The organism is Streptomyces sp. NPDC033845 (assembly GCF_055576225.1).
Genome location: NZ_JBVIRI010000008.1, coordinates 166,882 through 222,930 on the forward strand (window position 1 = coordinate 166,882; position 56,049 = coordinate 222,930).

The 56,049-nt window shown below is 73.6% G+C and carries 49 protein-coding genes and 3 pseudogenes (1 of these 52 only partly in view); 28 read left to right on the forward strand and 24 right to left on the reverse strand.

Translation table 11 applies throughout. The features are described from left to right. Positions 1–42: 42 nt before the first annotated feature. The 4 genes from ACZ50K_RS19320 to ACZ50K_RS19335 all read left to right on the forward strand — a co-directional run bounded on the left by ACZ50K_RS19320 (position 43) and on the right by ACZ50K_RS19335 (position 4,709). Complete coding sequence (locus ACZ50K_RS19320; protein ID WP_468904345.1) at positions 43–1,830, forward strand: bifunctional phosphatase PAP2/diacylglycerol kinase family protein; 1,788 nt, start codon at positions 43–45, stop codon at positions 1,828–1,830. Next, a complete protein-coding gene (locus tag ACZ50K_RS19325; protein WP_468904348.1) occupies positions 1,784–2,740 on the forward strand; it encodes a YihY/virulence factor BrkB family protein in 957 nt (318 codons plus the stop codon). Before ACZ50K_RS19320 ends, ACZ50K_RS19325 begins: the two co-directional genes overlap by 47 nt. Before the next feature lie 51 nt (positions 2,741–2,791). After that, positions 2,792–3,658: a phosphatase PAP2 family protein gene (locus tag ACZ50K_RS19330; protein ID WP_468904350.1), complete on the forward strand. Its 867-nt coding sequence runs from the start codon at positions 2,792–2,794 to the stop codon at positions 3,656–3,658. A gap of 157 nt (positions 3,659–3,815) precedes the next feature. Next, positions 3,816–4,709: a hypothetical protein gene (locus tag ACZ50K_RS19335; protein WP_468904352.1), complete on the forward strand. Its 894-nt coding sequence runs from the start codon at positions 3,816–3,818 to the stop codon at positions 4,707–4,709. Positions 4,710–4,773: 64 nt separating this feature from the next. Here ACZ50K_RS19335 and ACZ50K_RS19340 read toward each other — a convergent pair whose 3' ends face one another. The 8 genes from ACZ50K_RS19340 to ACZ50K_RS19375 all read right to left on the reverse strand — a co-directional run bounded on the left by ACZ50K_RS19340 (position 4,774) and on the right by ACZ50K_RS19375 (position 12,774). Continuing rightward, positions 4,774–5,730, reverse strand: coding sequence for a poly-gamma-glutamate hydrolase family protein (locus ACZ50K_RS19340; protein WP_468904355.1), 957 nt, complete (start codon positions 5,728–5,730; stop codon positions 4,774–4,776). Between the two features lie 143 nt (positions 5,731–5,873). Further along, positions 5,874–6,617: an amino acid ABC transporter ATP-binding protein gene (locus ACZ50K_RS19345; protein ID WP_468904357.1), complete on the reverse strand. Its 744-nt coding sequence runs from the start codon at positions 6,615–6,617 to the stop codon at positions 5,874–5,876. Next, complete coding sequence (locus tag ACZ50K_RS19350; RefSeq protein ID WP_468904359.1) at positions 6,614–7,525, reverse strand: amino acid ABC transporter permease; 912 nt, start codon at positions 7,523–7,525, stop codon at positions 6,614–6,616. Before ACZ50K_RS19350 ends, ACZ50K_RS19345 begins: the two co-directional genes overlap by 4 nt. A gap of 9 nt (positions 7,526–7,534) precedes the next feature. Beyond that, on the reverse strand, positions 7,535–8,425 hold the full coding sequence (locus ACZ50K_RS19355; RefSeq protein ID WP_468904361.1) for an ABC transporter substrate-binding protein: 891 nt from the start codon (positions 8,423–8,425) through the stop codon (positions 7,535–7,537). 209 nt (positions 8,426–8,634) lie between these two features. Continuing rightward, positions 8,635–9,480, reverse strand: a complete 846-nt coding sequence (locus ACZ50K_RS19360) for an SAM hydroxide adenosyltransferase (protein WP_468904363.1) — start codon at positions 9,478–9,480, stop codon at positions 8,635–8,637. 224 nt (positions 9,481–9,704) lie between these two features. Further along, entirely contained in the window at positions 9,705–10,844 is a 1,140-nt protein-coding gene (locus ACZ50K_RS19365; protein WP_468904365.1) for a MerR family transcriptional regulator, read from the reverse strand. A 6-nt stretch (positions 10,845–10,850) separates the two neighbouring features. After that, positions 10,851–11,597, reverse strand: coding sequence for a HEAT repeat domain-containing protein (locus tag ACZ50K_RS19370; RefSeq protein WP_468904368.1), 747 nt, complete (start codon positions 11,595–11,597; stop codon positions 10,851–10,853). Positions 11,598–11,664: 67 nt separating this feature from the next. After that, positions 11,665–12,774 carry a magnesium and cobalt transport protein CorA gene (locus tag ACZ50K_RS19375; RefSeq protein WP_468904370.1) on the reverse strand — a complete coding sequence of 370 codons (1,110 nt, stop codon included), beginning with the start codon at positions 12,772–12,774 and terminating at the stop codon, positions 11,665–11,667. A gap of 142 nt (positions 12,775–12,916) precedes the next feature. On the opposite strand from ACZ50K_RS19375, the gene ACZ50K_RS19380 reads away from it, so the two are divergent. From ACZ50K_RS19380 to ACZ50K_RS19395, 4 genes are all read left to right on the forward strand, one after another. Further along, on the forward strand, positions 12,917–14,539 hold the full coding sequence (locus ACZ50K_RS19380) for a phospholipase D family protein (protein WP_468904372.1): 1,623 nt from the start codon (positions 12,917–12,919) through the stop codon (positions 14,537–14,539). Positions 14,540–14,667: 128 nt separating this feature from the next. Then, positions 14,668–14,904: a DUF6480 family protein gene (locus ACZ50K_RS19385; RefSeq protein ID WP_468904375.1), complete on the forward strand. Its 237-nt coding sequence runs from the start codon at positions 14,668–14,670 to the stop codon at positions 14,902–14,904. A gap of 77 nt (positions 14,905–14,981) precedes the next feature. Continuing rightward, entirely contained in the window at positions 14,982–15,443 is a 462-nt protein-coding gene (locus ACZ50K_RS19390) for an SRPBCC family protein (RefSeq protein WP_468904377.1), read from the forward strand. Positions 15,444–15,518: 75 nt separating this feature from the next. Next, positions 15,519–15,953 (forward strand): hypothetical protein, encoded by a 435-nt coding sequence (locus ACZ50K_RS19395; protein WP_468904379.1) that lies wholly within the window; start codon positions 15,519–15,521, stop codon positions 15,951–15,953. Here the strand turns inward: ACZ50K_RS19395 and ACZ50K_RS19400 are convergent. Then, complete coding sequence (locus tag ACZ50K_RS19400; RefSeq protein WP_468904380.1) at positions 15,895–17,097, reverse strand: benzoate/H(+) symporter BenE family transporter; 1,203 nt, start codon at positions 17,095–17,097, stop codon at positions 15,895–15,897. The two genes, ACZ50K_RS19395 and ACZ50K_RS19400, sit on opposite strands and share 59 nt — an antisense overlap. 179 nt (positions 17,098–17,276) lie before the next feature. On the opposite strand from ACZ50K_RS19400, the gene ACZ50K_RS19405 reads away from it, so the two are divergent. Together ACZ50K_RS19405 and ACZ50K_RS19410 are read left to right on the forward strand one after the other, a co-directional pair. After that, positions 17,277–17,978: a hypothetical protein gene (locus tag ACZ50K_RS19405; protein ID WP_468904382.1), complete on the forward strand. Its 702-nt coding sequence runs from the start codon at positions 17,277–17,279 to the stop codon at positions 17,976–17,978. Positions 17,979–18,150: 172 nt separating this feature from the next. Then, positions 18,151–19,242 carry a GNAT family N-acetyltransferase gene (locus tag ACZ50K_RS19410; protein WP_468904384.1) on the forward strand — a complete coding sequence of 364 codons (1,092 nt, stop codon included), beginning with the start codon at positions 18,151–18,153 and terminating at the stop codon, positions 19,240–19,242. 37 nt (positions 19,243–19,279) lie between these two features. Here ACZ50K_RS19410 and ACZ50K_RS19415 read toward each other — a convergent pair whose 3' ends face one another. Continuing rightward, positions 19,280–20,215, reverse strand: coding sequence for a PIG-L deacetylase family protein (locus tag ACZ50K_RS19415; protein WP_468904386.1), 936 nt, complete (start codon positions 20,213–20,215; stop codon positions 19,280–19,282). A 113-nt stretch (positions 20,216–20,328) separates the two neighbouring features. Then, positions 20,329–21,147, reverse strand: a complete 819-nt coding sequence (locus tag ACZ50K_RS19420; RefSeq protein WP_468904387.1) for a hypothetical protein — start codon at positions 21,145–21,147, stop codon at positions 20,329–20,331. A gap of 175 nt (positions 21,148–21,322) precedes the next feature. Here ACZ50K_RS19420 and ACZ50K_RS19425 point away from each other — a divergent pair, with 175 nt between their 5' ends. The 3 genes from ACZ50K_RS19425 to ACZ50K_RS19435 all read left to right on the forward strand — a co-directional run bounded on the left by ACZ50K_RS19425 (position 21,323) and on the right by ACZ50K_RS19435 (position 25,696). Then, on the forward strand, positions 21,323–22,816 hold the full coding sequence (locus ACZ50K_RS19425; RefSeq protein WP_468904389.1) for a hypothetical protein: 1,494 nt from the start codon (positions 21,323–21,325) through the stop codon (positions 22,814–22,816). Positions 22,817–22,895: 79 nt separating this feature from the next. Beyond that, on the forward strand, positions 22,896–24,236 hold the full coding sequence (locus tag ACZ50K_RS19430; protein WP_468904391.1) for an AAA family ATPase: 1,341 nt from the start codon (positions 22,896–22,898) through the stop codon (positions 24,234–24,236). Between the two features lie 83 nt (positions 24,237–24,319). Beyond that, complete coding sequence (locus ACZ50K_RS19435; protein ID WP_468904393.1) at positions 24,320–25,696, forward strand: vWA domain-containing protein; 1,377 nt, start codon at positions 24,320–24,322, stop codon at positions 25,694–25,696. Positions 25,697–25,758: 62 nt separating this feature from the next. On the opposite strand, the gene ACZ50K_RS19440 is transcribed toward ACZ50K_RS19435, so the two are convergent. Then, the gene (locus ACZ50K_RS19440; RefSeq protein ID WP_468904395.1) at positions 25,759–27,228 is read right to left on the reverse strand and encodes a sensor histidine kinase; all 1,470 of its coding nucleotides are present in this window, start codon (positions 27,226–27,228) and stop codon (positions 25,759–25,761) included. Continuing rightward, positions 27,225–27,941, reverse strand: coding sequence for a response regulator transcription factor (locus ACZ50K_RS19445; protein ID WP_468904398.1), 717 nt, complete (start codon positions 27,939–27,941; stop codon positions 27,225–27,227). Before ACZ50K_RS19445 ends, ACZ50K_RS19440 begins: the two co-directional genes overlap by 4 nt. Positions 27,942–28,022: 81 nt before the next feature. Here ACZ50K_RS19445 and ACZ50K_RS19450 point away from each other — a divergent pair, with 81 nt between their 5' ends. From ACZ50K_RS19450 to ACZ50K_RS19460, 3 genes are all read left to right on the forward strand, one after another. Further along, positions 28,023–29,243, forward strand: coding sequence for a UDP-N-acetylglucosamine--N-acetylmuramyl-(pentapeptide) pyrophosphoryl-undecaprenol N-acetylglucosamine transferase (locus ACZ50K_RS19450; protein WP_468904400.1), 1,221 nt, complete (start codon positions 28,023–28,025; stop codon positions 29,241–29,243). Beyond that, positions 29,240–30,247, forward strand: a complete 1,008-nt coding sequence (locus ACZ50K_RS19455) for an SDR family NAD(P)-dependent oxidoreductase (protein ID WP_468904402.1) — start codon at positions 29,240–29,242, stop codon at positions 30,245–30,247. Before ACZ50K_RS19450 ends, ACZ50K_RS19455 begins: the two co-directional genes overlap by 4 nt. A 112-nt stretch (positions 30,248–30,359) precedes the next feature. After that, positions 30,360–31,100, forward strand: a complete 741-nt coding sequence (locus ACZ50K_RS19460; RefSeq protein ID WP_468904404.1) for a hypothetical protein — start codon at positions 30,360–30,362, stop codon at positions 31,098–31,100. 92 nt (positions 31,101–31,192) lie between these two features. Here ACZ50K_RS19460 and ACZ50K_RS19465 read toward each other — a convergent pair whose 3' ends face one another. Both ACZ50K_RS19465 and ACZ50K_RS19470 read right to left on the reverse strand, forming a co-directional pair. Continuing rightward, positions 31,193–31,390 carry a hypothetical protein gene (locus tag ACZ50K_RS19465; protein ID WP_468904406.1) on the reverse strand — a complete coding sequence of 66 codons (198 nt, stop codon included), beginning with the start codon at positions 31,388–31,390 and terminating at the stop codon, positions 31,193–31,195. Positions 31,391–31,550: 160 nt separating this feature from the next. Then, a complete protein-coding gene (locus tag ACZ50K_RS19470; protein ID WP_468904409.1) occupies positions 31,551–31,763 on the reverse strand; it encodes a hypothetical protein in 213 nt (70 codons plus the stop codon). A gap of 341 nt (positions 31,764–32,104) precedes the next feature. Here ACZ50K_RS19470 and ACZ50K_RS19475 point away from each other — a divergent pair. Further along, a pseudogene (locus tag ACZ50K_RS19475) lies at positions 32,105–32,203 on the forward strand (TOBE domain-containing protein); the annotation flags it as partial. 57 nt (positions 32,204–32,260) lie between these two features. On the opposite strand, the gene ACZ50K_RS19480 reads toward ACZ50K_RS19475, so the two are convergent. The 3 genes from ACZ50K_RS19480 to ACZ50K_RS19490 all read right to left on the reverse strand — a co-directional run bounded on the left by ACZ50K_RS19480 (position 32,261) and on the right by ACZ50K_RS19490 (position 33,608). Continuing rightward, the gene (locus ACZ50K_RS19480; RefSeq protein ID WP_468904411.1) at positions 32,261–32,716 is read right to left on the reverse strand and encodes an iron chaperone; all 456 of its coding nucleotides are present in this window, start codon (positions 32,714–32,716) and stop codon (positions 32,261–32,263) included. 86 nt (positions 32,717–32,802) lie between these two features. Further along, positions 32,803–33,279: a pyridoxamine 5'-phosphate oxidase family protein gene (locus ACZ50K_RS19485; RefSeq protein ID WP_468904413.1), complete on the reverse strand. Its 477-nt coding sequence runs from the start codon at positions 33,277–33,279 to the stop codon at positions 32,803–32,805. Beyond that, positions 33,276–33,608: a VOC family protein gene (locus tag ACZ50K_RS19490; RefSeq protein WP_468904721.1), complete on the reverse strand. Its 333-nt coding sequence runs from the start codon at positions 33,606–33,608 to the stop codon at positions 33,276–33,278. Before ACZ50K_RS19490 ends, ACZ50K_RS19485 begins: the two co-directional genes overlap by 4 nt. Before the next feature lie 214 nt (positions 33,609–33,822). Here ACZ50K_RS19490 and ACZ50K_RS19495 point away from each other — a divergent pair, with 214 nt between their 5' ends. Then, a complete protein-coding gene (locus ACZ50K_RS19495) occupies positions 33,823–36,621 on the forward strand; it encodes an ATP-binding protein (protein WP_468904415.1) in 2,799 nt (932 codons plus the stop codon). Here the strand turns inward: ACZ50K_RS19495 and ACZ50K_RS19500 are convergent. Beyond that, positions 36,618–37,040 (reverse strand): MarR family winged helix-turn-helix transcriptional regulator, encoded by a 423-nt coding sequence (locus ACZ50K_RS19500; RefSeq protein WP_468904417.1) that lies wholly within the window; start codon positions 37,038–37,040, stop codon positions 36,618–36,620. The genes ACZ50K_RS19495 and ACZ50K_RS19500 overlap by 4 nt on opposite strands. A gap of 197 nt (positions 37,041–37,237) precedes the next feature. Between ACZ50K_RS19500 and eno the strand changes: the two genes are divergently transcribed. Continuing rightward, positions 37,238–38,560: a phosphopyruvate hydratase gene (gene eno / locus ACZ50K_RS19505; protein ID WP_468904418.1), complete on the forward strand. Its 1,323-nt coding sequence runs from the start codon at positions 37,238–37,240 to the stop codon at positions 38,558–38,560. Between the two features lie 122 nt (positions 38,561–38,682). Next, a complete protein-coding gene (locus tag ACZ50K_RS19510; RefSeq protein ID WP_468904420.1) occupies positions 38,683–40,413 on the forward strand; it encodes an FG-GAP repeat domain-containing protein in 1,731 nt (576 codons plus the stop codon). Positions 40,414–40,493: 80 nt separating this feature from the next. On the opposite strand, the gene ACZ50K_RS19515 is transcribed toward ACZ50K_RS19510, so the two are convergent. Then, positions 40,494–40,868: a YciI family protein gene (locus ACZ50K_RS19515; RefSeq protein ID WP_468904423.1), complete on the reverse strand. Its 375-nt coding sequence runs from the start codon at positions 40,866–40,868 to the stop codon at positions 40,494–40,496. A gap of 19 nt (positions 40,869–40,887) precedes the next feature. Then, entirely contained in the window at positions 40,888–41,385 is a 498-nt protein-coding gene (locus ACZ50K_RS19520) for a superoxide dismutase family protein (RefSeq protein ID WP_468904425.1), read from the reverse strand. 310 nt (positions 41,386–41,695) lie between these two features. On the opposite strand from ACZ50K_RS19520, the pseudogene ACZ50K_RS19525 reads away from it, so the two are divergent. From ACZ50K_RS19525 to ACZ50K_RS19540, 4 genes and pseudogenes are all read left to right on the forward strand, one after another. Next, a pseudogene (locus ACZ50K_RS19525) lies at positions 41,696–43,019 on the forward strand (MFS transporter). Positions 43,020–43,135: 116 nt separating this feature from the next. Then, complete coding sequence (locus ACZ50K_RS19530) at positions 43,136–43,828, forward strand: peptidoglycan DD-metalloendopeptidase family protein (RefSeq protein ID WP_468904426.1); 693 nt, start codon at positions 43,136–43,138, stop codon at positions 43,826–43,828. Between the two features lie 63 nt (positions 43,829–43,891). Continuing rightward, positions 43,892–44,503: an N-acetylmuramoyl-L-alanine amidase gene (locus tag ACZ50K_RS19535; RefSeq protein WP_468904724.1), complete on the forward strand. Its 612-nt coding sequence runs from the start codon at positions 43,892–43,894 to the stop codon at positions 44,501–44,503. A gap of 237 nt (positions 44,504–44,740) precedes the next feature. After that, entirely contained in the window at positions 44,741–45,298 is a 558-nt protein-coding gene (locus ACZ50K_RS19540) for a YceI family protein (RefSeq protein ID WP_468904429.1), read from the forward strand. 112 nt (positions 45,299–45,410) lie between these two features. On the opposite strand, the gene ACZ50K_RS19545 is transcribed toward ACZ50K_RS19540, so the two are convergent. Continuing rightward, on the reverse strand, positions 45,411–46,706 hold the full coding sequence (locus tag ACZ50K_RS19545; RefSeq protein ID WP_468904431.1) for a glycoside hydrolase family 64 protein: 1,296 nt from the start codon (positions 46,704–46,706) through the stop codon (positions 45,411–45,413). 221 nt (positions 46,707–46,927) lie between these two features. On the opposite strand from ACZ50K_RS19545, the gene ACZ50K_RS19550 reads away from it, so the two are divergent. Then, the gene (locus ACZ50K_RS19550; RefSeq protein WP_468904434.1) at positions 46,928–47,965 is read left to right on the forward strand and encodes a PP2C family protein-serine/threonine phosphatase; all 1,038 of its coding nucleotides are present in this window, start codon (positions 46,928–46,930) and stop codon (positions 47,963–47,965) included. A gap of 80 nt (positions 47,966–48,045) precedes the next feature. Here ACZ50K_RS19550 and ACZ50K_RS19555 read toward each other — a convergent pair whose 3' ends face one another. Next, complete coding sequence (locus ACZ50K_RS19555) at positions 48,046–50,388, reverse strand: PTS fructose transporter subunit IIABC (RefSeq protein ID WP_468904437.1); 2,343 nt, start codon at positions 50,386–50,388, stop codon at positions 48,046–48,048. 524 nt (positions 50,389–50,912) lie between these two features. After that, positions 50,913–51,857, reverse strand: a pseudogene (gene pfkB, locus ACZ50K_RS19560) (1-phosphofructokinase); the annotation flags it as partial. 552 nt (positions 51,858–52,409) lie between these two features. Here pfkB and ACZ50K_RS19565 point away from each other — a divergent pair. From ACZ50K_RS19565 to ACZ50K_RS19575, 3 genes are all read left to right on the forward strand, one after another. Next, positions 52,410–53,822 (forward strand): family 2B encapsulin nanocompartment shell protein, encoded by a 1,413-nt coding sequence (locus ACZ50K_RS19565; protein WP_468904438.1) that lies wholly within the window; start codon positions 52,410–52,412, stop codon positions 53,820–53,822. Positions 53,823–53,994: 172 nt separating this feature from the next. Beyond that, a complete protein-coding gene (locus ACZ50K_RS19570; RefSeq protein WP_468904440.1) occupies positions 53,995–55,311 on the forward strand; it encodes a family 2 encapsulin nanocompartment cargo protein terpene cyclase in 1,317 nt (438 codons plus the stop codon). A 14-nt stretch (positions 55,312–55,325) separates the two neighbouring features. Continuing rightward, positions 55,326–56,049 carry the 5' portion of a geranyl diphosphate 2-C-methyltransferase gene (locus tag ACZ50K_RS19575; RefSeq protein WP_468904443.1) on the forward strand. Its footprint extends 167 nt past the window's final position, so the window shows 724 of its 891 coding nt (coding positions 1–724); it begins with the start codon at positions 55,326–55,328; the stop codon falls past the right edge of the window.

A 56,049-nucleotide genomic window follows, 5' to 3' on the forward strand; every position in this document is an offset into this window, starting at 1 on the left:
GGCGGCGCGCATCATCGGTGCGGATCGGGCCAGACGGGGCCCATGAAGAGAAGACCTGTCGCCGCCTCCGTGCGCGGGGCGTGGCCGCTCCTGCTGCTGCCCGTGCAGGCGGTCCTGATGATCGGTGCCGGGCGGCTGGTGACCGGGCCGGCCGCGCAACACTGGCCGTTCTCCGCCGAGCGGTCGGCGCCGAGCGCCCTGGCGGAGCACCGCGGCCCGGCCCTCACCGCCGTGTCGGACTGGCTGTCCGCGCTCGGCAGCACACCGGCCGTCGTCGGGGTGACAGTGGCCGCGCTGCTCGCCCTGCTCTGGCCGCCCCGGGTCGCCCACCGCCGCGAGGCGCTGTTCCTCGGGCTGGCGGTCGCCGCGCAGTCCGCGGTGTTCGTGCTGGTCACGGCGTTCGTGGAACGTCCGCGCCCGGAGGTTCCCCGGCTCGACGCCGCTCCGCCCACGTCGAGTTTCCCGTCCGGGCACGTCGGGGCCGCGCTGGCGCTGTACGGCGGGCTGGCCGTCATCGCCGCCCTCCGGCTCCGCGGGCCCTGGCGGCCCGTCGTGGTCACCGCCCTGCTGCTGGTCCCGCCCGCCGTCGGGCTGGCCCGGGTCCACCGCGGCATGCACTACCCCAGCGATGTCGTCGGCGGGCTCCTGAACGGCACCGCCACCCTGGTGCTGGTGGGTCTGGCCCTGCACCTCCACCGCCGGGACGGCCGCCGCGCCGATGGACCCGGACCGGACGAGGCCCGGCTCCCCCGGCCGCCCGCCCCGCTGCCGGGAGCCGGGTCGCACGGCGGTCGTACGGTGCTGGTGGTGCGGCATCCGCACGGATGCCCGGACCCGGTCGCCGACCGGCTCGCGGAGGTGCTGGCCGGCCACGGATACGCCGGCCCGGACCAGGTCTGGATCCTCACCGAGGCCGGACGTCCGGCCGGCCGGCTCCCCGGCGAACTCCCGGCCCGGCGGCCGGACCTGGTGGTGGTGTGCGGCGGCGACGGCACCGTGCGCGCCTGCGCCGAGGTGCTGGCCGGCACCGGAATCCCGCTGGCGGTGGTGCCCTGCGGCACCGGCAACCTCCTCGCGCGCAACCTGGGCCTGCCCCTGGACCCGGTCGAGGCCCTGGAGGGGGCCCTGGACGGGTCGCCCCGTCCGGTCGACGTGGGCCGGGTGCGCGGGGACGGTCTCGCGCCGGCCCGGTTCACGGTGATGGCCGGTGCCGGGTTCGACGCCGCGATGGTCCGGGACGCCTCGCCGCGCCTCAAGTCCCGGCTGGGCTGGGCCGCGTACCTGCTGTCGGCGCTGCGCCACCTGCGGGATCCGGGCGTACGGCTGACCATCCGGGTGGACGGGGCCCGACCCCGGCGGCGCCGGGCCCGGATGGTCGTGGTCGGCAACGTGGGCACCCTCCAGGGCGGCCTGCCCCTGCTGCCCGGGGCCCGGCCCGACAGCGGGCACCTCGATGTGGTGCTGTTCGACCCGCGCGGCCCGGCGGGCTGGCTCGCGGCCGCCGCCCACCTCGCCGCACGCGTCACCACACGGGTCACCGCACGCTCCGCCCCCGGCCTACCGGCGGCCCCGGCCGACACCGCGCACACGGAGGCCGGAGGGGCGCTGGAGTACTTCACCGCCACCCGTGTGGACATCCGCTGCGCCCGTCCCCAGCCCCGCGAACTCGACGGGGACCCGGTCCCCGACGGCACCCGGCTCACCGCCTGGGTCGAGCCGGGGGCCCTCCGGGTCCAACTGCCCCGTACCAGCGCCCGACGAGCGACGGCGAAGGAGGAATCCCATGGGAACGGCCCGACGCGTACCGCCGCGCCACGCTGTGCACGGTGAGGAGCTCTCCGGGGACGAGGCCTGGACCGCCCTGCGCCGCTACGGCGGCTGGAGCCTGGCCCGTGACTCCTTCGTCCGCTTCCGCTACGCGGACGGCTTCAGCCACGCCCGGGCCCTCGCCCTGCAGACCGTGCTGTGCCTGGTCCCGCTGGCCATCGCCGCCGTCGGCCTGTCCGGCGTCCTGCACACCGAGGACGTCGGCCGGGTGATCGAGCTGACCATCCGCGGCCTCACCCCCAGCGGCCCCGGCCAGGAGGTGGTGGACGACGCCCTCAGCGGCAGCCGCCGGCAGGCGGGCGACGGCGGCCAGGTCGCCCTGTGGCTGGGCCTGCTGTTCGCCGTCATGAACGTCACCACTGCCCTCTGCCAGGTGGAGCGCGGCGCGAACCGGATCTACGGCAACGAACGCGACCGACCGTTCCTGGCCAAGTACGCCCGCGGCCTGGTGATGTCGGCCCTCGCGGGCTTCCCGCTGGGCCTGAGCTTCGTCCTCACCGTACTCGGCCCCGAGCTCACCCGGGCCCTCGCCGAGGTGTACCACCCAGCCCCCGGCACCGTACGGGTCTGGGAGTTCCTGCGCTGGCCCGCGGGCGTCCTGCTGGCCGTGATCGCCACCAGCGCGATCTTCCGGCTCTCCCCGCGGCGCCGCCAGCCCGGCTACACCTGGCTGGCCTTCGGCGCCGTGGTCTACCTGGTGCTGTGGAACCTGGCCACCTGGGGACTCAGCCTCTACGTCGGTGCCAGCGACTCCTTCAGCAGCGTCTACGGGCCGCTCAGCGCGATCGTGTCCCTGCTGCTGTGGTCCTACCTCACCTCGATGGCCCTGTTCCTCGGACTCTCCTTCGCCGCCCAGCTGGAAGCCGTGCGCGCCGGGGTCCGCGAGCCGGTCCTGCCGGACCCGGGAGTCTGACCGCCTCCCCCGACCCGTCGAACCCACACCGTACGAGAGGATTCCGCAGGCATGACCACACCCGCGCCCCCCGGAGGTTCCCCCCGCCCCGAACGCCCGGCAGCCCGCCGCCGGCTGCGCAGCCGGGTGTGGCGGCGGCTGTCCGGACGGCCCGGGAAGGCGCTCCGGCGGTACGGCGGCGCCGACGCCACCTTCGCCGCCCGGCTGGTGCTCGCCGCGGTGGCGACCGCCGTGGTGTCCGTCCCCTTCGCCGTCGCCCTGGTCCTCGTGGAGTCCGGCTGGGCGCCGCTGCTCCGGCTGGACCGGTCCACCGCCGAGCGGCTGCACGCCACCGCGCTCGACCACCCGGGCTGGGTGCGCGTCCTCGACGTGCTCACCGGTGTGGTGTGGGATCCCGTGACCCTGCGTCTGCTGGTGGCCGCCCTGGTGGTCTGGCTGGTCGTCCGGGGAGCCCGGCGGCTGGCCGCCTGGGCGGCCGTCACGGCGCTCGGCGGCGCCCTCGTCGGCCTGCTCGCGAAGATCGCCGTGGAGCGGGCCCGCCCGAGTCTGGCCGACCCGGTGGCCCAGGCGCCCGGGTTCTCCTTCCCCTCCGGGCACGCCATGACGGCGGTCACCACCAGTGCCGTGCTGCTGCTGGTGCTGCTTCCGTTCGTGCCCCGCGCCTGGCGGCCGCTGCCGTGGGCGCTGGCCGTGCTCACCGTGCTCGGGGTCTCCTACACCCGGGTGGCGCTGGGCGTGCACTGGGTCAGCGATGTGATCGGCGGCTGGCTGCTGGGGCTCGCCACGGTCACCGCGACCACCCTGGTCTTCTCGGCCTGGCGGGCGGACACCGGCCGGCCCCGGGCGGCCGTCACGGAGGGTCTGGAGCCCGAGCTCACCGGCTCCGACCCCGAGGCCCCGGCTGTCACACGGCTGTGACGCGGACCGGACCATTCCATCCAGCAAGATCACTAAGTTCTCTTCCGTAGCCGGCCGCCCGACCTCGAAGGACTCCAACGGACCCCACCGGATTCCAACGGAAGGGACCACGGCAGACGGCTCCCCGTCATCCGCAGCAGAGCTCCAAGGAGTCGTCATGCGTACCGCGCTCCGCGCCACCACCGCCGCCCTCGCCCTCCTGGGCGCCGCGATCGCCGCACCCGCCACCGCCTTCGCGGCCGCCGGCCCGGGCGCCGCCCCCGCGACCGCCGTGCAGGCCTCCCCTCCGCGCTCCCTCGTGGTCGAGGAGAACTGCGTCAAGAGCAAGGTCGTCCCGTCCCTGTTCGCCGGGAAGACCGTGCATCTGACCAACAGCGCCCACGGCGGCGCGAAGGCGCAGCTGCGGGACAAGAAGGGCAGGCTGCTGGGCACGGTCGACCAGGGCAAGCCCCAGGACCTGGCCCTGGGCCTGCGGATCGACGGGGTGCTGTCCACCACGCCGGTCTTCAAGCAGCGCACCGGGGGCGGCGCCACCCCGTGGACCCCCACCGCGTTCCCGAAGCTGTCCGCGGACTGCTCGGTCACGGGCCGGCTGCACTCCACCACGAAGTACGGCGGCCTGACCGTCAAGACGTACAAGGCGGGCCCGCAGCGGTTCAGCGCCCACCTCGTGGAGAACGGCAGGCGGGTCGGCTTCCTGCGTCCGGCGCCGGACGCCTACCAGGACGTTCGCAAGGTCGGCCAGCGCTACGTCCGCCTCACCGTCGACGGCGAGGTGCACAGCTGGACCGGCAACACCACCGTCTCGCCGAAGCTCGGCGTGTACCACGTCACCGGCGGGACGAAGGTCCGGCTGGTGAAGAAGAACGGCCTGTACGGCGTCCAGATGACCTCGCGCGGCGCCTGGAGCAACTGGACCTACTACGCCAAGGGCAAGTCCGTGATCCTCCAGTCCGACAACACCATCGTGGTCCTGAACGCGAACGGCACCCTCTCCGACTTCGTCCAGGGCGCCCCCCGCCAGTCGGCCCCGGTCTGGAAGCACGCCTGACCCGACGGTCGGCCGGCACCGCGTCCCCACGCGGCGGCGGCCGGCCGTTCTCCGCGACTACGCGCTACGGACGGACCCAGGACTCGTCACGGCCCAGCTCCCGGCGGTCGATGGACTCGCGGACGGCGTCGACGAAGCCGTTCCAGAAGAACGCCTGGTGGGCAGGGCCCACACCGGCCGTCTCCCTGCGGTTGGCGGCCCCTTCGAAGTTCCCGAACATGGCCCGGCGCAGCTCGGTGGAGATCTCCAGCTGCGCACCGGCGCCGGTACGGGTGCGGTTGACGATGTTGCGGACGTCGTCACCGTTGAGCGGGGAGTCGACGCCCGCCAGCTTCACGTGCACCCGGAGGGCGGGGTTGCTCGCGGTCCTGCTGAAACCCTTGGCGGCGAAGGCCGCCGCCAGGGTCTGCATCAGGGCCCGGTCACGGCCACCGATGAGGATCTGCTTCTCCAGGTCCCCCTCCCGCCAGCTGTCCTCGTTCTTCGGGTTGAAGCCGTGCAGCGAGACGGCGTAGAGGTTGTTGGCACAGACGGCGAGGGCGGCCGGGTCGTCCACGCTGGTGGAGGTGACGTGCAGGTCGTCGTGGCTAGTGATGGCCTCGAACATCCAGTAGTCCCGCTGCACCGGGACACCGTCCTCGGGCAGCGGCGGGGTACCCGCCCCGGCCCGCTTGTAGCCGGCGATGGTGAGGCACAGCTCGCTGGTGCCCGCCTCGATGCCGCCGCCGTGCGGGGCGATGACGGCCGTGCTGCGGACGGCGGCGCTCTCGCCGCTCGCATTGTCCAGGAGCACCGCGGTGGCGGGGGTGCAGCGGAAGCGCCGCATCCAGTCCGTGCCCTCCTTGAATCTGCTGCTGCTGTACAGCGCGGTGCTCGAACCGAAGGCCTCCGCCGCCGCGGTGGTCGCCGAGGTAGCCGCGGCGGCGGTGCTGCCGTTGCCGGCGAGGTCGTTGAGCAGGGGAAGCCCGGCGGCGGCGGCTGCCACCGAGGTCAGTACGGAGCGTCGGCTGGTGAAGTTCATGGGCCGATCCTGCACGATGCCGGACCCCCGCCGACCACCGGGGCCCGTGCATCCGCACAACTGCTGACCTGCGAGGATGCGTGAACACACCCTCCACCAGGCGGACTCTGCCGGTCCGTTCGGGAGCGCCCCGGCCGCGGCCCTCAGGTGCGGTCGAGGGCGCGGGACAGAAAGCGGCGGGTGGCCGGTTCGCGGGGGGCCGTCAAGACCTGCGCCGCGGGGCCCTGTTCGACGATCACGCCGCCTTCCAGGAAGCAGACCCGGTCCGCGACCTGGCGGGCGAAGTCCATCTCGTGGGTGGCCATCAGGATCGTCAGACCGCGCTGTTTGAGGTCGGCCACCACGTCCAGGACCTCGCCGACCAGTTCCGGGTCGAGGGCGGAGGTGATCTCGTCGAACAGCAGCAGTTCCGGCTCGGTGGCCAGCGCGCGGGCGATCGCGGCCCGCTGCTGCTGCCCGCCGGACAGCCGGTCGGGGTGTTCCCGCTCCTTGTCCGCGAGGCCGAACCGGGCCAGCAGTTCGCGGGCCGAGGCCTCGGCCCGCTTCCGCGGGACCCCGTGGACCTGGCGCGGGGCGAGGGTGATGTTGTCCAGCACGCTCAGGTGCGGGAAGAGGTTGTAGGACTGGAAGACGATGCCGATCCTGCGGCGGGCCACATCGGGATCCAGCCGGGGGTCGGTCAGTTCGCTGTCGCCCAGGTGGATGGTGCCGTCGTCGACCACGTCCAGCAGGTCCACACAGCGCAGCAGGGTGGACTTGCCCGAGCCCGAGCCGCCGATGAGGCAGACGACCTCGTGCTCGGCGACGTCCAGGTCGATGGAACGCAGCACCAGGCGATCGCCGTAACTCCTGCGGACTCCGCGGATGCGGAGCAGGGGGCCGCTCATCGGCCTGCCTCCGCCCAGGTGCGCCGGGCCGCCCGCCGCTGGAGCCGGTCGGCGAAGCGGGTCAGCGGGATGGTGACCGCGATGAACAAGAGGGCCGCTCCCAGGTAGGGGGTGTAGTTGAAGTCGTAGTCCGCCTTGATCTGGGCGGCCCGCAGGACCTCCAGCGGGCCGAGGACCGCGACCAGCGCGGTGTCCTTCTGCAGGGCGATGAAGTCGTTGAGCAGCGGAGGCAGTACGTTGCGCACCGCCTGCGGGAGCACCACGTGGCGCAGGGTCTGCCGTTCGTTCAGCCCGAGCGCCCGCGCGGCGTTCCGCTGGGCGGGGTGCACCGAGTTCAGTCCCGCGCGGAGCACCTCGCCGACGTAGGCCCCGTAGGAGAGGACCAGGGCGATCACTCCGAGCACCCAGGGTTCGGTGGGGGTGCCCTGGAGCTGGAGGGCCGGCAGGCCGAAGCCGATGAGGAAGACCAGCAGCAGGGTGGGGACGCCGCGGAAGACGTCCACGTAGAGGGTGGCGGCGAACCGGAGCGGGGCCAGGCCCGGTCCGCTGGTCACCCGTACCAGGGCGATCAGCAGCCCCAGGACGAGGATCAGCACCTCGGCGATGAGGAACATCTGGATGTTGAGCCAGAAGCCGCGGAGGAGTTCGGGGAACGCGGCCCGGAGCTCGGCGCCGTCGAAGAACAGGGCGGACACGCGCTCCCAGCCGGGCGAGGCGACGGCCGCCGCCGCCAGGGCCAGCAGGCCGAGGACGGTGCACAGCGAGGAGATCCAGGTGTGGCGGCGCTTGCGGGAGCGGCGGAACAGCTGCCGCTCCCGTTCGCGTTCGCTGGGTCGGTAGGGGTCGTCCGGCGGGGTGGCGGCCGGCGGGGTCGGCGGTTGCGGCTCGGCCGTCTTGCTGAGGTCCACGATCGCCCGCTACGGCTTCAGCTCGGGGACGTTCGCCGAGGCGGACAGCCATTGCGTGGTGAGCGCGGCGATCGTTCCGTCGGCCTTGAGGGCGTTCAGCGCCTGGTTGACGCAGCCGGTGTACCGGCTGTTCTTCGGCAGGAGCAGTCCGAACTCCTCGGGGGTGCCGCCCGCGTAACCGAACTGTCCGACGATCTTGGCGTTGTCGAGTTCGGCGCCGGCGAGGTAGAAGACGGTGGGCAGATCGGTGACGATCGCGTCGATCTGACCGTTCTTCAGCGCGTTGACCTCGTCCTTGGTGGTGTTGTAGACGCTCGGCCGGCGGGTGGGCTTCAGCTGGTCGAGCACCGCCTGATAGCTGGTCGTGGCCACCTGAACGCCGATTCGGGCGTCCTTCAGTTCACCCAGCGAGCCGGCCTTGGCGAACTTCGAGTCGGCCACGGTCAGGATCGCCTGGTTGGCCGTGTAGTAACTGGTCGAGAAATTTACGGCTTTCGCCCGCTGCGGGGTGATGGAGATCTGGTTGATGTCGAAGTCGAAGGCCTTCGCACCGGGGGCGTAGGAATGGGAGAAGGGTTCCACCACCCATTTCACCTGGTCCCGGCCGAAGCCGAGCTTCCCGGCCACCGCGTAGGCCACCGCGCTTTCGAATCCCTTCCCGTTGGAAGGGGTGTTGCTGTCGAACCAGGGCTCGTACGCCGGGGAGTCGGTGGCGATGGTGAGCTGGCCGCTCTTGTGCAGGGCGGGGCTGTCGACCGTGCAGTCGGAGTCCTTGGAAGCGCCGGTCGCGGCACCGGTCGCACCGGCGGTGGTGCTTCCCGGCTGGGGGGCGCAGGCGGCCGCCGCGAGCACCAGGAGAGCGGCGGCGGAAGCGGTGAGGGCTATTCGGGTACGGGACATCGAAGGTCCTTCTCAAAGAAGTCCGGTAAAGGCGGTGAAGAGGGCTGGTGTGGTGTGTTCAGCGACACAGATCGGCGGCACAGCGCACGTTGTCCACGTGGCGGCGGCGAACCAGCAGGAGAGTTCCGGACATACCTTTCAGCATTCCGGTTCGCGGAGACCGGCGTCAATCTCGCCGAGGCCCGCGGGCATCACACGTTGATAACATGTCAGCTGGTGAGACGGAACAGCCGGTCGCCCTGGTCGAGACCGAATTCGGCCGCCGCCGAACCGCCGCGGACCACCAGTTCGGCGAAGCCGACACCGGAGCTCCCGACGGTGATTCCGGGCTCGCCCAGCGGCACGTCGGGGAGCCGGTCGTAACAGCGGACGCGGACCTCGGCGCCCAGCCGGCGGTTGTGCACCACCAGGCTCTGCCCGCCCTCGTAGCCGGGCAGTTCGGCGGCCGGCCGGTCCAGTTTGCAGTTGCCGAAGTTGTCCACGACCGCGATCCGCACCTCTTCCGTCCCACCGGACTCCGGTACGTCCACCGCCGTCGGCCGGGCGGGCACCGGACGGCCGTCCGCGAGCCAGCGGGCGAGCAGGGGGACGTACCACAGGCTCCGGAACTGGGTCCGCACCATCTCCTCGATCTGGGCCGGCGTCAGATCCGCCCAGTCCGCGGCACCGGCCTCCAACACCTCGCGCACATCGGTGACCTGGACCTCCTTGAGGTCGAGATGGGCGGCCAGCGGAGCGAGGACCCGGTGGTTGAGCGTGCTGATGACCAGGTGCTCGCCGTGCCGGAAGTAGCAGAACGGCGCGCCGTTGGGCCAGTGCCCGTCCCTCGGGGCGATGTTGACCAGGACCACCACCGGCTGTGTGGGCCCGCCGACGAGGTCGGTGGAGCGCAGCAGGTCGAGCAGGGTGAGGGCGGCGGCCCCTTCCGGGTCCGGTCCGCCCAGCGGCAGGACGGTCGGGGTGCTGCCGAAGAGGGCGGCGATCCGGGTGGACTGCCGGGCGAGCGCGTTGGGGTCGGCGCAGTCGGTCAGGGAGACGACCGGTCGAGGGGTCATGGCGGGTTCTTCGCCTTCTGTCGAGTGCCCCGGTGGGGCGGGGCGGGTGGTGGTGAGGTGGTTCGGGGCAACAAAAAAGGACCCTCCGTCTCCGGAGGGTCCGTCGCATCGAGTGCGCGCACGGCTTCGCTAGCGAAGCGCCTCCGGTGTCGGGGGCATCATTCGCATCATGGCGAGGGTGGCGGTGCGCTGCATGGACGGGATGCTAACACCGGGCGGGAGCCTCACCCACCGGCTGTCCACGGACTGGAACGGGCGCGCAGCCGGAGCAGATGGACGGCGGTCAGGGCCACCGCCCGGTCCGGGTCCCGCGACAGCTCCACGAGGGCCCGGGAGGCCCTGTCCCCCGGGATGTCGGCCAGTGCCTGGGTGAGCCGTCCCCGGGCGGCCGCCGGGGTGGTGTCCTCGCCGAGGCGGCCGACGAGCGCGGCCGCGATCCGGTCCGCCGCGTCGGTGCCGACGGCCAGAGCGCCGAGGACATCGGCCGCGTCGGTGTCGTTGCGGCCCGCCACCACCATCTCGACGAGCACCGGGACGGCCTCCGGCACCCCCCGGGCCCCGAGCGTCATGGCCGCGTACCCGCGCACGGCGGGTTCCGGGTCGTCGAGGGCGCCGCGCAGTGGGGCGGTCGCCTCCGCGCCGGGGAGCTCGGCGAGGGCCCGGACGGCGCGTTCCCGGACCGCGGCCACCGGCGAGCCCAGGCCCTCGGCGAGCAGGGCCGCGCTGCGCTCCCGGGCGCCACCGCCCACGCGCCCGCCTTCGCCCTCGCGCCCGCCACCGCCCTCGCCTTCGTCTTCGCCCTCGCCTTCGCCGGAGTCCTCGCCGTGCTGGTCCGCGTCCCGGTCGCCGTGGCGGGCCAGGGCCCATCGGAGGGCCCCTGCGACATTCGGATCCGCTTCCCCCAGGGCCGCTTCCACCAGGGCCTCGACCGGGACCGGCCCCTCGTCGGCCGAGGACAGCGCCGCCCGCTGGCGGGTGGCGGCACTGTGCGATCCCAGGCCCTGGAGCAGGGCCACGAGCCGGAGCACCTCGTCCCAGCCGCCCGGCCGGGCGGAGTCGATCCGGCTCAGCCGGTTGAGCAGTTCGGTCTCGGCGGCGATGCGCTCGCGGGTCTGCCGGATGAGGGCGGCGACGAGCGCGTCGGGGGTGAAATCCGGTTCGTCCAGCGCACGGCCGATCTCGCGCAGCGGCATCCCCAGCGACCGCAGGCTCTCGATGTGGAAGATCCGCCGGATGTCGTCGTCGGAGTACTCCCGGTAGCCGGAGCCGGTCCGGCCGGTGGGTGGCAGCAGGCCCAGCGCCTCGTAGTGCCTGAGCATGCGGGCACTGACCCCGGACCTGCGCGCCACCTCACCGATCAGCACCGTCCGTCATCCTTCTTCCGGTGCGGGGCCACCGAGCACCATGACCCGCCTGGCCTCCTCGATCGCGGCCTCGAAGCCGGTGTCCGGGTCGAGCAGCAGCCGCCGGGTGGCGTGCGCGTGGGTGCGGACCTCCGGGTCGGCGTCCCCGGTCGCCGCGTCCAGGCCCGGCTCGGCGGCCGGACCGAGCGCGACCAGCGCACGGCTGAGGCTCAGCCGGGTGTCCCGCCCGCCGCGCCCCAGCTGGCTGACCAGCACCTCGGCCAGGGCCGGCTCCCGGCCCGGCGGGACGAGCAGGGTCGCGGCCCGCCAGGCGCTGCGGGCGACCTCCTCGTCTGGGTCCGTGAGCACGGCCCGGGTGATGGCCGGCCAGGCCCCCCGGTCGCCGATCTTGGACAGGGTGTGCAGGGCCTGGCTACGGGCCTGGGGCTGGGCGGAACCGGTCTCGCGCAGCAGGGCGGGAAGCGTCAGGTCCACCGGATGGCGGGTGAGTGCCCAGGTCAGCATGTCGCGGACGAAGAACTCGGGCTCGACCGCGGACCGCTCCACGAGGGTGTCCACCTGTCCGGGCACCGGGGTCGTACCGGCCGCGAGGGCCGCCCGCAGCCGTACGGACGGCCGGGGGTCCGCCAGCGCCCGCAGCACGGCCGCGCCCTGCCCCGGGTCCTGGGTCGGGGCGTGCTGATGCGGCTCATCCTCGTGCTGGGCCCGGTCCTGGGCTTGGTCCTGGGCCTGGTCCTCGTTCGTCATGGTCATGGGGACCACCTCCTGGGCTGGAAGTGAAGACCTTGACACCGTGGCAAGGTCAAGCTCGGGCGCCCGGTCAGAGCCAGCCGTTCCGGCGGAAGCCGCGGTGGATGGCGAAGCAGGCGACCGCGATGACCACCAGGACCGTGGGGTATCCGTAGGTCCAGCGGAGCTCGGGCATGTGCTCGAAGTTCATTCCGTAGACCCCGCACACCATGGTCGGGACGGCGACGATGGCGGCCCAGGCGGTGATCTTGCGCATGTCCTCGTTCTGCGCGACGGTCACCTGCGCGAGGTGGGCCTGGAGGACGGAGTCCAGCAGGGCCTCGTAGGAGGCGATCTGCTCGGTGACCCGGCTGAGGTGGTCGGCGACATCCCTGAAGTAGGGGCGGATGTCGGCTTCGATGCCGGGCATCGGCTCGGTGGCCAGCTGGTGCAGCGGCCGGGCCAGCGGGGCGGCGGCCCGCTTGAGTTCCAGGAGTTCCCGCTTGAGCTGGTAGATCCGGCCGGCGTCGCCGCCGCGGCCCGCGTGGTCGCTGAAGACGGCGGTCTCCACCGCGTCGAGGTCCGTCTGCACGGCCTCGGTGACCTCGGTGTAGTCGTCGACCACATGGTCCGCTATGGCGTGCAGCACGGCGGCCGGGCCCTTGGCGAGCTGTTCCGGCACCGCTTCGAGCACCTCGCGCAGCGGGCCCAGGGAGCCGTGTCCGCCGTGCCGGATGGTGATGACGAAGTCGGGGCCGATGAAGGCCATCAGCTCGCCGGTGTCCACCACCTCGCTGGTCGCGGTCAGCTCCGCGTGCTCGACGTAGCGGACCGTCTTGAGCACAGCGAACAGGGTGTCGTCGTACCGCTCCACCTTCGGGCGCTGGTGGGCGTGCACCGCGTCCTCCACGGCGAGGGGGTGCAGTCCGAACAGTTCGGCGAGGCCCGCGAACTCCTCGCGGTCGGGCTCGTGGAGGCCGATCCAGACGAACCCGCCGCCGGGCCGGCCGGCCCGGCCCGCCTTCCGGACCCGCCGCAGCGCCTCCTCGACCTCCGCGCAGCCTTCCTGCCGTACTCCCTCCAGGTAGACCACGCAGTTGACCACCGCGCTGCCCAGGGGCGACCGGGCCGGGTGGCTCAGGTCGACGGCCCGCCGGTAGCCCCGGCGGACCGCCTGGCGGATGGTGCTGAACACGGACACGGGAACTCCTTCGGGCAGGTCGTCGGCCAGTCTGCCACCCCGTCCGACCGGCCCCTCCGCCCCGGGCAGGTCCGGTCCGGGGTGTCGGTGTGCCCGGATGAACTCCCGTGGAGCGGGTAGCCGCGTGGCGGGAGGTCTGTCGATGGACCGCAGTGCGTGGATGCTCACCGCCGGGGAGCGCGGCAACACCGCGACCCGGCTGGACCGCCGGCACCCGGACGGGGCCGCCTGGACCAGCGGGAACGAGGCACGGCCGCTGGTGCACGGGGCCGCGTACTTCGCGGAGCTGCTGCGGAACGTACGGGCGCTGCGCGCGGGCGATCTGCTCCTCTTCACGGACTGGCGCGGCGATCCCGACGAACGACTCGCCCGCGACGGCGAGGGCACGGAGGTGGGTGCCGTGCTGGCCCGGGCGGCCGGGCGCGGGGTGGTGGTCAAGGGTCTGCTGTGGCGGTCGCATCTGGACGGGTTGCGGTTCAGCGAGACCGAGAACCGGCACCTGGGGGAGGAGATCGCGGCGGCCGGCGGGGAGTGCCTGCTCGACATGCGGGTCCGGCCCGGCGGCAGTCACCACCAGAAGCTGGTGGTGCTGCGGCACCCGGGCCGGCCGGACCTGGACGTGGCGTACGTCGGCGGGATCGACCTCTGCCACAGCCGCAACGACGACGCGGCCCACCACGGTGATCCCCAGGCGATGCCGTTCGCCGCCGCCTACGGCCCCCGGCCGCCCTGGCACGATGTGCAGCTGGCCGTGCGGGGCCCGGCCGTCGGCGATGTCGAAGCGGTGTTCCGGGAGCGCTGGGAGGACCCGGCGCCGCTGAGCCGGAGCCCGCTCGTCCGGCTCCGGAGCCTGTTCCACCGGGAGGACACCACGGCCGATCCCCTCCCCCCGCAGCTGCCCGATCCGCCGCCCTGCGGCCGGCAGACGGTGCAGGTGCTGCGGACGTACCCCAACCGGCTGCTGCGCGGCTACCCCTTCGCCCCGGACGGGGAGCACAGCATCGCCCGCAGCTATCTGAAGGCGCTGCGGCGGGCCCGTGCGCTGGTCTATCTGGAGGACCAGTACCTGTGGTCCCCCGAGGTGGTGGAGGCCTTCGCCGGGGCGCTGGCCCGGAACCCGGGTCTGCGGCTGATCGCCGTGGTCCCCACCGTTCCCGACCAGGACGGCCGGCTGTCGGGGCCGATGAACCTGGTCGGGCGGCTGAAGGCGCTGGAGAGGCTGTGGGCGGCGGGCGGGGCGCGGGTGGCGGTTTACGGGCTGGAGAACCGGGCGGGCACCCCCGTGTACGTGCACGCCAAGGCGTGCGTGATCGACGACGTGTGGGCCACGGTGGGGTCGGACAACATCAACCTGCGGTCCTGGACCCACGACTCGGAGCTGAACTGCGCCGTGCTGGACGAGGAACTGGATCCGAGGCCGCCCGAGGACCCGGGCGGGCTCGGCGACGGCGCCCGCCGCTTCGCCCGGGAGCTCCGGCTGGAGCTGTCCCGGGAGCACCTGGACGCCACCGGGCCCGGGCCGTCCGGCGGGCCGGATCCGCTGTGCGACCCGGAGTACGCCTTCGAGGCCTTCGCCGCCAGCGCGGCCGCCCTGGACTCCTGGCACGCGGGCGGCGGGCGGGGCCCGAAACCGCCCGGGCGGCTGCGCGCCTACCGCACGCCGGAGCTGTCCGCCGTCGAGCGGCACCTCGCCCTGCCCGCGTACCGGCTGTTCGTCGATCCGGACGGGCGGAAGTTCACCCGCCGCCGGCGCAACGTCTTCTGAGCGATGGAGGTGGAACGGGCATGACGGCGGCCCGGGTGGGGTAGGCGCACGACCCCGAGGTCCGCTTTCCGGCTGCGGCACCCGCGGATCCCGCTCGGGGAATCGATCCCCTCCAGCGAGGAGCGGCCATGACCACGCCCTTCCCGGAGCCGCACGCCCCGCGTGCCGGCGCCGCCCGGCCCGGAGCGTCCCTGGGGGTCCCCCCGGGCGAGACCCCGCCCGGCGAATCGAGCACCGGTTCCGAAACCGGACCGTACCGTCCGCTCACCCGCGGCTGGGGAATGGCTCCCCTGGTCCTGATCTGCCTGCTGTCCGTCGTCGTCGCCCTCTTCTTCCTGGCCTACGCGGTGGTCCTGGACCTCTGACCCGGCTCGAAACCGGACCGTCCGCCCGGACCGCGTGTTTCCCGGCGAGCGGTCCGGGGCTCGGGCAGGATCGGCGGATGGAGACCGAGGAGCCCGTCGCATACGCCTGCATGATCGTCCGGACCCCGGCCGCCGAGGCCTTCCGGGCCTTCGCCGACCCCGCCGTGACCACCCGGTTCTGGTACAGCGGCAGCACCGGGCCGATGCGGCCCGGCGCCGGTCTGCGCTGGGAGTGGGAGACCTACGGGGTGGGCGTGGACGTGCGGGTGACGGCCGTGGAGGAGCCCCGGCTGATCCGGTTCACCTGGGGGAACCACGAGCAGCCCACCACCGTGGAGATCACCTTCACCCCGCGCCCCGGCGAGCCCGACCGCACCTTCGTGGAGGTGCGGGAGTCCGGGTTCCGCAGACAGGGGCAGGAGGCGTTCGACTGGCTCAACGACACCGTCGGGGGCTTCAGCACGGTGCTGTGCGGCATGAAGGCCTGGCTGGAGCACGGCATCGAGCTCGGCGCGGTCACCGACCACCACCCCGGCTGAACCGCCGTACGGGTTGCCGCTGCCCGAACCGCCGTACGGGCTGCCCGGCCGGGCCGTGCCTGCCAGGATGGGGCCATGACGGAACTGCGTGCGTGGGGCGGACGACGGTGCGAGGGCGGGCGCGGGTCCGGGTGCGGGGAACGGCGGGGGTCCCTGTCGCTCTGGTCCCGGGGATCGGTCCTCTCCATCGCCTCGGTCGACTCCGTCCTGTCGATCGGTTCGGTGGGCTCCGTGCTGTCGGTCGGCTCCATCGGTTCGGCGCTGTCCGCCGGGTCCATCGGGTCCTCCCTGTCCCTGCTCTCCACCGGGTCCTGGCTCAGTACGGGCTCCCTGTTCTCCGCCCGTTCCCGGTGGTCGGTGCTGTCCTGGAACTCCCGGGGCGGTCTGCTGGCGGCCGGGGCGGTCGCCGCCGTCGCCGTGGGGGTCGGGGTGGCGGTCGCGGCGCCCGGGCTCAGCGGGTCTTCGCCGGCTCGGAGCGGCGCCGGCCGAGGTCTCCGACGGCCAGGGTGAGGACTCCGGCGAGCAGGCCCCAGAAGGTGGAGCCGATGCCGAACAGCGTGAAGCCGGAAGCCGTCGCCAGCAGGGTGACCACGGCGGGTTCGCGGAGCCGGTCGTCGCGCAGTGCCGAGGTGAGCGAGCCGCCGATCGTGCCCAGCAGCCCGATGCCCGCGATGCCCAGCACCAGCGCGGGCGGCATGGCGGTCAGCAGCCAGCCGACCGTACCGCCGAACAGGCCGACCAGCAGGTAGAACAGGCCCGTCCAGACACCCGCCACCCATCGTTTCCGCGGGTCCGGGTGCGCGGCCTCGCCGCTGCAGATCGCCGCGGTGATCGCGGCCAGGTTCAGTCCGAAGCAACCGAACGGCGCGAGCACGGCGTTGACGGTGCCGGTCCAGGTGAGCAGCGGTGAGACCGGGGTCGTGTAGCCGGCGTTGCGAAGGACGGCGACCCCGGGCAGGTTCTGCGAGGCCATCGTGACGGCGAACAGCGGCAGCCCCACTCCGATCAGCACCTGCCAGTCGAACTCGGGCCGTACGAAGGCCGGTTCGGCGAGGGTGAGCTCGAAGCCGGCCAGTTTCCAGGAGCCCTGCCAGGCGGTCGCGGCGATGCCGATGGCGAGTGCGGCGACCACCGCGTAGCGCGGGAACCAGCGCCGGCCGGCCAGATAGGCCAGGAACATGGGGACGGCGATCGCCCCGTTCCGCTCCATCTGGGTGAACAGCTGGGTGCCGAAGCTGAGCAGGACCCCGGCGAGCAGCGCCGAGGCGAGCGGCACCGGGATCCGGTCCATGATCCGCTCGAACCAGCCGGTGACCCCGCTGACCACGATGAGCACGGCGGACAGCAGGAAGGCGCCGACCGCCTGGGCCATCGTCACGTCCTGGAGCCCGGTGGCGAGCAGGGCGGCGCCCGGGGTCGACCAGGCCGTCACGATCGGCGCCCGGTAGCGCAGCGACAGGCCGATACAGGTGACGCCCATGCCGATGCCGAGGGCGAAGACCCAGGAGGTGAGCTCGGCGGGGGTGGCCCCGGCCGCCTCGGCCGCCGTGAAGACCACCGCGACGGAGCTGGTGACGCCGATCAGGACGGCGAGGAATCCGGCGGAGACCGCGGTGGTCGGCGCGGCGGACCGGAGAAGTCGTATGAGAGCCATGGCCAGGGCATCCTGACACAGGTCCCGAGGGGTGCCCGACCGGTTTTCGCTCCGGGCATGCGCCCGCGCGGGAGCGTGCCCGACTCCTTCGGGGGGTGGCTAGAGCGAAAGTTCGGGCGGGTGGTCTTTCCCGTTCCGCTCCCCCCGCGCGGACCCGCTGGCCGAGCATGGGTACGGTCATGACGGCGTGCTCCTCCTTCCCCTCCCCCGCACTCCTCCTTCCGCGCTGCGGTCCGGCGTCCGGAAGCGCGGCGGCACGCACCGCCCCGCCGTCGCCCCGCACCCTCCGCGCCGCGTTCTGCGTACTCGCCGTACTCCTCGCCGGGCTGATCGCCGTTCTGTCGGTGGCGGCCCTGGGCTTCCACCCGGCCGTCACCGGCACCGCCGGCACCATCAGCACCGTCTGTACCGTCGGCACCGGCTGGGCGAGCGCCTGCCCGATGGCCGTACTGGAGCTGTTCGCCGCCGGCCTGCCGCGGACCGGGCGGCGGGGCTCGCCGGCCGTCGCCCTCGGTTCGCTGGCCCTCGCCCACGCGGCGGCCTGCTGGTGGTCCGGTCAACTGGGCGACGCCGCCACCTCGGCACCGCCCGCCGCCCCGCCCGGCCCGTGGGGGCTGACCTGCCTGGTCCTGACGCTGGCCGCCGGCTGGGACCCGTGCGCCGCCGGTACGCTCTGCTCCCGGCTCGGAAGTTCGCTGCACGGCCGGCTGGCCGCGCTGGCCGTCCGGCTGCGCGCACTGTTCGCCCCCCGGACGGCGGGCACCGGCCCCCGGGACCCGCGGCCCTTCGGCGGGTCCCGTACCCACCGGACCTGGGCCTCCCCCGACGACGCCCTCCTGACCGACACGGTGGTGCGCCGAGGACCGCCCGCGGTCCGCTGACGACGGCCCGGCACGCCCCCGCGCCACCCGTCGTCCCGGCCGGCCGCCCCCCGACTCCCACACCCCCGTCATGCGTCACGGCTCGCGCGTCTCGTCTCGTCGCGTCGCGTCGCACGGGGTGTCCTCGGAGCGGCCACGACCCCGCGAGCATTCCGACCAACCAGGAGCCGACGTGCCCACTCAGCGCATCGACGTGATGCACCCTGCCGACCTCAGCCCCACGGACGTACGGCTGTGGAGCGCCCTGCGGGCCGAGACGGCGACCGTCGCCAATCCCTTCATGAGCCCCGAGTTCTGCCGGACGGTCGGCCGGGTCCGGCCGGGCGCCAGGGTCGCGGTGGTCCGCCAGGACGGCGAGACCTGCGGCTTCTTCCCCTTCGAACGGGGCCGTTGGGGCCGCGGACGGGCGATCGGCCTCGGCGTCTCCGACTGCCAGGGCGCCGTCCTGCACCCCGACGTCCGGCTGGATCCGCACCAGCTCCTGCGCGCCAGCTCGCTGGCCGTCTGGGAGTTCAACCACCTCGAAAGCGGCCAGGACCTGTTCATGCCGTTCACCACCGGACGGTTCGCCTCGCCCGTCGTCGAACTCGGTTCCGGCTACGCCCACTACGAGGACCTGCTGCGCACCCGCAACCGCAAGTTCCTGAAGTCCACCCTGGCACAGGACCGCCGGCTGGGGCGCCGCGTGGGACCCCTGCGGTTCGTGTTCGACGAACGCGATCCGGCGGTGCTGCGCACGCTGGTGGCGTGGAAGTCCGCCCAGTACCGCCGGACCGGCCGGCGCGACCGGTTCGCCCAGGACTGGATCGACAACCTGGTGCGCCTCCTCGCCGACACCCGCACCCCGGACTGCTCGGGCCTGCTGTCGGCGCTCTACGCGGGAGACCGCCTGGTCGCGGCCCACTTCGGGCTGCGCTCACGCACCGTGCTGTCGTACTGGTTCCCGGCCTACGACCGGGAGTTCGCGCCGTTCTCCCCCGGACTCGTGCTCCATCTCCGCATGATCGAGGCGGCCGCCGCCGCCGGGATCGAGGTGGTCGACCTCGGCCGGGGCGAAGCCGCGTACAAGGACTCCTTCAAGACCCGGGAGCTGACCGTCCACGAGGGCGTGCTGCTGCGGCGCAGCCCGGGCGCGGCCCTGCACTGGCTCAGCCGCGAACCCGGGCGCGCCGTGCGCCGCTTCGTCCGGGAGCGGCCCCAGCTCAAGGCCAGGGCCGTGGACCTGCTGGAGGGTGTCGGCAGGATCCGCGACCGGCGCCGGTGACGATACGGGGCCGGGCCGGGCGGGGCGGGGCGGGCGGCTACACCTTGATCTTGCCGGGGCGGTAGTGCGACGGGAGGGTGTAGACGAACTCGCGGGGGTCCTGGTGGGCGGGCTCCAGCTTCTCGTAGGCGCTGTGGTAGCCGAGGGCGTAGAGGTTCCGGCTCGGGTCCCAGGTGTTGTAGCAGTAGATGGAGTTCCGCTTGCGCTGCATGTGCGCCGAGGGGATGTTCAGCACGTAGGAGGCGCCCCGGGCCCGGTCCGCGTACGGGCGGTCGTAGGCGTAGATGTGGTTGAAGCGGGCGTCGGTGATGGTGCCGTCGTTCAGCAGCCGGTAGGCCGCGTCGCTGCACGCCTTGTGGGTGGCGGTGATGTCCAGCCAGCCGGCGGAGAACTTGTGCGAGGCCCCGGGGTACTTCTTCGCCAGGGCCTTCACCTTCGCGGTGACCTTGTCCACGAACCCCCCGTAGGTGGAGTCGTTGTGGGCGCTGTCGGGCAGGTCGAAGTTGATGACCTTGTCCACCCCGATCGCCTTCGCGGAGGCCATGAACTCGGCGGTGCGGCAGGGCACGATGTTGGTGGCGCCGTCGGTGGGCCACTTCAGGTCGTGCCAGTGCCCGGGCGCGGCACAGCGCTCCTTCAGCAGCTTGCACTCGCCGACGTTCATCCGCGCGGCCAGCGCGTCGTTCTCGCCCCGGCTGACCAGCACCAGGTAGACCGGCCGGCCGGCCGCCTTGTGCTCCAGGATCGAGCCGGCCATGCCGATGGCCTCGTCGTCCTGGTGCGGGGAGTAGAAGATGGCGGGGGCGGCGGCCGCGGAGGCGCGGGACGCGCCGAGGGAGGCCTGGGCGGCCAGCACGCCCGCGGTGAACGCACTGGCGGCCAGGACGTTGCGGCGGCTCGGGCCGCCCGCCGTACGGCCTTCGGCGGCGGGGCCGCCGGCGGTGCGATGGTGGTGGTGCGGGTCGGTGCTCACGGGTGTTCCCCCTCGGGACGGTCGGATCCTGACCGAACCGAGTCGATCACCGACTCCCGCCCGGATCCAGGCAGTTCCACCGGAGGGAATGCGCCCCGGCCCAGTTCTTCCGGTCAGCGGCGCAGCGCCTCGGCGAACATCGCGACCGTCAGCGGAATCGTGCAGAGGAGGGCCAGGAGGCAGAGCCAGGCCATCGCGGTGTCCAGGAACCGGGAGGAGGGACTCCGGAGGACCAGGACGTCCGAGGGGTCCTCCGGGTTGTAGCTGACCTGTTCGGCCAGTGCGGCGCTCAGATGCGAGAAGTAGCGGGTCGCGCCGGTGCCGTCGGTGTACTGGTACACCCTGGGCCGATCGGTGTACACCGCGAAGACGGTGACCCCGTGCCGGCGCAGGCGCCGCTCGTGGAACGCCGTGACCGTCACGTGCAGTTCGAGCCCGCCGAGCAGGACGGTCAGACCGCCGACGATCAGACCGACGAAGGCGGAGGCCTGGGCCTCGGTGTCGTCGCCCGTGGTCATCAGGGTGATGGACACGGCGATCACCGCGACCAGGGAGCCGGCCACCGACCACAGCAGTCTGCGCCGGAACCTCTGCAGTCTGGTCCTGGCGAAGGAGCGCACCACGACCAGGGCCCCGCCGTCGACCTCCCCGACCGGATCGGGCAGCAGTGCGTTGACGGCGTCCGCGAACACCACGGCCGCCGCCTCGCTCACGTCCTCGATCCGCTGCACGGACGGCGCCACGCCCTCCGGGGCCCTCAACTCGACCGTCACACAACGCCCTTCGGCGCGGACCCGGGCCACGGCCCGGGACGGGATCTCCAGGGTCTGGCCCCGCTGTTCCAGGACCAGCCCGTCGTGCCGCCAACTGAGTTCGGCGGCGGCGCGGCCCTGGAGCACGGGTATGGAGGAAGGCGAAGACGTGATCGACATGGGGAGATCGTAGGACGATATCCGGCCAACGACCCCGATGATCCACCTGGTGGTCAGCCCACGCCCTCGGACCGGAATGCGGCTGACAGATCATCCGGAGCGTGTCTATGATTCCGGCGATGAAGAACTTCACTCCTTCCGGATTGGGGGAATCGTCCGCGCAAGGTGACTGCTGATGGCAGTTCACTTCGCGGAACCGATTCCGTCCCACCTGCTGATGTGGCAACGCGTACGCGAGTACGCCGTGCCACCGTCCATGATCGCGAATGCGACCGCCCGCCGCACCACCGGTGACTGGGCGGGAGCCTGTGCCGCCGCCCGGGTGGACGTCGACCTCGATCTGCGCACCGTGCGAAACCGGCACGGCACCGACCTGACCGACCGCCTCCGCGCGGACCTGCGCCGACTGGCGCCGGACCTGCTGCGCTGGCACATGCCCCGGATCGCCCCGGACGGGCGACTGCGCCCCGGACTCACCCTGGCGCTGGCCCGCTACCCGGCGGGCCCGGGCACGGCACCCGTCCGCCTGGTCGTACGGACCCCGCCGGCCTGGGCGGACGCCGGGCAGCGGATGTCCCTGGCCCTCTGGGAAGGGGCCCGGGACGGCCTGCCCCGGCACCATCCGCACCCCCACCCCGACCGCCGCTTCCGGCTCGACCTGCACCGCCACCTCTGGGACGGCACGCGCAGCGCCGAGTTGGCCCGGCGGTGCGGTCCGGCCGAACCGTACGACCCATGTGACGCGTACGACCCGTACGACCCGTACGGCTCTTCCGGCGGGCAGGACCCCGCCCGGCCGCCCGACCACTGGGCGGCCGAGGCGGAACTGCTGCTGCGCGCCGAGGGCCGTCCACGCGGCGCGGTCACCGCGCGGCTCGGCAGCCGCAGCCGTGCCGTCCTCGAACTCGTCGCGCCCGACGACAGCCATGCCCCGACCCTCCGTCCGATACGGGACGCCCTGTCGCCGCACCGCATCTCGGCGCTCCCGGTGCTGCCGGAGGCGGTCGTACGGCCGCTGCCCGATCTGGAGCTGCTGCGGGCCGGGCTCGTCCGCGCCGGGGCGCTGCATCCGCTGGTCGCGGCGGCGCTGACCGCGCACCTCGGCCACGATGCGGGCGGGGACCTGGCAGCGGGCCGGAGGCCGGCCGACGGACCGCCCGGACCCGAGCCCGGGGGATCCCCGGACCCGCACCGGGTCGAGTGCCTGGGCGAGATCCACCGGATCACCCTCCGGGACGGAGTCCTGACCGCGGGCGACCACGCACCGGCCCAACTGGCCCGTGAGCAGCTGCTCATGGCCCTGGGCGGGCCGGGGCTGCCCTGCCTGCGGGCAATCGACGCCGTACACCGCAGCCCCGAGGCCCTGCCCGCCGTCCGCGAACGGCTCCGGCACGGTGATGTGACCGGGGCGCTGACCGTGGTCGAGGGACTCCTCGGCACGGGCGCGGTACTGCGCGAGGGCCCCCTGCGGGATGCCCTGCGGGCCGCCGTGACCGGCCGTCTCGACCACGGACTCTTCCGCTCGGAACTGCTACCGGTGCATCCCGCGGCGGACACCGCCGGAGACCCGGACCACCGGCACCGGCCGCACCCGCACCGGCGGCTGCCGTGGGAGATGCGGCGCAAGCAGCAGAGCCGCACCCGGCCCCGGGCCGGCCAGTACTCCTGACCGCGCGCCGCCTCCGGCGTACGGCGCCCATGACCTCCAGGACGGGTCTCCCGTCCACGAACCCACCCAGGTGACCCCCATGACTTCCAGCACCCTCCTTTCCACACCCGTGCCCGTGACCGTGCCCGAGCCCGTGCCCGTGCCCGTGCCCGTGCCCGTAGCGGCGGAATCGCCCGCCGCCACCTCCGGGAAACACACCCAACTCGGCCTCGCCGACGAGCTGTTGACCATCCTCCGGACCACCACCACCGAGCCCCGCTCCGATGAGCAGCTGGAGGCGCTGACCCTGTCCGTGGCGGCAGACCTGCCGGTGCTCCTCTGGGGTGAGCCCGGCATCGGCAAGACCGCCGCGCTGACCCAGCTCGCCGACTCCCTCGACCTGCCGCTGACGACCGTGATCGCGAGCGTCCACGAACCGACCGACTTCTCCGGGCTGCCCGTCATCGGTGATGACCCGGCGGTGAACGGGGTGCCCATGGCCCCGCCGCAGTGGGCCGTGGAGCTGGTGCGTGCCGGGCGCGGCCTGCTCTTCCTCGACGAACTGTCCACCGCAACCCCGGCCGTTCAGGCCGCGCTGCTGCGGGTCGTCCTGGAGCGCAGGGTGGGCGCTCTACAACTGCCGCCCGGCGTACGGATCGTGGCGGCGGCGAACCCGCGGGCCTCGGCCGCGGACGGCTGGGAGCTGAGTCCGCCGCTGGCGAACCGGTTCGTGCACCTGTACTGGGTGCACGACCAGGACGTGGTGGTGCGCGGGCTCGGCGGGGTGTGGCCGCGGGCCCGGCTCCCCCGGCTGGATCCGGCGGGACTGGCGGAGGCGGTGGAGTTCGCCCGCCGGGCGGTGTGCGGGTTCCTCGCCGTCCGGCCCAAGCTGATCCACCGGCTGCCGACCACCGAGACCCGTCGCGGCGGGGCCTGGCCCTCGCCCCGGAGCTGGGAGGCGGCGATGACCCTGCTGGCCTTCGGGACCGCCGCCACCGTCTCCCGTGACGTACTGGCCCTGCTGGTCCGGGGTGCGGTGGGGGACGGCCCCGGGCTGGAACTGCTGGCCCATATCGACCGGATGGAGCTGCCGGACCCGGAGCTGCTGCTGGCCGATCCGGCCACCGCCGAACTGCCCGGGCGCGGCGACCTGCGGCAGGCCGCGCTGGAGGCGGTGGTGGCGGCCGTCGGCGCGCGTCCGGAGCGGGCGCGCTGGGAGGCGGGCTGGGCGGTGCTGGTCCGGGCGATGGAGACCGGGGCTCCGGATCTGCTGGTCGGCCCGGCGAAGGCCCTGGCGGCACTGCGGCGCGACGGCTGGGAGATCCCGGACGCCGTGGAGCGGCTGGCCTCGGTGATCGGCCTGGCCCGGCGGGCGGAGGGCTCGGTGGCCCGCACCGCGGCGGCGGCCGGCGCCAGGGGCGCGGCGGGTGGGGCCGTATGACCGCCCCCGGCTCGGGTTCGGGCGTCGCCGGCTCCGGACGCGGGACCGCGCAGGGGCGGGGGGTGCGCCCGGTCCCCCGACCGATGGCACCGCCCCCGCGGCCCCGGCCCGTACGGGTCACGCTGCCCGGTCCGCGCCCGCCGGGGCCGGTCGTCCCGCTGGACTGGGAGAAGCTGCTGGCGGCCCGGCTGCACGCGGTCACGGTCCGCCCGTATCTGGCCGACGCGCTCTTCGCACTGCACCCGGTGGAGGACCGGTCGGTGCCCACCATGGCCGTGGACGCGTACTGGCGCTGCTACGTCTCGCCCTGGTTCGTCGCCCGCACCCCGCTGGAGGACCTGGCGGGCGTCTGGGTGCACGAGGTCTCCCATCTGCTCCGCGACCATCACGCGCGGAGCGAGCGGTACGCGCGCGAGGAGGGCGAGGAGGGCCTGGGCCGGGGTCGACCGGTCGGCCGGGGGAACGAGGGTGACCGGAGCCAGGCCAGGGGGCAGGCCGGGGGGCAGAGCAGCGGGCCCGCGCCCGGCTCCCGGCTGCGGCAGAACCTCGCCGCGGACTTCGAGATCAACGACGACATCTACGGCGACGGCCTGCCCGAACCCGAAGGGGCGGTGCGCGCGGGGATGATCGGCCTGCCGGACGGGCTGCTGATGGAGGAGTACCTGAGGAGGTTCTCCATGGCGGGCCGCATCCCCGGGCTGGCCTGGCTGGACTGCGGAAGCGGCGCGGACGGACGGGCCCGGCCCTGGGACCTGGGGCCCGAGGGGGCGCACGGGCTGAGCCGGCAGCAGCGGGACGCGGTGCGCTTCCGGGTCTCCGAGGCGATCACCGCCCGGCCCGGGGAGGCTCCGGACGGCTGGCAGCGCTGGGCCGACGAGGTGTTCCATCCCCCGCAGCCGTGGCGGGAGTTGCTGGGTGCGGCGGTCCGGGCGGCCGCCGGCTCGCCGGGGACCGGCGAGGACCACAGCTACCGGCGGCCGTCCCGGCGTTCGGCCGCGCTGCCCGGTGTCGTACTGCCGAGCCTGCGGCGGATGCCGCCCCGGGTGTGCGTGGTGATCGACACCTCGGGGTCGGTGACCGATGCCGAGCTGGGCAGCGCGCTGCTGGAGGTGGCGGCGATCGCGCGGGCGGTGGGCGGCCGGCGCGATCTGGTGTCGGTGATCTCCTGCGACGCGGCGGCGGGTGTCGCCGTGCCGCTGTGCCGGGCCGAGAGCCTGGAACTGATCGGCGGCGGCGGTACGGACCTGCGCTCCGGGTTCGCCCGGGCGCTGCGGTCCCGACCGCGTCCGGACGTGATCGTCGCCCTGACGGACGGGCAGACGCCCTGGCCCTCCGCCCAGCCGCCGTGCCGTACGGTCGTCGGCCTGTTCCCCCGAGGCCCCCGCGAGGTGAACGAGGACGACCCGGAGTACCGTCCGGACGCCCCGCCCGACTGGGCCCGTGTGGTGACGATCGGCTAGCCGGCCTGGCCGGGCACCCGACCACCCGACCACCCGACCACCCGGAAACCCGGCCACCCGGGCTACGGCCGGGGCGGGTGGTCGCGCGGTCCGGGCGCGGGCGGTGCCGGTGGCGGGAAGGTGAGACGGAAGAGGGCGCCGCCGCCGGGGGCGGCCTCCGCCGTGAGTTCGGCGGAGTGCGCCCGGGCGATCTGCCGGGCCATGGCCAGACCCAGCCCCGAGCCCGGCAGGGCCCGGGCGGCCCCGGAGCGGTAGAAGCGGTCGAAGACGTAGGGGAGGTCCTCGTCCGAGATCCCCGGTCCGTGATCACGAACCGTCAGTTCCGTTTCTCCGGAAGGGACTTCTTTCATCAGCTCGATCTCGACGGGAAGTCCGTCGCGGCTGAACTTGGCCGCGTTGTCGAGCAGGTTGCCCAGCAGCCGGCTGAGCCGCGCCGGTACGCCCGAAACGACCACCGGCGCGTCCGGCACCCGTACGTGGAAGGGCACGGCGGGCCAGTGGGTGCGCGCGGCCTGTGCGCAGTGCTCCACCAGCGCGCCGAGCCGGACCTGTTCCACCAGCGGCCGCGGTTCCTCGTCACGGGCGAGCTCGATCAGGTCGTTGACCAGTCCGGTCACCTCCCGCAGCTGCCGTCCGAGCGCGGCGGAGGCGCGTTCCCGCTGCTCCGGGGTGAGGCGGTCGGCACGGGCCAGCAGTTCGGCGTTGGTGCGCAGTGCGGTCAGCGGGGTGCGCAGTTCGTGGGAGGCGTCCGCGACCAGTCGACGCTGTGCGGCCACCGACTGTTCGAGTTCGCCCAGCATGGTGTTGAAGCTGGTGGCCAGCCTGGTGATCTCGTCCTCCCGTCCCGGTGGCGGGAGTTCGATGCGGTGCCGGGCGTCGCGGGTGGCGGCGATCCGCTCGGCCGTCGCGGTGAGCCGGCTGACCGGGGCCAGGCCGGTCCGTGAGACCCAGTACCCGAGGAATGCGGCCAGCAGCACCCCGGCGGCCGCCGTCAGCACCAGCCACCGGGCGGCTTCCTCGATGCCGTCCTCCACCGTGTCGGCGCGCAGGGCGACTTGCAGGGCCCGGCCCTTGGCGTAGTCGGTGGTGAGCATCCGGGCGGGATGTCCGGAGAGCATGAAGTTGGTGTAGTAGGGGGCCCGGTGCCCTTCGGCGACCTCGCGTGCGGCCGGGGCCACCGGCAGCAGCGGCGGTGTCGCGGGATCCCGGGCGGGATCGGCCGGCACCACCTCGGCGCAGGCGGGGGCCGCGAGGAACCGGCACTCCCCCGCCAGAGTGCCCGGCCCGGCCCCCGGGTTGCGCTGGGCGGCGAGCCGGGCGGACTGGGTCAGGCTCAGATCCAGCTGCCGGTAGAGCGCGGAACGGACCACCAGGAACGCCGCCGCGCACACCCCGACCGCGACCAGGGCCACGGCGGCCGTCACCGACAGCGCCAGCCGGGTGCGCAAGGGGCCCCGGCGACGCCAGACCCGCCCGAGCCGCCGACGCCCGGAGGCCTTGAATCCGCCGCCCGGCCCACCCGCGACGCTCACGGCGTGTCCAGCCGGTAGCCGACCCCGTGGACGGTCTGCACCAGCCGGGGCTCGCCCCCGGCCTCCAGTTTCCGTCGCAGATAGCCGATGTACACGGCGAGGGAGTTGGAGTCGGGACCGAAGTCCCGCCCCCAGACGAGCTCCAGGATCAGCTCCCGGGGAAGCACCTGACCGGGATGCCGCAGCAGCAGTTCGAGCAGCGCCGCCTCGGTGCGGCTGAACTCCAGCGGCCGGTCCCCCCGCCGCCCGGTTCGGGTCCCGGGATCCAGCACCAGGTCCGCGAACCCCAGCGGCACGGCCCCGGCCGGCTCGGGGGCGGCCCGGCGCAGCAGCGCCCGTACCCGGGCGACCAACTCGTCCAGGGCGAACGGCTTGACGAGATAGTCGTCCGCACCTGCCTCCAGCCCGTCGACCCGCTCGCTGACGGAGTCGAGCGCGGTGAGGACGAGCACGGGCGTACGGTCCCCGAGCGCCCGGAGCTGCCGGCACACCCCGAGCCCGTCGAGCACCGGCATCATCACGTCGAGGACCACCGCGTCGGGCTCCCAGGCCGCGATCTGCGAAAGGGCGGCAAGCCCGTCGGCGGCGCCCCGCACCTCGTACCCCTCGACGGCAAGCCCGTCCTCGACGGCAGCCCGCACCTCGGGCTCGTCATCGACGACCAGAATCCGCCGCCCACCGCCCCCACCCGCACCACCCATACCGCTGTCCATGGAACCCATAGGACAAAGACTGCCAAACAACCCCGGAGAACCTCTTAGAACCTTCTTAGGGCGCACCGGGAGTGTGCGGGCATGGACACCACCACACCACACACAGCTGCGGCGCTCTCCGTCGTGATCGGTGCGGGCGGGACCGGCGGGCACATCTATCCCGGTCTCGCCCTCGCGGAAGCGCTGCGAGCCGCCGTTCCCGGAGCAGTGGTCTCGTTCGTCGGGACCGAGCGGGGCCTTGAGACCGAGCTGATACCCGGCGCCGGCTACCGTCTGCACACCGTCGACATGATCCCCTTCGATCCCGCCCTGGGCGCCAAGCGGTACCTGTTGCCGGCGGCGCTGCTGCGGTCGGCGCACCAGGCCCGCACGGTGATCCGGGCGCAGGGCGCGCACGCCGTCGTGGGCATGGGCGGGTATCCGAGCGCGCCCGCCGTGCTGGGTGCCCGGCTGGCCGGGCTGCCCGCCGTGATCCACGAGTCCAACGCGGTCCCGGGCCGCGCCAACCAGTTCGCGGCCCGGCTCACCCCGCACATCGCGGTGGCCTTCGACCGGGGCCGGGACCAGCTGGCGGGCGGTGAGCGGGCGCTGACCACCGGGATGCCGATCTCGGCCGCCCTGTCCGGGCTCGCGCGGCTGTCCCGGGCGGACCGGGCGGCGCTGCGTGCCGAGGCCCGGCGGGTGCTCGGGGTGCCCTCGGGGCGTCGGCTGGTCGTCTTCAACGGCGGCAGCCTGGGCGCCGTCCGGCTGACCCGGGCCGCTGCCGGGCTGGCCGGCCTGTGGCAGGGCCGGGACGACGTACAGCTGCTGGTCAAGACCGGGCCCGCCGCGCTGGCGGACACGGTGGCCGAGCTGGCGGCGACCGGCGGGCAGCGGATCGCCCGGGCCGTCCCCTACCTGGACCGGATGGACCTGGTCTACGCGGCCGCCGACCTGGTCGTGTGCCGCGCGGGCTCGGCGACCGTCGCCGAACTGGCGGCGACCGGGGTTCCGGCGGTGCTGGTGCCCTACCCGCACGCGCCCGGCGACCACCAGACCCACAACGCGCGGGTGCTGACCGACGCCGGTGCCGGTCTGCTGCTGCCCGACGACGCGACGACCGCCGAGCGGCTGGCCGGGCTGATCGGGCCGCTGCTCGCCGACCCGGCCCGGCTGTCGGCCATGGCCGGTGCCGCGGACCCCGGCCCGCACGCCCGGGCCGCCGAACTCCTGGCCGCCCATGTGCTGCGCATCGCCGGATTCGGATCCTCCTCCCCCGCCTCGCCCGCCTCCCTCCCCACCACTCACCTGGAGCGCATATGAACGACCAGAACCAGATCTGGGCAGACCGCACCGTCCTCGTCACCGGTGCGGAGGGCTTCATCGGCTCGACGCTGGTGGACCTGCTGGTGTCGCGGGGTGCGCGGGTGCGTGCCTTCGTGCACTACAAGCCGTACGCCGAGAAGGGGCATCTGGCCCGCTACCTGGCCGATCCGTCCGGCCCGGTGGAGATGTGGGCGGGCGACGTCCGGGACGCGGGCCGGGTCAGCGACGCGGTGGCGGGCTGCGACACCGTCTTCCATCTGGCGGCCCTGATCGGGATCCCCTACAGCTACGCCTCGCCGGGCGCGTACGTCCAGACGAACGTCACGGGCACCCAGAACGTGGCGGAGGCCTGCCGGCGGCACGAGGTGCGGCGGCTGGTGCACACCTCGACGAGCGAGGTGTACGGGACGGCGCTGACCGCGCCCATCTCGGAGGAGCACCCGTTGCAGCCGCAGTCCCCCTATTCCGCCTCGAAGATCGGCGCGGACATGATGGCGCTCTCCTTCCACCACGCCTTCGGGCTCCCGGTGAGCGTGGTGCGCCCCTTCAACACCTACGGGCCGCGCCAGTCGGCGCGCGCGGTGATCCCGACGATCCTGGCCCAGCTCCACTCCGGCTCCCGGGAGGTCCGTCTCGGCTCCCTCACCCCGACCCGGGACTTCACCTTCGTGACCGACACCGCGGCGGGCTTCCTCGCGGTGGCGGAGTGCGAGCGGGCGCTCGGTGAGGTGGTCAACCTCGGCACGGGCGAGGAGATCTCCGTCGGCGCGCTCGCCGAGGAACTGATCCGGGCCTCCGGCCGGGAGGCCGAGGTGGTCGTGGACCCGACCCGACTGCGGCCCTCGGGCAGCGAGGTGCAGCGGCTGCTGTCGGACAACTCCCGGGCCCGCGAATGGGCCGGCTGGAAGCCCGAGGTCGACCTGGCGGAGGGGCTGCGCCGCACCTCGGACTGGATCGCCGCGAACCTCTCGCTCTTCGCTCCGGACCGCTACGCGGTCTAGGCGGTCTCCCTCGGCGAACGGTTTCGGAATCTTCCGTTCCGGGGAGTGTGTCCAGCGCTGCCGCGCCTGCGCGGCAGCGCCGCATCGCCCGACACGACAGCCGAGGGAGACCATGGGCCGGCACAGGACACGCGGGACGGCCGCATCAGCCGCCCTCGCCGCGGTAATCGCCCTCGGGCTGTCGGCGGCGCCCGCGGCCGGCAGCGGCACCGGGGGCGCGGCAGCGACCGTACCGCCGTACGGGGTGACGGCCGCGACTCCCGCCGCCCACCGCGACCCGGCAACCACACCGCCCCCGCCCCGGCTTCCCCGTGACTTCCGCGGCAAGGGCAGGTGGATCGTCCGGGACCTGGACATCACGGTGCCGTTCACCTGGGAGGGCAGGGACGGCAACAGCCAGATGACGGCCGGCGGACCGCAGCACCCGATCTGGTTCACCAACCTGATCTACCGGAACACCCTGTACACACTGACGTACAAATGGCCGGGGCTGACCGAACACCCCTGCTCGCGCATCCCCGACTTCAGTCTGGAGCAGCTGAACGAGGCCTTCTCCAAGGCCCGGTTCGTCGGCCCGGCCACCCTCCGGAACACCCAGCCGCACCGGCGGGTCAACCACTGGAGGGTGGGCGTGGTCCTCCCCCAGCTGCCGCCCGGCAACTATCCGCGGCTGCCCCTCGCCCTGGGTGACATCTACGTCGACGAGAACAGCCCCGAAACCTTCTGGCAGGTGCTGCAGTTCGGCGTCCAGAACCTCTACGACCCCGAACTCGACGAGTGGATGGTCATGGACACCTTCGAGCACCGGCCGGGGACCGTCACCCTCCCGAAGCGGTGCGCACCGCCCCGCTGAGCACGGGCGATACGGACGGTACGGGCGCCCCGTGCCGGCGTACGGGGTGCCGGCGTACGGGGTACCGGCGTACAAAGTGCCGGCGCTCGGGGTCAGGCGCGGTGGAACAGGTCGGCGTCGGAGGAGCGGTGCCGGCCGCGCGGGGCGGCATGCGCGCCGCCGGGCAGCTCGCGGCCCTCGCGGAGCCACTGGCGGGCCACGGCGTCGTAGATGGGTGAGTCGGAGACCCGCTCCTCGTCCGCCCCGGGATCGCCGGAACACCGTCGCGCTGGAACGATTCTCTGCTTCATGACCAGTACAACGACCGGGCGCCCGGCACCGTGGCGGTCCGTGATCCATCCGTCATCACCGACCGTCTGGCCGGCGCGCCGGGAAGACTCCCGAGCGCGCCGGTCCGCGTGTAAGGCGGTGCACGGAGGTGTGCGGAGGTGGACGGCGGGGCGGGGCGGATCAGGTTCCGAAGAGGCGCAGGACGCGCGGGGCGTTGGGCAGGCCCTCCGGGGACACGGCGGTGCCGGTCAGCGGCATCAGATGCCCGTTGCCGCAGTCGCCGGGCTGCTGATGGTCGAGCTCCCAGTCCCGGCTGAGCGGGGAGGAGGCCGAGCTGGTGGCGTAGAGGGGCTGGTGGCAGGAGCGGCACCAGTAGAAGGAGCGCGCGCTCACGGCGTCTCCCCTGCTGCGTCGAGGGGACGGTGGGTGGCCGGGATCCGGTGGGGTCGAATGGCGGTGCTCGGGCCGTGGGGGCTGGCGCACAGGAAGCGGAATCTCTCGTTCACATCGGCTGAAACGATCCGGCACGCTCCACGTCACCGTTCCCGCACCCGGAGTTCACCTTGACGCCCGTTCCGGTTCGGCCACCGGTGGGCCCGCGCCCTCGTACACGCCGACCCGCCTCGTCTTCGGCGGAGGGAGAAGGAGGCCGTTCGGCTGGTGGGTCCGACGGGGCGTCGGACCCGGGCATTCCGGTCCGGTCAGGTCGGGGGCGGCGCGGGCCGTCAAGGCCCGCGGCGGTCACCAAGGGCGCCGTCGAGGCCCTGGGGCTGACCGTCGGTTCCTCCGTGGTCGCGCTGATCAAGTCGACCGAGGTCTCCCTGCCGCTCTGACCGGCCACGCGCCGCCCGGGGCCCAACCCGCCCCGGGGACCCAGCCGCACGGGGTGCTCAGCTCACCGCCCGCTCCACCAGCTCGGCGATCCGGGCCTCCACCTCGGGCGTCACCTCGGTCAGGGCGAAGGCGGAGGCCCACATCGGGCCGTCGTCCAGCTCCGCCAGGTCGCTGAAACCGAGCGTGGCGTAGCGCGCCTTGAACTTCTCCGCGCTCTGGAAGAAGCAGACGACCTTGCCGTCCAGCGCGTAGGACGGCATCCCGTACCAGAGCTTCGGCGCGAGGACCGGTGCGGTGGCGGTCACCACGGCGTGGACCCGCTCGGCCATGGCCCTGTCCGTGTCCGTCATCTCCGCGATCTTCGCGAGGACGTCCTGGGCCTCCTGGGCCGCCTTGTCCGCCTTCGAACCGCGACGGGCCGACCTCTTCAGTTCCTGTGCGTGGTCCTTCATCGCGGCACGCTCCTCGGCGGTGAATCCGTCGAAGGCGCGGGTCTCGGTGCTGCTGCTCATTGCGGGTCTCCTCGATGCGTGCGGTCGTCGGCGATGTGTGGTTCGTGTACTGCGGTCCGTGAAGGGGTCGCGGTCCGTAAAGGGGTTCAGGGCAGCCAGCGGGCGTCGCGCATCAGCTCGCGGCCGGTCAGCTCGTTCTCCTCGCGCCAGGCCCTGATCCGGCGGGGGGTGATACGGAACCACTGGTACCGGGTGGTCGAGGTGCGCGGGTCGAAGCCGGTTCGGGCGGCGAACCGGTCCCCCAGGTGCGGTGCCAGGGCCTCGATCGCGAGCACCTCGACATCGCCGTCGATCAGGGCGAGGTCGCGGGTGTGCCCGAGGGCGAGGCGGACGGTCCCGGTGGCGGCCAGGTTCCGGCCGGTGGGGCTGTCGGCCGGGGTGGCCGCCCAGAGCGCCTCGCCGTCCCAGTCGAAGGAGAGCGGCACCAGGTGCGGGATGCCGTCCGCCGAGGCACTGGCCACCCAGACGTCGATGTCGTGGGCGAGCCGGTGCTCGGTGTCGCGCCTGCGCTGTGCGCGGGAGCGGGGCGGGGCCCCGGTGGGGGTGTCGGTCGGGGTGGTCATCGGTCCTGCAGCAGACCGATGGGGTTGCCGTCCGGGTCGATGGCGACGGCAATCAGGCGGCCGCCGCCGACGTCGTGCGCGGGCTCCTTGACGGTGGCGCCCGCGGCGGTCAGTGCGGTGAGCTTCGCCTCGATGTCCGCCACGTGCCAGTAGGCCAGCGAGGAGGTCAGGCCCTGCGGCCCGCCGCCCGGGAGGAGGCCGATGTGCTGGCCGTCGGCCTCGAAGCCGACGTAGTGGGGCCCGTCGGTCTGCGGGGGGACCCCGAGCAGCGCGGCGTACACGGCCTTGGCCTGGGCGAGGTCCGAGACCGGGTGCAGCACGGTCTTCATCGCCGGGGTGGGAGAGCTGGTCACGTTCACTCCTGTGGTCGTGGTCGTGGAACCGGTCGCCCGGTCCGTTCGGTCCGGTCCGTCCGGTCCGGTCCGTCCGGTCCGGTCCACCCGGTGTGGTCCGCCGGGCTCGTTCTTGTGCTCGTAGCTTGCCCGGGGCCGGGTACCGGGCGCCTCCGTGGTGACCACGGAGAGCACTACGGATAATGGCCCGGTGTCCACTCCAGCGATCTCTGCCCGGGAAGCCGATGTGCTCCGGCTCCTCGGGGAGCATCTGAGCAACGCCGAGATAGCCGCCCGGCTGTTCATCTCCGTACGGACGGTGGAGTCCCATGTCTCCTCGCTGTTGCGGAAGTTGGAGGTGGCGGACCGGCGGGAGCTGTCCCGGCGGGCGCCCGGGCCGGCCGCCGGCGGGCTGCCGCTCCCGGCCGCCGCGCTGCCGGCTCCGCTCACGGTGTTCGTCGGGCGGACCAGGGAACGCGCGGAGCTGGCCGAGGCGGTGACGGAGCGTCGGCTGGTGACCGCGGTCGGTCTGGGCGGGGTGGGCAAGACCCGGCTGGCCCTGACGGTGGCGGCCGAGGTGGCGGGCGGTTTCGCGGACGGGGTCTGCTTCGTCGACCTGGTCCCGGTCACCGATCCCGGGCGGGTGGGCGCGGCGGTCGCGGCGGCCCTGGGCGTGGGTGAGCAGCCCGGTCGCGGAATCGACGACGCGCTGGTCGCCGCGTTGGCGGACCGCCGGGCGCTGCTGGTGCTGGACAACTGCGAGCAGGTGCGCGAGGGGGTGGCGCCGTTCCTGGAGCGGCTGCTGGTGGCCTGTCCGGGGATCCGGGTGCTGGCGACCAGCCGGGCCCGGCTGCTGGTGCCGTTCGAGTGGGTGTTCCCGGTTCCGCCGCTGTCCCGTACGGGTGGCGGCGGCTCGGAGGCGGTGGCCCTGTTCCTGGAGCGGGCGGCGGCGGTCGGCAGGGCGCCGGATCCGGCGGAGCGCGATCGCATCGCGGCGCTGTGCGAGCGGCTCGACGGCATGGCGCTGGCGATCGAGTTGGCGGCGGCGCGCTGGTCCACGCTCGGTCTGGACGGTCTGGCGGCGGGTCTGGGCGACCAGTTGCGGATCCTGGCCGGCGGTCCGCGGGCCGACGGCCGGCACCGGTCGGTGCGGGCCGTCCTCGACTGGAGCCATGACCTGCTGGATCCGGAGGACCGGGCGCTGCTGCGCCGGGTGTCGGTGTTCGTCGCCCCGTTCACCGCGGAGGCCGCCGCCGAGGTGGCCGGGTTCGGCGCGCTGGAGGCGGCCGGGGTCGCCGACGGGCTGGGCAGGCTGGCCGAGCAGAGCCTGCTCGCCGTGCTCCCGTCCGCCACCGGCACCCGCTACCAGGCGCTGGAGACCGTGCGCCAGTACGGGGCGGAGCGGCTCGCCGGGGCGGATGAGCTGGACGGCACCCGGTCCCGGCATCTGGAGTGGTGTCTGGCCGGTGCGGACGGGCTCGCGGACGGCGGCGGCCCGGACTGGCGGGTCCGGTTCGACGCGGTCGCGGAGGAGCTGCGGGCCGCCTCGGCCTGGGCGGCGGGCCGGCCGGAGCGGCGCGCGGACGCGTGCCGGCTCGCCCTGTCGACGGCCGGTCCGGCGTTCACCCGGAACCTGTTGGGCGAGGCCCAGGAGTCGTACGAGCGGGCGGCTTCGCTGAGTACGGGCACGGCGGCCGCGGCCGCGTTGCGGCAGGCGGCGGGGGTGGCCGGGTGCCGCAGGCTCGGTGACCACATGTACCGGCTGCACCTGGCCGCCGCCGAGGCCGCCCTCGGGGCCGGGGACGAGGCCGGGGCCGCCCGGGACCTGGCGGCCGCCGCCACCGTCGCGTACCGGTTCTCCAGCACGTTCGCCGGCCGGGTGCCGCCCGTGGAGGAGGTCGGCGGACTGCTGGCGCGGGCCCGCGGGCTGGCCGGTGACCACGGGGATCCGGCCACCGGGTCGGCCCTCGCGCTGGCCGAGGCGGCGGTGGTCGCGGACGCGTTCGGGGCGGTCCAGGGGGCTGTGGACAACACGGCGCCGGACACCGTCGCGTGTGCCGCCCGGGCCGTCGAGCTGGCCCGGCTGGCGGGCGACCCGGTGGCCCGGTCGGCCGCCCTCGACGCGCTGTCCGGTGCCCGGAGCTGGGCCGGTGAGAGCTTCGAGGCCGCTGCCGCGGCGCGGGCCCGGATCGACATCCTGAGCTCGGCGCCCGGCACCCCGGCACGGACGCACGAGCTGATCGACGCCCTCGCCATGGCCGCGGCGACCGCCGTGGGCACGGGTGAGCTGGCGGCGGCCCGCCGGTGGGGCGGTCTGCTCGCGGACCATCCCCAGCTGGTGGAGGTGGGCGACCACGCCACCTCCTGGCTGCTGGTCGCGGACGCGTTCGCGGGCCGGGCCGAGGCGGTGCTCGCCAACGGCGCCCGCTTCCGGGACACCTGGGAGCAGGCGGGCCGGCAGCGTTCCTTCTCGCTGGGTCCGGCCGCCGCGGCCGTGGCGATGGTCCACGGCCTGCGGGGCGATCGGGAGGCCCGGGCGGCCTGGCTCGCGATCACCGACCGGGCGGGCGGCGAGGAGGACCACCGGCACGGCCACGGAGCCGTGTTCGACGCGATGGTCCTGCTCCACCACGGGGACGCGCAGGCGGCCGTGGAACGGCTCGGCCCCGAGCCGGAGCAGGTGTGGAAGTGGGTGTGCTGGGTCTGGCTGCACTGGTACGCGGCGCTGCGGGCCGAGGCCGCCGTCCTCGCCGGGCATCCGGAGGCCCGGGGGCGGATCACCGCCGCCCGCGCCCTGGTCACCGGTAACCCGGTCGCCACCGCCCTGGTGGACCGGGCCGAGGCGCTGCTCGACGGCGACCCGGCGCGGCTGCTCGCCACCGCGGCGGCGTTCGAGGCGGCCGACTGCCGCTACCAGTGGGCGCGTACGCTCCTGCTGGCCGGGGGCACGCACGCCGAGACCGGCGCCTCCGCACTGACCGAACTCGGCCTGGCGGGCGGCGCGGCCTAGCGGGCGGCCAGGCGCTCCAGCAGGGTGGCGCTTCGGGCCAGCAAGGCCCGCTCCTCGTCGGTGAGTTCGAGCTCGATGGCCTGGGCGAGCCAGCCGGCCCGGCGGCTTCGCTCCGCTTCCAGCGCGGCCCGGCCCGCGTCCGAGAGCTCGACCAGGGACTTGCGGCCGTCCGTGGGGTGCGCGCGGCGGGTGATCAGGCCCTGCTCCATGAGCAGCCCCACCGCGCGGGCCATCGACTGCGGGCGCACCCGCTGATCGGTGGCCAGGTCGCTGGTGGTCATGGCGCCGTTGCGGTCGAGTGCGCCGAGGACGGCGACCTGGCCCAGCGGGATGCGGTCCTCGTGCTGGACCCGTCGGGTGAGCCTGCCCATGGCGGTGCGCAGTTCAGCGGCGATGGCGGCGGCTTCCGGGGTGGGCATACGGCACTTTACCCCGGCGGTCGGGGGAACCGTGCAGGTCATCGGGAGAACCGTGCAGGTCATGCGTACAGCCATGCTGTACAGCAATACTGCACAGCCAAACTGCACAGCATTGCTGTAGTGTTTGGTTCGTCGGGGTCGGCGCCAGCGCTGTCGCAACAAGGCCGCGACACCCACGACAACGGGAAGGACCTCCCATGTCCGCACAGGCAGTCGCACCCATCGACACCGCCATCCGGAACGTCACCGCCCGCCGGATCATCGACAGCCGGGGCAACCCCACGGTCGAGGTCGACGTGGTCCTCGCGGACGGCTCCCAGGGCCGCGCGGCCGTTCCCTCCGGCGCCTCCACCGGCGCCCGGGAGGCCGTGGAACTGCGCGACGGGGACTCCGCACGCTGGCACGGCAAGGGGGTCGACCGCGCGGTCGCCCATGTCAACGGCGAGATCGCGGCGGCCGTCCGCGGCCTGGACGCCGCGGACCAGCCGGGGCTCGACAGCGCGCTGATCGCCCTCGACGGCACCGCCACCAAGTCCCGGCTCGGCGCCAACGCCGTCCTCGGCGTCTCCCTCGCCACCGCCAAGGCCGCCGCGGCCGCGCACCGCCTGCCCCTCTACCGCTACCTGGGCGGAACCGGAGCCGACCTGCTGCCGCTGCCCATGATGAACATCGTCAACGGCGGCGCCCACGCCGACAACCCGCTGGATTTCCAGGAGTTCATGATCGCCCCGGTGGGCGCGGACACCTTCGCGGAAGCCGTCCGGATGGGCAGCGAGGTCTTCCACACCCTGCGCCGCGACCTGCTGGCCGCCGGACACTCCACGGGCGTGGGCGACGAGGGCGGCTTCGCCCCCGCGCTGCGCACGGCCGAGGAGGCACTCGACTTCGTCATGGCCGCCATCGAGCGCACCGGCTACCGCCCGGGCACGGACATCGGCCTCATCATGGACCCGGCCTCCTCGGAGTTCTTCGCGGACGGGGTCTACGACTACGCGGGCGAGGGCGTGCGCCGCACCCCCGCCGAGCAGGTCGACTACCTGGCCAAGCTGATCGACGCCTATCCGATCCTCTCCATCGAGGACCCCATGGCGGAGAACGACTGGGAGGGCTGGCGCGAGCTGACCTCCCGGGTCGGCGACCGTTGCCAGCTCACCGGCGACGACCTGTTCTGCACCAGCGAGGCACTGCTGCGCGAGGGCATCGCCACCGGCGCCGGCAACTCGATCCTGATCAAGGTCAACCAGATCGGCACCCTGACCGAGGCGCTGGCCTCCGTGGCCACCGCCCACCAGGCCGGCTGGACCGCCGTCATGTCCCACCGCTCGGGCGAGACGGAGGACACCACCATCGCCGACCTGGCGGTGGCCACCGGCTGCGGCCAGATCAAGACCGGCTCCCTCTCCCGCTCCGACCGCACCGCCAAGTACAACCAGCTGATCCGCATCGAGGAGGAACTGGGCGCGTCGGCCCGCTACGCGGGCCGCTCCGTCTTCCGCCACCTCTCCGACCTGGCCGGCTGAAACGATCCGAGCCATCCAAACGATCCAAACGATCCAAACGATTCGAACGATTCGAACCGTGACAGGATTCGGTCCGTTCAAATCCTTCGCACCACTTGAACCATCCGATCCAGGGGGAACACTTGTCACCGCGCTCTCAGCGCCTGGGCCGCCTCGCGGCCTGCACCGCCCTCGCCCTCACCGCGGGCACCCTGCTCTCCGCCGCGCCCGCCGTCGCCGGCACCCCGGCCCCGGTCGTGCCCGACAGCGGGCCGCGGCCCGGGACGGCCGCCGCTCCCGCGCCCGACCGGCCGCTCTCCCGCCCCGTGAAGACCGGTCTCGCCGGCAAGGCGGCCAAGCCGCGCATGGACGTGGACGGCGACGGTTACACCGACCTGATCTACCGCACCCACTGGGCGTACCACTTCATCGCCCTCTCCGGCTCCGGCACCGGCCCCACCGTCCAGTTCACGATCCCCGGCACCGAAACCGACACCCCCCGGGACACCCTCTCGCTGGGCAACGTGCGCGGCGGCCCGGGCCCCGAGCTGCTGCTCTGGTTCGGGGACGGCCGTCTGTCCATGACGGGCGCCACCGCCACCGGGACCTCCGGGGTGAGCTGGACCGGCACCGGCTGGCAGATCTACAACAAGCTCGTCGCCACCGGGGACCTGACCCGGGACGGCCGCGGCGACCTGCTCGCCCGCACCCCCTCCGGTGACCTCTACCTCTACCGGGCCACCGGATCCGGCAGCGGGAACCCGTTCGCCAACCGGATCAAGGTGGGCAGCGGCTGGGGCGTGTACGACCAGATCCTCGGCGCCAACGACGTCGACGCCGACGGGGTCGCCGACCTCCTGGCCAAGGACCTCGACGGCAAGCTGTACTACTACAAGGGCACCGGCAGCGCCTCCGCCCCCTTCAGGTCCCGCACCCTGGTCGGCGGCGGCTGGAACATCTACAGCAAGCTGTTCAGCCTCGACGACTGGACCGGTGACGGCAAGGCCGACCTGGTCGCCCTCCAGCCCAACGGCGACATGTACCTCTACCCCTCCGCCGGCAACGGCCGGTTCGGCGGCCGGGCCCGGATCGCCCAGCAGTGGCTCGACCCCGAGGTCATCGTCAACTCGGGTGTCACCCCCACGTTCGGCAAGCACGGCGTGGTCGGCATCACCACCGCCGACGAGATCCGCGAGCACGTCAACCTGACCAACGGCCGCTTCTACAGCGACACCGTCAACCCGACCAAGCCCTGGGAGAAGGGCCGGACGCTGGTGGTCGCCGCCGGTCTCGACAAGTTCAACTGGGTCAACCGGCTGGGCTGGACCGGCACCGAACTGTTCAACCGCACCCGGAACAACGCCAAGGTCAACGGCGACTTCACCGGAACCGACCTGGTGGTCGCCCCCGGTGACCTCACCGGCAACGGCCTCGGCGACCTGCTGACCCGCGACCGGGCCGGCACCCTCTGGCTGCGGGCCGGCAACGGCACCGGAACCTGGTTCGGCAGCCCGGTGAAGGTCGGCGCGGGCTGGGGCGCCTACAACCGTGTCCTCGGCGGCTCGGACATCACCGGCGACGGCCGCACCGACCTGCTGGCCACCTCGCCCGACGGCAAGCTCTACCTGTACCGCGGCACCGGGAACGGCTCCGCTCCCTTCGCCGCCCGCGAACTCGTCGGCTCCGGCTGGAAGGCGTACAACGCGCTGGCGGTCACCGGGGACCTCAACGGCGACGGCCGCGCCGATCTCGCCGCCCGGGACTCGGCCGGCGGCCTGTGGCTGTACAAGGCCACCGGCTTCGGCGGCACCAAGACGCTCGGCAGCCGCGCGTACCTCGACAAGGGCTGGAACAAGTACGCCCAGATCGGCTGAGCAGGCTGAACGGACCACCGCGCCGGGCCGCCCCCCATTCCGATTCGGGGGGGGCGGCCCGGCCGGTGCGACGGCTCCGGTCAGCCCGTCGGGTCGGTGGGATCGGTCGGCTCCCTGGGATCGGTCGGGTCGGTCATGATCTCCCGGACCTCCTGTGGGCAGCGGCAGGCGGCGGCGATCCTCGCCGCCCACTCCAAGGCCTCCGCGCGCGAGGGCACATCGACGATCGAGAACCCGCCGACCACCGCCTTGGTCTCCGGATACGGCCCCTCGGCCACCGCCCCGTCCACGGACACGACGCTGGCGCGCTGGCTCTCCACCCCACCGCCGAACACCCACACACCGGCCTCCCGGGCCTGCCGCACCACCTCCAGCGAGGCCTCGGCCACCTCGGGCAGCTCCTCCTCGGAGAGGATCATCGAGCCGTCGTCGAACGAGATCAGATACCGCGCCATCCCTGTCTCCCTTTCTCCCTCAGCCGTCCGCCGACGGCCGGTCCGCCAGACCGATGACCCCGCAGGCCAGCCGGGCACCGGCGTTGCCCGTGGTCAGGGACTGCGGATGACCGCCCAGACCCAGATCGTCTCCGTCCCCGTGGACGACGAGGGAGCGGCCGAGGACGCTGTCGGGGCCCGACAGCGCCAGCAGTCCGTCCACCAGGTCCACGGAGGCGACCCCGTTGCGGTCCGCCAGGATATTGCCCAGGTCGCCGGTATGGCGGCCGGCCGCCGCCGGGCCTCCGTGCCGCCCGTGACCGTGCCGGTCGAAGTGGCTTCCGGCCGCCGCGCAGCCGTCGCTGAGGTCACCGAACTCGTGGACGTGGAAACCGTGGTGCCCCGGCGAGAGCCCGGCCACACGGCCACTGACCCGCACCCCCTCGGGCACCTCCTCGAAGCGGAGGGTTCCGACCACACCCGCCCTGTCCAGCACCGCGACGGCCCGCACTCCCCCGGCGGCGTGACCCGCGGGCACCGGCGCCGGCGCCACCGCTGATGACGGATCGGGCGCACCGACCAGGCCCATACCGAGGACCACCGCTGTCGCCGCTGTCGCCGCGGCCGTGCGCAAGGCGCGCCCCGCTCCGGCGCCGCCACCCGTACATCTGCCCGTCATCCCACGCATGTTCATGCCCGGGCAACGATCCGGCCCCCCTCCGGGGCACGTCCGTCGGGACAGCTCCGTCGCGAGGCACGCCCAGGGGTGCGCCGCGAGATCCGTCCGGGTGTCTCCCCGCACCGGGGGCCCGCTGTGCAGATCGGGCCGGACCGGCGATATTCCGATCATGACCCTTCCGAGCTCCGTTCCCGACCAAGGGGACCCGGACGGCCGGCCCACGTGGGCGGGCCGGAACTACTCGCTGCTCACGGCCTCCGCCGTCATCACCAACCTGGGCGCCCACGGGGCCCTCATCGCCACCGCGTTCGCCGTGCTGGAGGCCGGCCGGCGGGTCGGGCGGCGACGTGGGCCTGGTGGCGGCCGCGCGGACCCTGCCGCTGGTGCTGTTCCCGCTGGTCGGCGGAGCGGTCGCGGACCGGCTGCCACGACACCACGTGATGGTCGCGGCCAATGCGCTGAACTGTGTCTCGCAGGGTGCCTTCGCCGCCCTGGTCCTGCTCGGCGAACCACAGCTGTGGCAGATGATGGTGCTGACCGCGCTCTGCGGCACCGGACAGGCCTTCTTCAACCCGGCCGCCGAAGGCATGCTGCTGGCCACCGTGTTCGGCGAGGACACCAACCGGGCCTTCGCCCTCTACCGGATGGCGGTCAACGGCGCCGGAATCGGCGGGGCCGCCCTCGGCGGGGCCATGATCGCCGCCATGGGACCCGGCTGGGTCCTCGCCGTGGACGCCGCCGCCTTCGCCGTCTCCGGCGCCCTGCGCGCCTTCCTCGACGTCAGCCGCACCACCGGCCGGACAGCGGGCGGCGGACTGCTCGCCGACCTCCGGGAGGGCTGGGTGGAGGTCCGGTCCAGGCCCTGGCTGTGGAGCATCATCGCCCAGTTCTCGGTGGTCGTCGCCGTGGTCGGGGCCGCCGAGTCCGTGTACGGGCCGCTGGTGGCCCGCGAGCACCTGGGCGGGGCGGCACCCTGGGGCATCGCCCTCGCCTTCTTCGGAGTGGGCACCATCGGCGGCGCGCTGCTGATGGTGGTGTGGAAGCCCCGCCGACTGCTGCTGTCGGGCAACCTGTTCGTGTTCCTCCTCGCGACCCCGGCCGCCGGCCTGGCCGTTCCGCTGCCCACCTGGGGGCTGTGCCTGGTGATGTTCGCCAGCGGGGTCACCGTCGAGATCTTCGGCGTGAACTGGATGACCGCCCTGCACCAGGAGATCCCCGAGGACAAGTTCTCCCGGGTCTCGGCCTACGACTGGTTCGGCTCGGTCTCCATGCTGCCGCTCGCCACGGCGCTGGCCGGCCCCGCCGAGGCCGCGTTCGGCCGGACCGAGGCGCTCTGGGGGTGCGCCGGGCTCGTCGTCCTGGTCACCGCCCTCACCTTCCTGGTCCCCGAGGTCCGCGAGCTCAGCCGCACCCCGGCCAAGGCCCCGGCACCCCCCGCGCCCCCCGCTGCCCCCCACGCCCCGGCCGTGGCTCCCGCTCCCGAACAGGCTTAGGCGGCCCGTACGGACTTCACCCGTTCGGCGGCGTACCGGATGAGGCGCGGCCGGGCCGGCGGCAGGCTGGCAGGGGTGCGCGCGCCGCGCGGGCCTCGGAGGAGAGGACGCGGCCGATGAGCTGGCAGATGCCCGTGGGCAAGGGGAGGATCACGGCGAAGTACCGGCAGCCCGGGGGCTGGGCCGCCGGCTTCCACACCGGCGTCGACTTCGGCTGCCCCACCGGGACCCCGGTCGCGGCGGTCGGGCCGGGCTCGGTGGTGGTGGCGGGCGACCAGGGCGCGTACGGGAACTGCGTGATCCTGCGCATGGAGGACGGGCGGTTCACCCTCTACGCCCACCTCTCCAGCATCGAGGTCAAGGCCGGCCAGCAGGTGGCCGGCGGCCGGCGCCTGGGCCTGTCCGGGGCGACCGGGAACGTCACCGGGCCCCATCTGCACTTCGAGGCGCGCACCGCCAACAGCTACGACGGGCACACCGACCCCCTTGTCTATCTGGCGGGCAAGGGCGTGGCGAAGGCGGCCAAGGCAACGGCTGCCAAGACCACGGCGGCCAAGACGACGGCGTCCGGGACCGGAACGGCCAAGAGCGCGGGTGCGGGTGCGGGTGCGAAGAAGAGCACGGCGCGCGGGGCCGCCGTGCAGAAGGCGCCCGCCGCGTACACCGTCAAGGCCGGGGACACGCTCTCCGGAATCGCCCTGGGCAGGCTCGGCAGTGCCGCCCGCTACCCGGAGATCGCACGGCTCAACGGCATCACCGACCCCGACCGGATCCGGGTGGGGCAGAAGCTGAAGCTGCCGCCCCGGTAGTCCCGTCCGTCCAGGAGCCCGGGAGCCCAGGAGCCCAGGAGTTTGGGAGTCCAGGAGGTCGCGGTGGCCGAACCGCTCGGCGCCGACGCGTTTTCGGCGGCACTGGTGAACGAAGGCGTCCGGGTGGTCGGGCGTCCCGGCTGGCGCACCCACAACCGTGACCACAAGGGCCGGTGGGGCCCGGTGCACGGGGTGATGGTGCACCACACGGTGACCCGGGGCATCGAGGCCACCCTCGCGCTCTGCGCCGACGGACACGGCGAGTTGCCGGGTCCGCTGTGCCACGGGGTGATCGGCAAGGACGGGACCGTGCACCTGGTCGGATACGGCCGCGCCAACCACGCGGGGCGCGGCGACCCGGCCGTCCTCGCGGCGGTGAAGGCCGAGGGGCCGCTGCCGGCGGTCAGCGCGGCGACCACGGACGGGAACCGGCACTTCTACGGCTTCGAGTGCGAGAACCTCGGCGACGGCAGGGACCCCTGGCCGGCGGCCCAGGTGGACGCCGTGGTGCGGGTGTGCGCGGCGCTCTGCCGGGCCCACGGCTGGGGCACCACCGGGGACACCTCGGTGATCGGCCATGCCGAGTGGCAGCCGGGCAAGGTGGATCCGAGGGGGCCGGGCATCACCATGCCGGAGGTCCGGGCCGCGGTGGCCCGCCGGTTGCGGACGAACTGACCGGCCCGCCTCGGCGTCGGCGGGCGGCGGTGTCAGTGGGCGGCGGTGTCGTCGGGCGGCGCGCGGTCCCGTTCCCCGTCGCGCCGGTCGCCGGTCGCCGGTCGCCGGTCGCCGGTCAGGGTGCAGTCCGGTCTCCGCCCGTGCGTCCCGGCGGCACCGGGGCCGGTCACGCCCTAGCGTGGTCGCGGAAGCGATCCGGGCGGTCCGAAGCCCGGAACCAGGCCCACGGAGGCACTTGTGACCACCACCCCCGCCCTCGCCGAACTCACCGGGGACTACGTGCTCGACCCCGCGCACACCCGGATCGGCTTCATCGCCCGCCACGCCATGGTGACCAAGGTCCGGGGAGCGTTCCACCAGTTCGAGGGCACCGCCCACCTCGACGGCACCGACCCGGCCCGGTCCACCGCCCAGGTGGTGATCAAGGCCGAGAGCATCGACACCGGTGTGGAGCAGCGTGACCAGCACCTGCGGGCCAATGACTTCCTGGACGTCCCCAACTTCCCCGACATCACCTTCCGCACCACCGCGGTCGAGCCGCGTTCCGAGACCGAGTACCGCGTCACCGGTGATCTGACCATCAAGGACACCACCCGTCCGGTGAGCATCGACTTCGAGTACACCGGCAGCGCCGTGGACCCCTTCGGGAACCAGCGGGTCGGCCTGGAGGGTTCGGTGTCCATCTCCCGGAAGGACTTCGGGGTGACCTGGAACGCGGCTCTGGAGGGCGGCGGCGTGCTGGTCGGCGACAAGGTCGTCCTGGAGTTCGACATCTCGGCGATCAAGCAGGTCTGAGGGCGGACCGAGGCCGGGACGCGACCGCGGGCGGACCCGGGGCCGGAGCCGACCGCCCCCGGGACGGGAGTCGGAGGAGCGGTCGGCCCGCGGCCCGCCGTACGGACGGCGCTCAGTCGAGCGGGTCGAGGGTGAGGTAGGCCGCCTGCGGGGAGCCGTCGTGGACGAGGGACTCGTGGGCGCCCACGTCGTCGAAGGCGAAACCGTACGCCTTGCCGTCGGCCATCTGCGCGTGGATCTTGCGGGAGTAGTGGTTGGTCACCGCGTCCCGGTAGAAGTCCGCCGGGCCGGTGTCGGGCTGGTTGGGGTTGGTCAGCAGTGTGGAGCGGTTGAAACCTGCGCACAGGGTGCGTGAGATGGGGCCGCGCACCTGGTCGTTGGGGGCGTCGAGACGCTTGTAGCAGCCGAACACGCTGTCGGAGTCGGGCTTCTGGAACGAGGTGACCACCCGCCCCGAGGGGTCGGTGAAGTTCATGACCCCGCCGGAGACCCGGCCCTGGTACTTGAGGGCCGGCTGGTTCGCGAAGGGCGTGACGGTCAGCGGGGTGGAGGCGTACTTCGTCCAGACCCGGTTGATGTAGTCGTCGAGGACCCCGGCCGGCAGGGCCCCGGCCTCGATGCCGTGCCCGGGGGCCAGGGCCCGCAGGACGGTGCCGTCGGAGCGGGTCTGTACGAGGTTCGCCCAGCCGCCGGGCTGGGCGCGCAGGGAGGAGTAGAAGCCACGGTAGCCGCCGGGCTTGAGGCGGCCGGTGGTGGCGGTGGTGCCGTTGGGGCGCTTGACGCCGACGGCGTAGGGGACGGAGAACATGTCCACCTGCGTGCTGTTGATCCACACTCCGTCGTTGTTGAGCGTGTACTCGGACCAGTTGAAAAGGATGTTGCGGTTGGGGTCCGAGGGGTTCTGCACGGCGGGCTGGACCAGACCGCCGGTGGTCAGTTTGAACACCAGCTTCTGGCCGTAGCTGAAGTAGACGCGGCCGGAGAACTTGGGCATCCGGATCGTCTTGGTCTGCCCGGCGGCGGGCCCGGGGATGGAGGCGTCCGGTGCGGGGGTGGGCGGATTGCCGCCGGCCGGCCAGGGGTGGAAGGTGCCGTTGGCGTCGGCCCAGCCCTGGCGGCCGGTCGAGAGCTGGGTGCCGATGTTGTAGACGTAGACCTGGTCGGTGCGGCCGGACTTGTTGCTGATGGTCAGCGGGATCGTCTCGGGGACCGCGGCCTCGGCGGCCGGGGAGGGGCCGGCCACGACCAGATAGCCGCCCAGCAGGGACGCGGCGGCCAGCGGCACCAGCAGGGCGGCGGGACGGTACCGGGTGCGGGTCCCGAGGGCGCCGCGCTGCGCGTGGCGGGCGCGGGCGGTGCGGTGGGTGCGATCGGCGCGGGCGGCGCGGTGGGGGTCGCGATGGGTCATGTGCGGCTCCTGGATGTGGGGGATCCTGGGTCTGAGAGCGCTCTCAGACCCAGGATGGTGACGATGGCGGGTGCATGTCAATGGCCAGACCCCTCGGCATGGTCTGGACCTGCCCCTCCAGGACCGCCAAAGAGCTATGCCCTGATTGCCCGGATATTGTGGTTGATGTGATCGAGTCTGGACGGCCGTGGCTCCCTCGGCGTTACGGCCGGGGGACGCTGGTGCGGCTGTCGCCGGTCCTGCTCACCGTCGTGATCGCCAGTCTGGCCTACGCCACTCCGCCGGAAATGGCCTTCAGCCGGCTGCTGCCCGCCGCACCGGCCCTGGCGGCGGCCATGTGGCCGGTCCTCCCGACCGTGCTCCTCGGCACGGTCTGCCTCTGTCTGATGATCGGCCTCGGCATGGTCTTCCCCGACCTGGGCACCTGGTGGACGGCCGCCGGGATCATCGCGGTCACCGTGGCCGCCGCGTACGGCAGCCACGTCCGGCTCCAGCGGGAACGCACCCTCATCCAGGTGCGGCTCGTCGCCGACGCCGCCCAGCAGGTGGTGCTGAGCCCCATCCCGCGCCGGTTCGGAAACGTGGAGATCGAATCCCTCTACCTGGCGGCCGCCGCGGAGGCCAGGATCGGCGGGGACTTCTACGAGGTGGTCGACACGCCCTTCGGGGTCCGGCTGCTGATCGGCGACGTACGGGGCAAGGGCCTGCCCGCGGTCGGGGCGGCCGCGGCGATCGTCAACGCCTTCCGGGAGGCGGCCTACGGCGAACCCGACATGGTCGACGTGGCCCGCCGGCTGGACGCCAGCAGCACCCGCTACAACGCGGCCTTCCCGCCCGACGGGCCGATGGAACGGTTCGCCACCGCCCTCCTGGTGCAGATTCCGCACACCGGCGGCCGGATCGACATCCTCAACTGCGGACACCCCCCACCGCTGCTCCTGAACCACGGCAGGCTCCGCGTACTCGACCCCGCGGCGCCCGCCCCCCTGCTCAGCCTCGCGGAGCTGATCGGGGAGCACTACAACATCGACACCTTCGACTTCGCCCCCGGCGACCTGCTGCTCCTCTACACGGACGGGATCGCCGAGGCCCGGGCCCGCGACGGCGAGTTCTTCCCGCTGGCCTCGTGGATGGGGCGACAGCCCCCGACACCGCCCCGCGAGCTGCTCACCGGGCTGCACCACGACCTCCTCCGGTACACCCGGGGGCGGCTGGACGACGACATCGCCGCCCTCGCCGTACGACTCCGCGAGTCCTGAGCGGGACGCGAACGCCGACGGCCCGGCCGGGGTGACCGGCCGGGCCGTGACGGTACTCGTGGTGCTGGGGGTACTCGCCGTCAGGCAGCGGTGGTGATCGCGGCCGCCGGGGCGGCCTCGGCCGGGACCGGATCCGTCGCCGTGTCCGTGTCCGTGGCCGTGTCCGTGGCCGTGGCCGGGGCCGTGTCCGGGGCCGTGGCCGGGGCCGTGGCCGGGGCCGGGGTCCGGCGCAGGCCCTTCAGGAGGATGACCAGCCCGGCCGTGGTGGCCGTACCGGCGGCGATGGCGATCAGATACAGCAGCGGGTTCCCGATCAGCGGGATGACGAAGATGCCGCCGTGCGGAGCCCTCAGGGTGCACTCGAAGGCCATCGAGAGCGCGCCGGTGACCGCGCCGCCCGCCATCGATGCCGGGATGACCCGCAGCGGGTCGGCCGCGGCGAACGGGATGGCGCCCTCGCTGATGAAGGAGGCCCCGAGGAACCAGGCCGCCTTGCCGTTCTCCCGTTCCGTCCTGGAGAACAGCCGGCCGCGCAGGGTCGTCGCCAGCGCCATCGCGAGCGGCGGGACCATGCCCGCGGCCATCACGGCGGCCATCACCTTGAGGCTGCCCTCGTTCGGGGTGGCGAGACCGCCGATGGCGAAGGCGTACGCGACCTTGTTGAGCGGTCCGCCCAGGTCGAAGCACATCATCAGGCCCAGGATGACGCCCAGGATGATCGCGTTGGCGCCGGAGAGGCCGGAGAGCCAGTCGGTGAGGGCCTGCTGGAGCGAGGCGATCGGCTTGCCGACGACCAGGAACATCAGGAACGCGGTGACGGCCGACCCGATCAGCGGCAGCACCACCACCGGCATGATCCCGCGGAGCGCCGTGGGGATCCTCAGCCGCTGTACGGCGAGGACCGTGCCGCCCGCGAGCAGACCGGCGATGAGACCGCCGAGGAATCCGGCGTTGATGGTGAGGGCGACGGAACCGCCGACGAATCCGGGGACCAGGCCGGGCCGGTCGGCCATTCCGTAGGCGATGTAGCCGGCCAGGACCGGCACCAGGAAGCCGAAGGCGAGACCGCCGGTCTGGAACAGGAGGGCCGCCCAGCTGGCGGACTCGGTCCAGACGAAGTGGTCGGCCACCGAGGGCGCCTGGTCGATGGTGTACCCGCCGATGGCGAAGGCCAGGGCGATCAGCAGTCCGCCGGCGGCGACGAACGGGACCATGTAGCTGACCCCGGACATCAGCCAGGTTCGCAGCTTGGCGCCGTAGCCGTCCTGCGGTTCGCCGGCCGCCTCCACCGGGGTGATCGGGGCGGACGCCCCGGTCTCGCCTCGGGCGGCCTTGTCACGGGCCTCGGCCAGGAGCTCGGCGGGGCGGTTGATCCCGGCCTTGACGCCGACGTCGACGACGGGCTTGCCGGCGAACCGGTCGCGCTCGCGCACGGGTACGTCATGGGCGAAGACCACGGCGTCGGCGGCGGCGATGGCCTCCGGGGTGAGCTTGGTGAACCCGGCCGAACCCTGGGTCTCGACCAGCAGGTGGATACCGGCGGCGCGGGCGGCCTGGGCGAGGGCTTCGGCGGCCATGTAGGTGTGCGCGATACCGGTGGGACAGGACGTGACGGCCACCATCCGCAGCGGCCGCCCACCACCCTCGGCCGCACCGACCGCACCGGCCGGCCGGTCCGCGCCATCGGGCGCGGCGGGCGCGGGGCGCTCGGCTCCGCCGGGAGCCGGGGCCTGCCCGGCCGTACGGGCCACTCCCCCGGCCGCGGCGAGTCCCGCCTCCACGGCTCCGCCGTGAGCGGCCACGGCGGCCGGTCGGTCCGCGCCATCGGGCGCGGCGCCGGCCTGGGCGGGAGCCGGGGCGTCGGCCGTGCCCGCGGCCTCGGCCGGGGCCGATGCGGGGGCGGGGCCCTTGGCCGCGGGCTGGCCCGCAGCCGAGCCTGCGGCCGGGGCCGGGGGCGCGACCGGAGCTGGGGCTGGGGCCGGGGAGTCGCCCGCGACCAGGGTGGCGGCCTCTTCCGGGGTGGTCGCCGCGCGGAGGGCCGTGACGAACTCGGGGCGCATCAGGCGGCGGGCCAGTCCGGACAGGATCGACAGGTGGGCGTCGTCGGCTCCGGCCGGGGCGGCGATCAGGAACACCAGGTCCGCAGGACCGTCGGACGCCCCGAAGTCCACTCCGGCCGGGGACCGGCCGAAGGCCAGGGTGGGGGCCGTGACGTGCGTGGACCGGCAGTGCGGAATGCCTATGCCGCCCTCCAGGCCGGTGGGCATCTGCGCCTCGCGGGCGGCCACGTCCGCCAGGAACCCGTCCAGGTCGGTGACCCGGCCGAGGGAGACCATCCGCAGCGCCAGGGCGCGCGCGGCCGCCTCCTTCGAGTCGGCGGCCAGGTCGAGGTCGACCAGTTCAGGGGTGATCATCTCGCTCATCGCGGGCTCCTTCGCACGCGTCGCAGGGTCATCGGGGACACCAGGGCTTCGCCCGGCGCCGGGGCGGGCGCCAGGCCCTGGCCGGAGGCCAAGGCTGTCGCGGGCGGCGTGCCCGCGGCCCCCGCCGGGGCCGGGTCCTCCCCCCGGGCACCCGGCACCGGGGCCGCAGCGCGCACCCGGTTCGGGGACGGGGCCTCGGCGGCGGCCAGGGCCTCGCCCGGCGCAGGGCCGGGCGCCGGCTCCGGCACGCTGCCCTCCGCCAAGGCCGGAGCACCCGCCGCCGGGGTCACAACCCGCACCCGGTTCGGGGACGGGGCCTCGGCGGCGGTCCGGGCCCCGCCCGGCGCTTCGCTCGGTGCAGGGCCGGGCGCCAGCTCCGGCACGCTGCCCTCCGCCAAGGCCGGAGCACCCGCCGCCGGGGTCACAACCCGCACCCGGTTCGGGGACGGGGCCTCGGCGGCGGGCAGGGCCTCGCCCGGGTCGCTCGCCGCAGGGGCCGTGGCGGGCGTGCGGTTCGTGGGAGGGGTTGCCGGGCGGGTCAGGGGGAGGTTGAGGGGGAGGTCGCGGGTGATGTGGACCTCGTGGGGGCGGAGGTGGGTGGGGGTCGGCATGGCGCTGCCGGGGAGTTGGACGGCGGCGGCGCCGTGGGCCAGGGCGGAGGCCAGGGCTGCCGGGCCGGTGCCTCCGGCGATCAGGAAGCCGGCGAGCGAGGCGTCGCCCGCCCCGACGTCGCTGCGGACGGCCTCGACCGGGGCGGTCCCGTAGTACGTGCCGCCCTCCTCCACCAGCAGCTGCCCGTCGCCGCCCAGGGAGGCGAGGACGGCGCCCGCGCCGAGCGCGCGCAGTTCCTCGGCCGCCGCGACCACGTCGCCGAGGGTGCGGAGCGGGCGTCCGACGGCCTCGGCCAGTTCGTCGGCGTTGGGCTTGACCACGTCGGGGCCGGCCGGCAGCGCGGCCAGCAGGGCCGGGCCGGAGGTGTCGAGGGCGATGCGGGTGCCGGCGTCATGGGCGCGGGCGACGACCTCCGCGTACCAGCGCGGGTCCAGTCCGCGCGGGAGGCTGCCGCAGCAGGCGGTCCAGTCGGCATCCGCCGAGCAGCCGCGCGCGGTGTCGAGGAGGAGGTCGGACTCCCCCGGGGTCAGTTCCGGACCGGGGGCGTTGATCTTGGTGAGGGTGCCGTCGGGTTCGGCCACGGAGATGTTGGAGCGGGTCGCCCCCGCGATGGAGACGGCCGTGACGTCCACGCCCTGCTCGCCGAGGAGTTCGGCGAGCAGCGCACCGGGGTGGCCGCCGAGCGGGAGTACGGCGGTGGTGCGGACGCCCGCCGCGGCCACCGCCCGGGAGACGTTGACCCCCTTGCCTCCGGGGTCGACCCGGTCCCGTCGGGCGCGCAGCACCTCGCCGCGGTCCAGTGCGGGGACCTCGTAGGTCCGGTCGAGGGACGGGTTGGGGGTGACGGTGAGGATCATGCGAGCGCTCCTTCCGTACCGGCGGCGGCTGCCTTCGATGCGTCCATGTGGGTTTACGTCCGTTCCGTGCCTGACTCTGTGGGTTCCCTCACCGTACGCCCAATTTCGGGCTGGAACGAAGAAAAGCGGGCCCGCTTGCCCACAGATTCGGACATTCGCAGAAAGTCGGGCCGAAGGACCCGGGCCCGAGGCCCCCGGCGGAGTGCACGAGCGCCGAGCCGGTACACCAACCGGTCGCCGTCGGGAGTGATCTACGAGGGCCCGGCTGGATCTCGTCGGTCGCCCGGCAAACCCCGCGCACCGCGATACCACCGCATCGAATTAACCCGGCGGCTTCTCCGGCCGGACCGGGCGCGGCGGCCGTTACGGTTCACCCGGATCCGGACCAAATCCCCCGTCCGGACCACCCTCGCACCCTCGCACCCCCGTCCTCACGTCCTCACGACCTCACGACCTCTCCACCCTTCGAGTCCCCGTACCGTCCCCGTCTCTCCCCCCGACGAACGACGCACCTCGTGAACCACCTGAACCGCGTGAAGGAGCCTTCCTCCGATGACCGTTGACACCAGCCCGGAAGCAGGGCTGGAGCCGCCCCGGCAGTCCAGCCTCGGCACGGCCGCCGCCCGGAACCTCGCCACCACGACCAAGTCCGCGCCGCAGATGCAGGAGATCACCTCCCGCTGGCTGCTGCGGGTGCTCCCCTGGGTGGAGACCAAGGGCGGCACCTACCGGGTGAACCGCCGGCTCAGTTACACCGTCGGCGACGGCCACATCGAATTCGTCCAGGACGGGGCGCAGGTCCGGGTGATCCCGCGCGAGCTGGGCGAGCTCGCCCTGCTGCGCGGCTTCGAGGACGACGAGGTGCTGACCGCGCTGGCCGGACGGTGCGTCCAGCGCGACTTCCGGCCCGGCGAGGTGCTCACCGAGCGCGGCGCCCCGGCCGGACAGATCCATCTGATCGCCCACGGCCGGATCCGGCAGACCTCGGTGGGCAAGTACGGCGAGGAGCACGCCGTCGCCGTGCTCGCCGACGGCGACCACTTCGGCCAGCACACCCTGCTGGACGCCGATGCCACCTGGGACAGCACCGCCACCGCCGAGACCGCCGGCACGCTGCTCACCCTGTCCCGCGACGAGTTCTCCGCCGTACTGGACGCCGCCCCCGGACTCCGTGCCCACGTAAGGGACTTCGGCTCACGGCCGCAGCAGCCGCAGAACCGGCACGGCGAGGCCGAGATCGCGATGTCGGCCGGCCACACCGGCGAGCACGAACTGCCCGGCACCTATGTGGACTACGAACCCCACCCCCGCGAGTACGAACTCTCCATCGCGCAGACCGTGCTGCGGGTGCACTCCAGGGTCGCCGACCTCTACAACGAGCCGATGAACCAGACCGAGGAGCAACTCCGGCTCACCATCGAGGCGTTGCGCGAACGCCAGGAGTTCGAACTCATCAACAACCGCGAGTTCGGGCTGCTCCACAACGTGGCCTTCAAGCAGCGGCTGCAGACCCATTCGGGCCCGCCCACCCCGGACGACCTCGACGAGCTGCTGTGCCGCCGCCGGGGCTCCAAGTTCTTCCTGGCGCATCCGCGGACGATCGCGGCGATGGGCCGCGAGTTCAACTCCCGCGGGCTCTACCCGGACCATGTCGACCTCGGCGGACAGCAGGTGCCGGCCTGGCGCGGGGTGCCCGTCCTGCCCTGCGGGAAGATCCCCATCAGCAAGGAGAACACCAGCACCATCCTGTGCATGCGCACGGGCGAGGACAACCAGGGTGTCATCGGGCTGCGCCAGACCGGGCTGCCGGAGGAGTACGAACCCGGGCTCTCGGTGCGCTTCATGGGCCTCGACGAGCGGTCGATCATCTCCTACCTGGTCACCACCTACTACTCCGCCGCCGTGCTCGTGCCGGACGCCCTCGGCGTACTGGAGAACGTGCAGATCGGCCGCCGGCACGAATAGGGGTCGTACGGGGCGGGGCGGGCAGCCGTCAGCGGCCCGCCCGGCACCCGGTACCGCTACCCGGTACGACCCACACCGGCACCCACACCGGCACCCAGCACCGGCCCGCTACCCCGGCCGGCCGGACCCGCCCGGATCCGGGGACAGCACCCGTCTCACCAAGGAGCTTTGGATGTCCGACCCCGGGCCTTCCACCGTCCAGTCGAGCCTGCCCGCAGCCGCGGCACGGTTCGGGGCCCCCCTCTTCACCGCGGTACTCGCCTCCGCCACCATCACACCGGTGGAGGTCTCCGAAGCCCCCGTCCCGGCCACTCCCGCCCCCGCCCCCACCCCCGTCTCCGCGCCCGAAACCGCTCCCGACGCTGCCCCCGCACTGGCCCGGATCCTGCGGGGTCCCAGCGGTCTGGGCACCATCGGCCTGTACTTCACCCCGGGCCCGCTCGCGGAGTCCCGGGAGTCGACGGGACCGGGGCACGAGGGCGAACCGGGGAATCCGGGGGAACCGGCCGCCGGTCGCCCCGTCCCCGGCCTCTACCACCACCCCGTACCGGAACCCGATCCGGCGCGGGTGGCGGAGGTCAGCGCCCGGATCAAGGCCTGGGCGCTGGAGGAGGTGGACCTCTTTCCGGAGGAGTGGGAGGACCAGTTCGACGGCTTCTCCGTGGGCCGGTACATGGTCGCCTGCCATCCGGACGCGCCCACCGTCGACCATCTGATGATCGCCACCCGGCTGATGGTCGCCGAGAACGCGGTGGACGACTGCTACTGCGAGGACCACGGCGGTTCGCCGATCGGCCTCGGCGGCAGGCTGCTGCTGGCGCACACCGCCCTCGACCACCTGCACACCACACCGGAGTACCAACCGCAGTGGGCCGAGTCCCTGCACTCGGACGCCCCCCGCCGGGCCTACCGCTCGGCCATGGAGTACTTCGTCCGGCAGTCCACGCCCTCCCAGGCCGACCGCTACCGGCACGACATGGCCCGGCTGCACCTCGGCTATCTGGCCGAGGCGGCCTGGAGCCAGACCGAGTACCTGCCGGAGGTGTGGGAGTACCTCTCCATGCGGCAGTTCAACAACTTCCGCCCCTGCCCCACCATCACCGACACCGTCGGCGGCTACGAACTGCCGGCGGACCTCCATGCGCAGCCCGCCGTACAGCGGGTGATCGCGCTCGCCGGCAACGCCACCACCATCGTCAACGACCTCTACTCCTACATGAAGGAACTGTCCGCACCCGGACGCCACCTGAACCTGCCGGTGGTGATCGCCGAACGGGAGGGCCGGTCGGAGAAGGAGGCCTACCTCAAGGCCGTGGAGGTCCACAACGACCTGATGCGCGCCTTCGAGGAGGAGGCCGCCGCCCTCGCCACCGCCCTGCCCGTCCCCAGTCTCCAGCGCTTCCTGCGGGGAGTCGCCGCCTGGGTCGACGGCAACCACTACTGGCACCAGACGAACACCTTCCGCTACAGCCTGCCCGATTTCTGGTAAAGATGGGATTCCCCATGACGAGCACCGAATTCACCGCCGATTCCGCCTTTGCCCCTTCCGTGGTCATCCCGACGCCGACGACCCCCTACCAGGGGGACATCGCCCGCTACTGGGACCACGAGGCCCGGCCCGTGAACCTGCGCCTCGGCGATGTGGACGGCCTCTACCACCACCACTACGGCATCGGGGACGTCGACCACGCCGCCCTCGGCGACACCTCCGACAGCTCCTACGAGAAGCGGCTGATCGCCGAACTCCACCGGCTGGAGTCCGCGCAGGCCGAGCTGCTCCTCGACCACCTCGGCCCGATCGGCCGCGGGGACACCCTCGTGGACGCGGGCTGCGGGCGCGGCGGGTCCTCGGTGATGGCCCACCAGCGCTTCGGCTGCACGGTGGAGGGGTTCACCCTCTCGGCCAAGCAGGCCGAGTTCGGCAACCAGCGCGCCCGGGAACTCGGCATCGACGGCCATGTCCGCGCCCAGGTCTGCAACATGCTGAGGACGCCCTTCGAGACCGGTTCGATCGCCGCCTCCTGGAACAACGAGTCCAGCATGTACGTGGACCTGGAGGACCTGTTCGCGGAGCACTCGCGGATGCTGCGGGTCGGCGGCCGCTACGTGACCATCACCGGCTGCTGGAACCCGCGTTACGGCCAGCCCTCCAAGTACGTCTCGCAGATCAACGCGCACTTCGAGTGCAACATCCACTCCCGACGCGAGTACCTGCGCGCGATGGCCG

Coding starts and splice junctions, on each gene's coding strand:
- ACZ50K_RS19460 (WP_468904404.1), top strand. CDS start 30,360: ATGGGCCGGCACAGGACACGCGGGACGGCCGCATCAGCCGCCCTCGCC.
- ACZ50K_RS19320 (WP_468904345.1), top strand. CDS start 43: ATGAAGAGAAGACCTGTCGCCGCCTCCGTGCGCGGGGCGTGGCCGCTC.
- ACZ50K_RS19565 (WP_468904438.1), top strand. CDS start 52,410: ATGACCGTTGACACCAGCCCGGAAGCAGGGCTGGAGCCGCCCCGGCAG.
- ACZ50K_RS19485 (WP_468904413.1), bottom strand. CDS start 33,279: ATGACCACCCCGACCGACACCCCCACCGGGGCCCCGCCCCGCTCCCGC.
- ACZ50K_RS19340 (WP_468904355.1), bottom strand. CDS start 5,730: ATGAACTTCACCAGCCGACGCTCCGTACTGACCTCGGTGGCAGCCGCC.
- ACZ50K_RS19405 (WP_468904382.1), top strand. CDS start 17,277: ATGACGGCGTGCTCCTCCTTCCCCTCCCCCGCACTCCTCCTTCCGCGC.
- ACZ50K_RS19435 (WP_468904393.1), top strand. CDS start 24,320: ATGGCACCGCCCCCGCGGCCCCGGCCCGTACGGGTCACGCTGCCCGGT.
- eno (WP_468904418.1), top strand. CDS start 37,238: ATGTCCGCACAGGCAGTCGCACCCATCGACACCGCCATCCGGAACGTC.
- ACZ50K_RS19425 (WP_468904389.1), top strand. CDS start 21,323: ATGGCAGTTCACTTCGCGGAACCGATTCCGTCCCACCTGCTGATGTGG.
- ACZ50K_RS19515 (WP_468904423.1), bottom strand. CDS start 40,868: ATGGCGCGGTATCTGATCTCGTTCGACGACGGCTCGATGATCCTCTCC.
- ACZ50K_RS19420 (WP_468904387.1), bottom strand. CDS start 21,147: ATGTCGATCACGTCTTCGCCTTCCTCCATACCCGTGCTCCAGGGCCGC.
- ACZ50K_RS19490 (WP_468904721.1), bottom strand. CDS start 33,608: ATGAAGACCGTGCTGCACCCGGTCTCGGACCTCGCCCAGGCCAAGGCC.
- ACZ50K_RS19345 (WP_468904357.1), bottom strand. CDS start 6,617: ATGAGCGGCCCCCTGCTCCGCATCCGCGGAGTCCGCAGGAGTTACGGC.
- ACZ50K_RS19395 (WP_468904379.1), top strand. CDS start 15,519: ATGACGGAACTGCGTGCGTGGGGCGGACGACGGTGCGAGGGCGGGCGC.
- ACZ50K_RS19430 (WP_468904391.1), top strand. CDS start 22,896: ATGACTTCCAGCACCCTCCTTTCCACACCCGTGCCCGTGACCGTGCCC.
- ACZ50K_RS19390 (WP_468904377.1), top strand. CDS start 14,982: ATGGAGACCGAGGAGCCCGTCGCATACGCCTGCATGATCGTCCGGACC.
- ACZ50K_RS19530 (WP_468904426.1), top strand. CDS start 43,136: ATGAGCTGGCAGATGCCCGTGGGCAAGGGGAGGATCACGGCGAAGTAC.
- ACZ50K_RS19480 (WP_468904411.1), bottom strand. CDS start 32,716: ATGAGCAGCAGCACCGAGACCCGCGCCTTCGACGGATTCACCGCCGAG.
- ACZ50K_RS19500 (WP_468904417.1), bottom strand. CDS start 37,040: ATGCCCACCCCGGAAGCCGCCGCCATCGCCGCTGAACTGCGCACCGCC.
- ACZ50K_RS19370 (WP_468904368.1), bottom strand. CDS start 11,597: ATGACCATGACGAACGAGGACCAGGCCCAGGACCAAGCCCAGGACCGG.
- ACZ50K_RS19465 (WP_468904406.1), bottom strand. CDS start 31,390: ATGAAGCAGAGAATCGTTCCAGCGCGACGGTGTTCCGGCGATCCCGGG.
- ACZ50K_RS19450 (WP_468904400.1), top strand. CDS start 28,023: ATGGACACCACCACACCACACACAGCTGCGGCGCTCTCCGTCGTGATC.
- ACZ50K_RS19330 (WP_468904350.1), top strand. CDS start 2,792: ATGACCACACCCGCGCCCCCCGGAGGTTCCCCCCGCCCCGAACGCCCG.
- ACZ50K_RS19380 (WP_468904372.1), top strand. CDS start 12,917: ATGGACCGCAGTGCGTGGATGCTCACCGCCGGGGAGCGCGGCAACACC.
- ACZ50K_RS19545 (WP_468904431.1), bottom strand. CDS start 46,706: ATGACCCATCGCGACCCCCACCGCGCCGCCCGCGCCGATCGCACCCAC.
- ACZ50K_RS19445 (WP_468904398.1), bottom strand. CDS start 27,941: ATGGACAGCGGTATGGGTGGTGCGGGTGGGGGCGGTGGGCGGCGGATT.
- ACZ50K_RS19360 (WP_468904363.1), bottom strand. CDS start 9,480: ATGACCCCTCGACCGGTCGTCTCCCTGACCGACTGCGCCGACCCCAAC.
- ACZ50K_RS19555 (WP_468904437.1), bottom strand. CDS start 50,388: ATGAGCGAGATGATCACCCCTGAACTGGTCGACCTCGACCTGGCCGCC.
- ACZ50K_RS19570 (WP_468904440.1), top strand. CDS start 53,995: ATGTCCGACCCCGGGCCTTCCACCGTCCAGTCGAGCCTGCCCGCAGCC.
- ACZ50K_RS19335 (WP_468904352.1), top strand. CDS start 3,816: ATGCGTACCGCGCTCCGCGCCACCACCGCCGCCCTCGCCCTCCTGGGC.
- ACZ50K_RS19355 (WP_468904361.1), bottom strand. CDS start 8,425: ATGTCCCGTACCCGAATAGCCCTCACCGCTTCCGCCGCCGCTCTCCTG.
- ACZ50K_RS19400 (WP_468904380.1), bottom strand. CDS start 17,097: ATGGCTCTCATACGACTTCTCCGGTCCGCCGCGCCGACCACCGCGGTC.
- ACZ50K_RS19385 (WP_468904375.1), top strand. CDS start 14,668: ATGACCACGCCCTTCCCGGAGCCGCACGCCCCGCGTGCCGGCGCCGCC.
- ACZ50K_RS19455 (WP_468904402.1), top strand. CDS start 29,240: ATGAACGACCAGAACCAGATCTGGGCAGACCGCACCGTCCTCGTCACC.
- ACZ50K_RS19325 (WP_468904348.1), top strand. CDS start 1,784: ATGGGAACGGCCCGACGCGTACCGCCGCGCCACGCTGTGCACGGTGAG.